This is a genomic window from Nesterenkonia populi (assembly GCF_007994735.1).
GTDB lineage: Bacteria > Actinomycetota > Actinomycetes > Actinomycetales > Micrococcaceae > Nesterenkonia > Nesterenkonia populi.
In genome coordinates this window covers 1,310,264-1,366,941 of record NZ_VOIL01000001.1, presented here as the reverse complement: position 1 = coordinate 1,366,941, position 56,678 = coordinate 1,310,264, and the positions used below count along the sequence as shown (strand labels likewise).

The 56,678-nt window shown below is 64.5% G+C and carries 58 protein-coding genes (1 of these 58 cut by a window edge); 12 read left to right on the top strand and 46 right to left on the bottom strand.

Annotation, left to right across the window (positions count from 1 at the left end):
- On the bottom strand, positions 1-477 hold the 5' portion of the coding sequence (locus FWJ47_RS06350; protein ID WP_147105687.1) for an RsmB/NOP family class I SAM-dependent RNA methyltransferase. It extends 1,053 nt beyond the left edge of the window; only the first 477 of its 1,530 coding nucleotides appear in the window; it begins with the start codon at positions 475-477; its stop codon lies off the left edge, out of view.
- Positions 470-1,432: a methionyl-tRNA formyltransferase gene (fmt, locus tag FWJ47_RS06345; RefSeq protein WP_147105683.1), complete on the bottom strand. Its 963-nt coding sequence runs from the start codon at positions 1,430-1,432 to the stop codon at positions 470-472. The genes FWJ47_RS06350 and fmt overlap by 8 nt, the downstream gene beginning before the upstream one ends.
- 68 nt (positions 1,433-1,500) lie before the next feature.
- On the opposite strand from fmt, the gene FWJ47_RS06340 reads away from it, so the two are divergent.
- Genes FWJ47_RS06340 through rpe form a run of 4 tightly spaced genes read left to right on the top strand, consistent with a single transcriptional unit; the run spans position 1,501 to position 5,710 of the window.
- Positions 1,501-2,736 (top strand): 5-(carboxyamino)imidazole ribonucleotide synthase, encoded by a 1,236-nt coding sequence (locus FWJ47_RS06340; protein WP_342779657.1) that lies wholly within the window; start codon positions 1,501-1,503, stop codon positions 2,734-2,736.
- Entirely contained in the window at positions 2,733-3,299 is a 567-nt protein-coding gene (gene purE, locus FWJ47_RS06335; RefSeq protein ID WP_147105680.1) for a 5-(carboxyamino)imidazole ribonucleotide mutase, read from the top strand. Before FWJ47_RS06340 ends, purE begins: the two co-directional genes overlap by 4 nt.
- The gene (locus tag FWJ47_RS06330) at positions 3,300-5,036 is read left to right on the top strand and encodes an LCP family protein (protein ID WP_246126187.1); all 1,737 of its coding nucleotides are present in this window, start codon (positions 3,300-3,302) and stop codon (positions 5,034-5,036) included.
- A gap of 20 nt (positions 5,037-5,056) precedes the next feature.
- Positions 5,057-5,710: a ribulose-phosphate 3-epimerase gene (rpe, locus tag FWJ47_RS06325; RefSeq protein WP_147105676.1), complete on the top strand. Its 654-nt coding sequence runs from the start codon at positions 5,057-5,059 to the stop codon at positions 5,708-5,710.
- A 52-nt stretch (positions 5,711-5,762) separates the two neighbouring features.
- On the opposite strand, the gene FWJ47_RS06320 is transcribed toward rpe, so the two are convergent.
- On the bottom strand, positions 5,763-6,296 hold the full coding sequence (locus FWJ47_RS06320) for a hypothetical protein (RefSeq protein WP_147105674.1): 534 nt from the start codon (positions 6,294-6,296) through the stop codon (positions 5,763-5,765).
- Positions 6,297-6,660: 364 nt separating this feature from the next.
- On the opposite strand from FWJ47_RS06320, the gene FWJ47_RS06315 reads away from it, so the two are divergent.
- The 3 genes from FWJ47_RS06315 to FWJ47_RS06305 all read left to right on the top strand — a co-directional run bounded on the left by FWJ47_RS06315 (position 6,661) and on the right by FWJ47_RS06305 (position 10,954).
- Positions 6,661-7,635 (top strand): NAD-dependent epimerase/dehydratase family protein, encoded by a 975-nt coding sequence (locus FWJ47_RS06315; RefSeq protein ID WP_147105669.1) that lies wholly within the window; start codon positions 6,661-6,663, stop codon positions 7,633-7,635.
- A 396-nt stretch (positions 7,636-8,031) separates the two neighbouring features.
- On the top strand, positions 8,032-9,498 hold the full coding sequence (locus tag FWJ47_RS06310; RefSeq protein WP_147105666.1) for a lipopolysaccharide biosynthesis protein: 1,467 nt from the start codon (positions 8,032-8,034) through the stop codon (positions 9,496-9,498).
- Positions 9,499-9,739: 241 nt separating this feature from the next.
- Positions 9,740-10,954, top strand: a complete 1,215-nt coding sequence (locus FWJ47_RS06305; RefSeq protein WP_147105663.1) for a glycosyltransferase family protein — start codon at positions 9,740-9,742, stop codon at positions 10,952-10,954.
- Here the strand turns inward: FWJ47_RS06305 and FWJ47_RS06300 are convergent.
- The 13 genes from FWJ47_RS06300 to FWJ47_RS06240 form a co-directional block, all read right to left on the bottom strand.
- Positions 10,909-12,165 carry an O-antigen ligase family protein gene (locus tag FWJ47_RS06300; RefSeq protein ID WP_147105660.1) on the bottom strand — a complete coding sequence of 419 codons (1,257 nt, stop codon included), beginning with the start codon at positions 12,163-12,165 and terminating at the stop codon, positions 10,909-10,911. The genes FWJ47_RS06305 and FWJ47_RS06300 overlap by 46 nt on opposite strands.
- Before the next feature lie 101 nt (positions 12,166-12,266).
- Positions 12,267-13,346: a glycosyltransferase gene (locus tag FWJ47_RS06295; protein WP_147105656.1), complete on the bottom strand. Its 1,080-nt coding sequence runs from the start codon at positions 13,344-13,346 to the stop codon at positions 12,267-12,269.
- Positions 13,347-13,448: 102 nt separating this feature from the next.
- On the bottom strand, positions 13,449-14,552 hold the full coding sequence (locus tag FWJ47_RS06290; protein WP_170228506.1) for a glycosyltransferase: 1,104 nt from the start codon (positions 14,550-14,552) through the stop codon (positions 13,449-13,451).
- Between the two features lie 531 nt (positions 14,553-15,083).
- Positions 15,084-16,364, bottom strand: a complete 1,281-nt coding sequence (locus FWJ47_RS06285; RefSeq protein WP_147105651.1) for a Coenzyme F420 hydrogenase/dehydrogenase, beta subunit C-terminal domain — start codon at positions 16,362-16,364, stop codon at positions 15,084-15,086.
- Positions 16,365-16,546: 182 nt separating this feature from the next.
- Positions 16,547-17,707 (bottom strand): polysaccharide pyruvyl transferase family protein, encoded by a 1,161-nt coding sequence (locus FWJ47_RS06280; protein ID WP_147105648.1) that lies wholly within the window; start codon positions 17,705-17,707, stop codon positions 16,547-16,549.
- On the bottom strand, positions 17,707-18,765 hold the full coding sequence (gene murB, locus FWJ47_RS06275) for a UDP-N-acetylmuramate dehydrogenase (protein WP_147105634.1): 1,059 nt from the start codon (positions 18,763-18,765) through the stop codon (positions 17,707-17,709). Before murB ends, FWJ47_RS06280 begins: the two co-directional genes overlap by 1 nt.
- A gap of 4 nt (positions 18,766-18,769) precedes the next feature.
- Positions 18,770-20,089: a UDP-N-acetylglucosamine 1-carboxyvinyltransferase gene (locus tag FWJ47_RS06270; RefSeq protein WP_147105631.1), complete on the bottom strand. Its 1,320-nt coding sequence runs from the start codon at positions 20,087-20,089 to the stop codon at positions 18,770-18,772.
- A 2-nt stretch (positions 20,090-20,091) separates the two neighbouring features.
- Positions 20,092-20,865: a WecB/TagA/CpsF family glycosyltransferase gene (locus FWJ47_RS06265; protein ID WP_147105628.1), complete on the bottom strand. Its 774-nt coding sequence runs from the start codon at positions 20,863-20,865 to the stop codon at positions 20,092-20,094.
- Positions 20,865-22,223, bottom strand: coding sequence for a sugar transferase (locus FWJ47_RS06260; RefSeq protein WP_246126186.1), 1,359 nt, complete (start codon positions 22,221-22,223; stop codon positions 20,865-20,867). Before FWJ47_RS06260 ends, FWJ47_RS06265 begins: the two co-directional genes overlap by 1 nt.
- 359 nt (positions 22,224-22,582) lie before the next feature.
- Entirely contained in the window at positions 22,583-23,233 is a 651-nt protein-coding gene (locus FWJ47_RS06255) for a hypothetical protein (RefSeq protein WP_147105625.1), read from the bottom strand.
- 179 nt (positions 23,234-23,412) lie between these two features.
- On the bottom strand, positions 23,413-25,167 hold the full coding sequence (locus FWJ47_RS06250) for a DUF4012 domain-containing protein (RefSeq protein ID WP_170228505.1): 1,755 nt from the start codon (positions 25,165-25,167) through the stop codon (positions 23,413-23,415).
- Between the two features lie 27 nt (positions 25,168-25,194).
- Positions 25,195-26,571 (bottom strand): tyrosine-protein kinase domain-containing protein, encoded by a 1,377-nt coding sequence (locus tag FWJ47_RS06245; RefSeq protein ID WP_147105619.1) that lies wholly within the window; start codon positions 26,569-26,571, stop codon positions 25,195-25,197.
- 99 nt (positions 26,572-26,670) lie between these two features.
- Positions 26,671-27,261 carry an arsenate reductase/protein-tyrosine-phosphatase family protein gene (locus tag FWJ47_RS06240; RefSeq protein ID WP_147105616.1) on the bottom strand — a complete coding sequence of 197 codons (591 nt, stop codon included), beginning with the start codon at positions 27,259-27,261 and terminating at the stop codon, positions 26,671-26,673.
- Between the two features lie 74 nt (positions 27,262-27,335).
- On the opposite strand from FWJ47_RS06240, the gene FWJ47_RS06235 reads away from it, so the two are divergent.
- Entirely contained in the window at positions 27,336-28,172 is an 837-nt protein-coding gene (locus FWJ47_RS06235) for a CPBP family intramembrane glutamic endopeptidase (RefSeq protein WP_147105613.1), read from the top strand.
- On the opposite strand, the gene csrA is transcribed toward FWJ47_RS06235, so the two are convergent.
- From csrA to FWJ47_RS06085, 30 genes are all read right to left on the bottom strand, one after another.
- Positions 28,169-28,444, bottom strand: a complete 276-nt coding sequence (csrA, locus tag FWJ47_RS06230; RefSeq protein ID WP_147105611.1) for a carbon storage regulator CsrA — start codon at positions 28,442-28,444, stop codon at positions 28,169-28,171. The two genes, FWJ47_RS06235 and csrA, sit on opposite strands and share 4 nt — an antisense overlap.
- Before the next feature lie 96 nt (positions 28,445-28,540).
- Positions 28,541-29,479 (bottom strand): hypothetical protein, encoded by a 939-nt coding sequence (locus tag FWJ47_RS06225; protein ID WP_147105608.1) that lies wholly within the window; start codon positions 29,477-29,479, stop codon positions 28,541-28,543.
- The gene (locus FWJ47_RS06220; protein ID WP_246126323.1) at positions 29,454-31,451 is read right to left on the bottom strand and encodes a flagellar biosynthesis protein FlhA; all 1,998 of its coding nucleotides are present in this window, start codon (positions 31,449-31,451) and stop codon (positions 29,454-29,456) included. The genes FWJ47_RS06225 and FWJ47_RS06220 overlap by 26 nt, the downstream gene beginning before the upstream one ends.
- A 53-nt stretch (positions 31,452-31,504) precedes the next feature.
- Positions 31,505-32,602 (bottom strand): EscU/YscU/HrcU family type III secretion system export apparatus switch protein, encoded by a 1,098-nt coding sequence (locus FWJ47_RS06215; RefSeq protein WP_147105603.1) that lies wholly within the window; start codon positions 32,600-32,602, stop codon positions 31,505-31,507.
- On the bottom strand, positions 32,603-33,361 hold the full coding sequence (locus tag FWJ47_RS06210; RefSeq protein ID WP_147105601.1) for a flagellar biosynthetic protein FliR: 759 nt from the start codon (positions 33,359-33,361) through the stop codon (positions 32,603-32,605).
- Between the two features lie 19 nt (positions 33,362-33,380).
- A complete protein-coding gene (locus tag FWJ47_RS06205; RefSeq protein ID WP_147105598.1) occupies positions 33,381-33,653 on the bottom strand; it encodes a flagellar biosynthetic protein FliQ in 273 nt (90 codons plus the stop codon).
- Between the two features lie 8 nt (positions 33,654-33,661).
- Positions 33,662-34,363, bottom strand: a complete 702-nt coding sequence (gene fliP, locus FWJ47_RS06200; RefSeq protein WP_425466004.1) for a flagellar type III secretion system pore protein FliP — start codon at positions 34,361-34,363, stop codon at positions 33,662-33,664.
- Positions 34,364-34,374: 11 nt separating this feature from the next.
- Positions 34,375-34,851, bottom strand: a complete 477-nt coding sequence (locus tag FWJ47_RS06195; protein ID WP_170228504.1) for a flagellar biosynthetic protein FliO — start codon at positions 34,849-34,851, stop codon at positions 34,375-34,377.
- Between the two features lies 1 nt (position 34,852).
- Positions 34,853-35,614 (bottom strand): flagellar motor switch protein FliN, encoded by a 762-nt coding sequence (gene fliN / locus FWJ47_RS06190; RefSeq protein ID WP_147105592.1) that lies wholly within the window; start codon positions 35,612-35,614, stop codon positions 34,853-34,855.
- A 7-nt stretch (positions 35,615-35,621) separates the two neighbouring features.
- Positions 35,622-36,539, bottom strand: coding sequence for a flagellar motor switch protein FliM (locus FWJ47_RS06185; RefSeq protein ID WP_246126183.1), 918 nt, complete (start codon positions 36,537-36,539; stop codon positions 35,622-35,624).
- Between the two features lie 48 nt (positions 36,540-36,587).
- Positions 36,588-37,478, bottom strand: a complete 891-nt coding sequence (locus FWJ47_RS06180) for an OmpA/MotB family protein (protein ID WP_147105590.1) — start codon at positions 37,476-37,478, stop codon at positions 36,588-36,590.
- On the bottom strand, positions 37,478-38,284 hold the full coding sequence (locus tag FWJ47_RS06175) for a motility protein A (RefSeq protein WP_147105587.1): 807 nt from the start codon (positions 38,282-38,284) through the stop codon (positions 37,478-37,480). Before FWJ47_RS06175 ends, FWJ47_RS06180 begins: the two co-directional genes overlap by 1 nt.
- Complete coding sequence (locus FWJ47_RS06170) at positions 38,284-38,511, bottom strand: flagellar FlbD family protein (protein ID WP_147105582.1); 228 nt, start codon at positions 38,509-38,511, stop codon at positions 38,284-38,286. Before FWJ47_RS06170 ends, FWJ47_RS06175 begins: the two co-directional genes overlap by 1 nt.
- 70 nt (positions 38,512-38,581) lie before the next feature.
- A complete protein-coding gene (locus FWJ47_RS06165) occupies positions 38,582-39,724 on the bottom strand; it encodes a flagellar hook protein FlgE (RefSeq protein WP_147105579.1) in 1,143 nt (380 codons plus the stop codon).
- A gap of 79 nt (positions 39,725-39,803) precedes the next feature.
- Positions 39,804-40,298: a flagellar hook assembly protein FlgD gene (locus tag FWJ47_RS06160; protein ID WP_147105576.1), complete on the bottom strand. Its 495-nt coding sequence runs from the start codon at positions 40,296-40,298 to the stop codon at positions 39,804-39,806.
- A 15-nt stretch (positions 40,299-40,313) separates the two neighbouring features.
- Positions 40,314-41,909, bottom strand: a complete 1,596-nt coding sequence (locus FWJ47_RS06155) for a flagellar hook-length control protein FliK (RefSeq protein WP_147105573.1) — start codon at positions 41,907-41,909, stop codon at positions 40,314-40,316.
- Positions 41,906-42,709 carry a C40 family peptidase gene (locus FWJ47_RS06150; protein ID WP_147105569.1) on the bottom strand — a complete coding sequence of 268 codons (804 nt, stop codon included), beginning with the start codon at positions 42,707-42,709 and terminating at the stop codon, positions 41,906-41,908. Before FWJ47_RS06150 ends, FWJ47_RS06155 begins: the two co-directional genes overlap by 4 nt.
- Positions 42,706-43,137 carry a flagellar FliJ family protein gene (locus FWJ47_RS06145; RefSeq protein ID WP_147105566.1) on the bottom strand — a complete coding sequence of 144 codons (432 nt, stop codon included), beginning with the start codon at positions 43,135-43,137 and terminating at the stop codon, positions 42,706-42,708. Before FWJ47_RS06145 ends, FWJ47_RS06150 begins: the two co-directional genes overlap by 4 nt.
- Positions 43,137-44,549, bottom strand: a complete 1,413-nt coding sequence (locus tag FWJ47_RS06140) for a FliI/YscN family ATPase (RefSeq protein ID WP_147105563.1) — start codon at positions 44,547-44,549, stop codon at positions 43,137-43,139. The genes FWJ47_RS06145 and FWJ47_RS06140 overlap by 1 nt, the downstream gene beginning before the upstream one ends.
- On the bottom strand, positions 44,546-45,196 hold the full coding sequence (locus FWJ47_RS06135) for a FliH/SctL family protein (RefSeq protein ID WP_170228503.1): 651 nt from the start codon (positions 45,194-45,196) through the stop codon (positions 44,546-44,548). The genes FWJ47_RS06140 and FWJ47_RS06135 overlap by 4 nt, the downstream gene beginning before the upstream one ends.
- Complete coding sequence (gene fliG / locus FWJ47_RS06130; protein WP_147105556.1) at positions 45,186-46,208, bottom strand: flagellar motor switch protein FliG; 1,023 nt, start codon at positions 46,206-46,208, stop codon at positions 45,186-45,188. The genes FWJ47_RS06135 and fliG overlap by 11 nt, the downstream gene beginning before the upstream one ends.
- Positions 46,205-47,881, bottom strand: a complete 1,677-nt coding sequence (fliF, locus tag FWJ47_RS06125; RefSeq protein ID WP_246126182.1) for a flagellar basal-body MS-ring/collar protein FliF — start codon at positions 47,879-47,881, stop codon at positions 46,205-46,207. The genes fliG and fliF overlap by 4 nt, the downstream gene beginning before the upstream one ends.
- 3 nt (positions 47,882-47,884) lie before the next feature.
- Positions 47,885-48,220, bottom strand: coding sequence for a flagellar hook-basal body complex protein FliE (gene fliE / locus FWJ47_RS06120; RefSeq protein WP_147105553.1), 336 nt, complete (start codon positions 48,218-48,220; stop codon positions 47,885-47,887).
- Entirely contained in the window at positions 48,217-48,612 is a 396-nt protein-coding gene (locus FWJ47_RS06115) for a flagellar basal body rod protein FlgC (RefSeq protein WP_147105550.1), read from the bottom strand. Before FWJ47_RS06115 ends, fliE begins: the two co-directional genes overlap by 4 nt.
- Before the next feature lie 2 nt (positions 48,613-48,614).
- Positions 48,615-48,956, bottom strand: coding sequence for a flagellar basal body rod protein FlgB (gene flgB, locus FWJ47_RS06110; protein ID WP_147105547.1), 342 nt, complete (start codon positions 48,954-48,956; stop codon positions 48,615-48,617).
- A 200-nt stretch (positions 48,957-49,156) separates the two neighbouring features.
- A complete protein-coding gene (locus FWJ47_RS06105) occupies positions 49,157-49,480 on the bottom strand; it encodes a hypothetical protein (RefSeq protein WP_147105544.1) in 324 nt (107 codons plus the stop codon).
- Positions 49,470-49,985 carry a flagellar export chaperone FliS gene (gene fliS, locus FWJ47_RS06100; RefSeq protein WP_147105541.1) on the bottom strand — a complete coding sequence of 172 codons (516 nt, stop codon included), beginning with the start codon at positions 49,983-49,985 and terminating at the stop codon, positions 49,470-49,472. The genes FWJ47_RS06105 and fliS overlap by 11 nt, the downstream gene beginning before the upstream one ends.
- 42 nt (positions 49,986-50,027) lie before the next feature.
- Positions 50,028-51,338 (bottom strand): flagellar filament capping protein FliD, encoded by a 1,311-nt coding sequence (gene fliD, locus FWJ47_RS06095; protein WP_147105538.1) that lies wholly within the window; start codon positions 51,336-51,338, stop codon positions 50,028-50,030.
- Positions 51,339-51,422: 84 nt separating this feature from the next.
- On the bottom strand, positions 51,423-52,274 hold the full coding sequence (locus FWJ47_RS06090; RefSeq protein ID WP_147105535.1) for a flagellin N-terminal helical domain-containing protein: 852 nt from the start codon (positions 52,272-52,274) through the stop codon (positions 51,423-51,425).
- 131 nt (positions 52,275-52,405) lie between these two features.
- A complete protein-coding gene (locus FWJ47_RS06085; protein ID WP_170228502.1) occupies positions 52,406-53,206 on the bottom strand; it encodes a sigma-70 family RNA polymerase sigma factor in 801 nt (266 codons plus the stop codon).
- Positions 53,207-53,489: 283 nt separating this feature from the next.
- Here FWJ47_RS06085 and FWJ47_RS06080 point away from each other — a divergent pair, with 283 nt between their 5' ends.
- Genes FWJ47_RS06080 through FWJ47_RS06065 form a run of 4 tightly spaced genes read left to right on the top strand, consistent with a single transcriptional unit; the run spans position 53,490 to position 56,668 of the window.
- Positions 53,490-53,972 carry a flagellar protein FlgN gene (locus FWJ47_RS06080; RefSeq protein ID WP_147105529.1) on the top strand — a complete coding sequence of 161 codons (483 nt, stop codon included), beginning with the start codon at positions 53,490-53,492 and terminating at the stop codon, positions 53,970-53,972.
- A gap of 3 nt (positions 53,973-53,975) precedes the next feature.
- Entirely contained in the window at positions 53,976-55,391 is a 1,416-nt protein-coding gene (gene flgK, locus FWJ47_RS06075) for a flagellar hook-associated protein FlgK (protein ID WP_147105525.1), read from the top strand.
- A 9-nt stretch (positions 55,392-55,400) separates the two neighbouring features.
- On the top strand, positions 55,401-56,288 hold the full coding sequence (flgL, locus tag FWJ47_RS06070; protein WP_147105521.1) for a flagellar hook-associated protein FlgL: 888 nt from the start codon (positions 55,401-55,403) through the stop codon (positions 56,286-56,288).
- Positions 56,288-56,668, top strand: a complete 381-nt coding sequence (locus tag FWJ47_RS06065) for a flagellar assembly protein FliW (RefSeq protein ID WP_147105519.1) — start codon at positions 56,288-56,290, stop codon at positions 56,666-56,668. Before flgL ends, FWJ47_RS06065 begins: the two co-directional genes overlap by 1 nt.
- The last annotated feature ends 10 nt before the right edge of the window (positions 56,669-56,678 follow it).

Below are 56,678 nucleotides of genomic sequence, written 5' to 3'. Positions count from 1 at the left end.
GTTGACGAAGCCGCCGGGGCCGGCGCCGATCTGGTCGCGGACGAGGCCGACGGTCTCGTTGACGGCGGCGTGGTCGTCGGTGCGCATGGCGAGCAGCTGGTGCACGCCGAGGCGCAGGGCGTCGAGCACGGGGGCGTCGAGGTCAGCGATCTTCCGGTCGATGCACTGGCCGATGATCCGGTCGTAGGTGCCGGCGGCCCGGAGGGTGCCGTAGGTGAGCTCGGTGGCGAAGCCGGCGTCGCGCTTGTCGAGCTTGGCCCGGCGGATCTGCTCGGGCAGCACGAGGTTGGCGTAGGCGTCGTCGCGGCTCACCGCGGTGACGGTGCGGAAGGCGGCGAGGCGGGCGGGGTCTGCCCGCCGGGCGCGCTGGGAGGGTGCGGCCTTGGAGTACTGGCGGGGCTGATTGCCGCCGCCCCGGGAGCGCTGCCGCCCCCTGTCGTTGCGGCGGGGGCCGCTGCGGTTCGGATTCTCAGTCATGGTGGCCTCCCAGGACCGGGGTCTGCTGCTGGCCGCGGAGCCAGTCGGCGGCGGGTGTCATCCTTTTGCCGGCAGGCTGCACCTCGGTGAGCACGACGCCGCTGCTCTGCCCTGTCACCAGCACCGGCAGCCGGGTGCCGTGCTCGTCGGCGGTGACCACCTGGCCGGGCTCAGCATCGTCGGGCAGCTCGCCGCGGAAGAGTCGGACGGGGCCGAGCTTGATCCGCTGCTCCCCGATCCAGGTCCAGGCGCCGGGTTCGGGGATGGTGGCGTTGGTGCGGTGCATGACCTCTGCGGCGGGACGTGCGGGGTCGATGCAGGCGTCGTCGCGGGTGAGCTTGGGCGCGAAGCTCGGCTCCCCCTGCTGCGGCGCCGGCGCTGAGGTCCCGGCAAGCAGCTTCGGCGTCAGATCCAGCAGCAGCTTGGTGCCGAGGCTGGTGAGGTCCTGGAGCAGCTGCCCGGCGCTGACCCCTTCGTCGATGGGGTGCTCGGCGGAGGCGTGGACGGGGCCGGCGTCCATGCCCTTCTCGAGCTGGAAGATGGTGGCCGCGGTGGCGGTCTCCCCGTTGAGGAGGGCGTGCTGCACCGGTGCCGCGCCCCGGTGCTTGGGCAGCGCCGAGTAGTGAAGGTTCACCCAGCCGCGCCCAGGGACGTCGAGGGCGTGCTGGGGCAGCAGCGCCCCGTAGGCGACCACGATGCCCAGCTGCGGGCTGTGCTCCTTCAGCTGCGCGGCGACCTCGTCGTCTACCTTGTCCGCTCTGATCACCGGGAGCCCCGCCTCCTCGGCGGCCTGCGCCACCGGGGAGGGTGTGAGGGTGCGTCTGCGGCCCACGGGCGCGTCGGGGCGGGTGAGCACCGCGGTGATCTCGCCGCCGAGCTTCTCGGGGCCGGCGACGAGGAGCTCGCGCAGGCAGTCGGCGGCGATCGGCGGGGTGCCCGCGAAGATGATGCTCATATCGACGTCCATCCTACGGGCGTTGCGGGTATGGGGTCCTATGGACGTGGAGCGCATAATGGGTGACTGTGACTGAGATTTCTGTTCCTGCGGTGGGTGTGCTCGGAGACGGTCAGCTGGCCCGGATGATGGCCCCGGCTGCCGTGGAGCTGGGCATCGAGCTGCGGCTGCTGGCCGGCTCCCCCGATGCTTCCGCCGCGCAGGTGATCCCCCGGACCACCATCGGCGACTACCGGAACGTGGACGATGTCCTGGCCTTCGCCGAAGGGTGCGACGCCGTCACCTTCGACCACGAGCATGTCCCCGCGGAGGTGCTGTCCGCACTCGAGGAGCAGCGCAGGGTGCTCAACCCGACGCCGGCTGCACTGGTGTACGCGCAGGACAAGCTCGCCATGCGTCGGGCGGTGGAAGAGCTCGGCCTGCCGAACCCGCGGTGGTCGGAGGTCCGCACCGCTGAGGATCTGGAGTCCTTCGGGAACGCAGTCGGCTGGCCCGTGGTGCTGAAGACCCCGCGCGGCGGCTACGACGGCAAAGGCGTGATGATCATCCGTGACGCCGCCTCCGTGGCCCAGGCGATCGAATGGTTCGACCGCGCGAAGGAGGAGGGCACCGGCCTGCTCGCCGAGCAGAAGGTGCCCTTCACCCGGGAGCTGTCGGCTCAGATCGCACGGACCCGCGACGGCGCCGTCGCCCCCTACCCGGTGGTGGAGTCCACCCAGACCAATGGTGTGTGCGACGAAGTGGTCGCCCCCGCGCCCCGCACCTCTCCGGCGCACCTGGCCGAGGCCGAACGCATCGCGCGCATCCTCGCCGAGAAGCTCCGTGTGACCGGCATGCTCGCCGTGGAGCTGTTCGAGGTGGCCGAGGGTGACGCGAGCGACGCCGCACCCTCGGGGATCTACGTCAACGAGTTGGCGATGCGGCCCCACAATTCCGGGCACTGGACGATGGACGGCTCCGCCACCAGCCAGTTCGAGCAGCATCTGCGCGCGGTCCTCGGCCTGCCGCTGGGCGCCACCGAGGTCACCGGAGGCGCCGGCGGGCACGTGGTGATGAAGAACCTGCTCGGCGGCGCCAACCAGAACCTGCACAGCGCCGTGCCGGCGGCGATGCAGCGCTCCCCGCACTCAAAGATCCACCTGTACGGCAAAGAGCCCAAGCCCGGCCGGAAGATCGGGCATGTGAACATCCTGTCCCAGACGACCAAGCCCAACGAGGACTATGACGCTGCTCGCGCCCGCCTCGGCAGAGCCCGCAAGACCGCCGCTGAGGTGGCCGAGATCCTCGTGGAGGGCACCGCATGAGCGCAGAGAGCACAGAGCGTCCGCTCGTGGGCCTGGTCATGGGCTCCGACTCGGACTGGCCCGTCATGAGGGCCGCCGCTGAGGCCCTTGACGAATTCGGCGTCCCCTTCGAGGCCGACGTCGTCTCCGCGCACCGCATGGCCTCCGAGATGATCGACTACGGCAAGCAGGCTCACACCCGCGGACTGCGGGTCATCGTCGCAGGCGCAGGCGGGGCGGCCCACCTGCCCGGAATGCTGGCCTCCGTGACGCCCCTTCCTGTCATCGGGGTTCCGGTGCCGCTGAAGCACCTGGACGGCATGGACTCGCTGCTGAGCATCGTCCAGATGCCTGCCGGGGTCCCCGTGGCCGCCGTCTCGGTGGGCGGGGCGCGCAACGCCGGGCTCCTGGCGGTCCGCACCCTGGCCGCCGGGGAAGGTGAGCTGGCTGCGGGCCTGCGGGACCAGCTCGTGGAATTTCAGGCCGAGCTTGCCTCCTCCGCGCACGCCAAGGGCGAAGCCCTCCGGGCGGAGGCTGCGGAGCTCTCCACCTTCCGCCCGCGTGCTGCTGAGGGTCAGGCCTGAGTGGCACCCACGCCGCGCACGCCCACGCCCAGGGCGCCCCATCCCTCACGAGCGGACACCCCCAGGATCACCTACCACCAGTTCGAGGGGAAGTCCGACGTCGTCCGGCAGCCGCGGGGGGCCTCCCCCGCTGAGCGGCTGCGCCGGGCGCTGATCCTCATCGCGCTGACCCTGTTCGTCCCCGGCGGCGCGCAGATCACCGCCGGGTCCCGGAAGCTGGGCCGGGCGGCGCTGGCAGTCACAGTGGCCTGCTGGTTCACCGTGCTGCTGGGAGCGGTGCTGTTCATGTTCATGCGGGGCCCCCTGCTGAACGCGCTGGCCCAGCCCTTCGTCATGTGGGTGGCCACCGTGCTGCTCGCTGGCCTGGCCATCGGCTGGCTGATCCTCTGGCTGGACACCTTCCGGCTGATCCGCGTGAGCTCTCTGGCGCCGAAGCCGCGCTGGCTCGTCATCCTTGTGCTTCTTGTCCTGGCTGGGCTGACCAGCGGCGGACTCGCCTACGGGGCCAATATGATGCATCAGGGCAGGCTCGCCCTTGCCGGGATCTTCAACAGCGGGCCTGCGGTTCCCGCGGAGGAGGGCCGGTACAACTTCCTACTGATGGGCTCCGACGGTGACGAGGAGCGCGGCGACCAGCCCATCCGCCCCGATTCCATCCACGTGGTCTCGGTGAACGCCTCCTCCGGCGAGTCCATCCTGTTCTCCATCCCCCGCAACTTCCAGAACGCCCAGTTCCCCTCCGATTCGCCGATGAGTCAGGTGTATCCCAACGGGTACAACTGCGGCAACGAGTGCATCATCAACTTCCTCTACCCCGAGGTCCACAACGAGCACGCTTCTCTCTACCCGGATGCTGAGGATCCCGGCGCCGCCGCGATGATGGACGCAGTCTCCGGAACCCTGGGCCTCAGCGTGCACGGCTACGTGATGGTGGACATGGATGGCTTCGAGGAGCTCATTGACGCGATGGGCGGGATCACCGTGGAGTCCGGCGGGTTCGTCCCCTACCGCGGCGAACGCCCGGACGGCTCCTGGGGCGACGCCTGGTTCGAGCCGGGCACCCTGGAGCTTGACGGCCAGGAGGCGCTCTCCTACGCCCGGTCACGTGATTTCAGCTCCGACTACAACCGGATCCAGCGCCAGCAGTGCATCCAGCAGGCGATGATCGGCCAGTTCACCCCGCAGACCCTGCTGACCCGGTTCACTGAAGTGATGCAGGCCGGCGACAGCATGATTCAGACCAACCTCCCGCAGTCCCAGCTGGGTTCCCTGGTGAACCTTGCCGCGGACGCGCAGGATCACACCCCGCAGCGGCTGACCTTGGGAGCCCCGGACTTCGGCAGCGCAGGCGATCTGTTCTCCACCTACCCGGACTTTGATCAGATCCAGGCTCGCGTGGATGATCTGATCGCCGACGAGGGTGATGATGAGGACGCTGATGGGGACGACAATGGCTCTGACGAGGGCACGCAGGAGGACGAGGGCCAGACCGAGCCGGACTCTCCCGAGGATGCTGCTGACCCGGAGGGCGAACCGCCGGGCCCCACCCCGGACCACGATGACCCTGCGGTGGCTGACGATGAGCCTGCCGAGGAGTCGGAGGAGACTCAGATGCCGACCCAGCCTGACGGCTCGGAGCTGACCGCCGAGTACCTCATGGAGGCCCAGGACCGCGGCGAGACGGTGATCCTCGAGCAGGCGGCGAACACCAACAACGAGTGCGAGCCCGCCGGCTGAGCACCGCATAGGATCGAGGTATGACTGCTATTCACCCTTCGATCCTGTCCGCGGACTTCGCCAACCTTGAGGCTGAGCTGGGACGCATCCGCGGTGCGGACGCGGTGCATGTGGACGTGATGGACAACCACTTTGTGCCCAACCTGACGCTGGGTCTGCCCGTCGTTCAGGCTATTCGGAAGGCCACGGATCTGCCGCTCGACATCCACCTGATGATCGACGACGCCGATGTGTGGGCTCCGCAGTACGCAGAGCTGGGTGCGGAGTCGGTGACGTTCCATGCGGAGGCGGCGAAGGCTCCGGTGCGTCTGGCGCGAGAGCTGCGCGGGCAGGGGTCTAAGGCGGCCATGGCGCTGAAGCCGGCGACAGCTGTGGAGCCGTACCTGGACATGCTGGGCGAGCTGGACATGCTCCTGCTGATGACGGTGGAGCCGGGGTTCGGCGGCCAGGAGTTCCTGGACATCATCCTTCCGAAGATCCGCCGCGCCCGGCAGGCCACGAATGACATGGGCGGTCAGGTGGCCATTCAGGTGGACGGCGGCATCAACGCCGAGACGATCCTGCGGGCTGCAGATTCCGGAGCGGACACCTTCGTGGCCGGCTCTGCGGTCTACTCAGCGGAGGACCCGGATGAGGCGATCACTCAGCTCCGCAAGGCTGTCAGCAGCCACTGATTCTCGCGTACTCCCGGTGGCCGCTGGCGTGAGGTGCTGTGCTGGTCCCACCTCAGGTGCGGACGATGTCTTTGGCCCGTTCGCGGAGGTCTTCAAGCCAGCCTGGGGGTTCGCTTTCGCAGCCTGGGGAGATGAGCGCATGTGCTAGTCCTGTGTTCTGGTAAAGGTAGGTGCGCCACCAGCTGCCCCAGAGGCCCTCTGCTTCGACGCCGATCATGTAGAGGTCTCCGTCGAAACAGCGGTTCATGTGCAGTCGGCTGCGGGTGACATGGTGGTCCACAGTCATCACCGCCGCAGAGTCCCAGTCGTGCTCTTCAGCCATGTCTCGTAGGAAGATGGCCTCGCCTTGAGTGGTGTACGGGTCGGGGCGGAAACAGACGACGCGGTAGGCGGCTTCATCTTCGCATTCTCCTGAGGTGGCGATGACGAGAGTCTCGGCGAGGCCGACATCCATGAATTTGTCCGCGTCTGCCATTCGGGCTCCGTGGGGCCCTAGTACAAGCAGAGCATCGGCTTCGACGTGCTCAGGGGCGTCCTGGGGCGGCCAGAATGTCCACCATAGGCTGAGGACGAAGAGTGCTGTCACGATCGACGCACTGATCACGACGCCGAATCCCAAGAGACGCCAACCCCTGCGTCGTCGAGTGCTTTTCATACTCAAACCCTACGAGGTTGCCACCGTGCGCAGTGCTTGAAGCTAGATCGGAGAAACAAACGGGGGGCTGATGCAGGAACAGGTCAAGATGTCACCTGTCCCTGCATCAGCCCCCATCGATCACTGTACTTCCGTGGCGCTGGCACAACGACTCCCATTTTCTTGGTTTGGGAGTCTTCACCAGGCCGGGGCGCTCCACGTCAAATTGCCACATATCCCTGCGGCGGCCCCATCAGCCTGCATGGTCAGATACGATTTGACCAGTAAATGCACGTTCCATTACAGGGGGGCGAACTTGAAAGCACTCGTCACAGGGGCTGCCGGCTTCGTAGGCAGCCATCTATCCCGGCGTCTCGTAAACGACGGTCACGAAGTAGTTGGCATTGACTCAATCAGTGACTATTACGACACCCAGCACAAAGTTCGCAACTTGCAACGGGTGATAGATCATGAACGGTTCACATTCATCGAGGAAGACTTAGGCTCTCTGCCGCTAATCCCCTTGCTGGAGGATGTCGACTGGGTTTTCCATCAAGCTGGACAACCTGGCGTGCGCAATTCCTGGGGTGAAGACTTCGGGAACTATATCCAGGCCAACATCCAGGTAACACAGCGCCTGCTCGAGGCAGCGCGGCATAGTCCTACCATCAGCCGTATGGTCTACGCGTCTTCCTCCTCCGTATACGGCGACGCTGAAGTCCACCCCACAGATGAGGCTGTCCTACCACGTCCCCGAAGCCCCTACGGTGTTACCAAACTCGCCGCTGAGCATCTGTGGAGCCTTTACGGAACCCAGTTCAATCTGCCGACGGTCTCTCTCCGTTACTTCACCGTTTACGGCCCGGGACAACGTCCAGACATGGCATTCACACGCTTTTCTCGCGCGATCCTGAGTGGTCAACCAATCCATGTATACGGCGATGGCACCCAGGTTCGCGACTTCACTTACATTGACGACGTAGTGGAGGCAAATATTCTGGTTGCGGAACAGGGCTTAGAGCCTGGAATCGTCATGAACGTGGCTGGAGGCGGGTTCACCTCAGTAAATGAGACGTTGCAGCTCCTGAGCGAGGCCGCTGGCCGTGAACCGCATATCATCTACGCCGAGAAAGTCGCAGGAGATGTTAAGCGTACCGGCGGCGACGGAAGTTTACTACGGAAAATCACTGGCTGGGTGCCCAAGACTTCTCTGCAGGAGGGCCTAGAAGCCCAGCTGCGCTGGGCGGCTGGCGAAGAACTCGCGCCCGACAAAACTCGATTTGCCAGCTAGCCAAGTGTTTCTTCTTGCCCACACTAGACCTATCCAAAAAGCCCCCCGTGTACGTAGCGATTACTGCGGATCTCGATTTCGCCCCGAACCTGACAGGTACTCGATCATGGAACCTCTCGGTCGGCCCAGTGAAGCAGAACCCAAGGGCACGCAGGTGGGTCGAGGCCAGGTTTTGCCTGCGCTTGCAAACTTCATAACCGAAATCGGTTCGCCCCCTTCTGAGGATATCCAGGAGCTAATTGACCTTGGCCGCAAGATAGGGCTTACTCGGACAGGCTTCACGAAGGCCGCTGAGGCGCGCTACGGCAACGCAGATGCACTGCTTACACCTGCCCAACAGCAGGTTGACCACCGTGCTCTGCCTACGGCCGCCCCCCCAAAGCTAGGCCTCCTGTAATGGCGCAAAAGAGCCTCTCAGCGACCGCAGCCCACGGAGGTACGATCACGATGGGCGCACAGATTGCGCGCATCATGATTCAGATCCTGCAGGTTTCGATCCTCGCTCGTTTAATCTCCCCCGAGTCATATGGGCTACTAGCCATGGCCGTTGCGTTCACTGGAATTGCGGAGATACTCAGAGATTTCGGCCTCTCCACGGCGGCGCTCCGAAGCGCAAACCTCACATCGCAGCAAAGGTCAAATCTCTTCTGGCTGAATACTGCCTCCGGAACCGGGTTAACACTGGTTATCTTCCTTCTGTCTTGGCCCATCGCGGCGTTTTACGGACAGCATGACCTAGTCATTCTCGTTCAGTGGATCTCATTAGCGTATCTGGTAAGCGGAGTCACTGTGCAGTTCAGGGTTGCCATCAGTCAACAGTTGAGGTTTCGAGCACTCGCCGTGTGTGATGTTCTGCCACCAATAGTGGCTCTGGCAGCAGCTATCCCAGTCGCTGCTGCGGGACATTCGCTTGCAGCATTGATAGTGCTGCAGCTCACAGGACCACTGGCAAACCTACTGTGCAGTACAACTCTCGCCAAATGGTTTCCAGGTTTACCGAGAAAAACAGAAGGGATGCGGGATTTAATATCTTTCGGGCTGGGTTTTCTCGGAAGCCAAATACTTGGATACATGACTAGAAACGTTGACAGCATAATAATTGGTCGCTTTTGGGGTCCAACAACACTTGGTTTGTATGACAGAGCGTTCCGACTGTCGGTGACGCCTGTGAATCAAATCAATTCACCTATGACTAAGGTTGCACTTCCAGTGCTCGCACGGGTTGCGGATGACGAGCAACGATTCGAACGAGGAATCCGCTCGGCACAACTAGTCGCGTGTTACGTCACGGCGACCGTACTCTGCATTGCAGCCGGCCTCGCAGGCCCAATTATCGACGTGCTCCTAGGGCCAGAATGGGCCCAGGCAGCACCACTGTTCGCGATCCTCGCCATCAGCTCCGTCTTCCGCGCAATCCAGCAGATAGCCATTTGGTTACAAGTTGCCAAAGGGTCATCTCGCTCTCTCTTCATGAGCTACTTAATCGGTCAACCGATCATCATCCTCGCGATTTGCTGCGGAATCCCTTGGGGAGCGACCGGCATCGCGGTCGGAAGTGTATTCGGTTATGCAATCTTCTGGGTGTTCTCGATGCTCTGGGCCGGGCGCAATACCGGCGTCAAGACCGGTCCTCTGCTAACACGAGCATTCCGCATCGTGACCTTCGTAGGAGCGCCTGCCGGTCTAGCTGCGTATCTGACCGCGACTTTCGTCCCGCTGCCTAGCCTGCCCCTCCTCCTTCTGGGGCTAACGGCGGCGGGCGTTGTCCTTCTGACGAGCCTGGCGGTATCAAAGCGCACGAGATCTGAAGTTTCATTCATTCTGCATACTCTGCGCCCGCCGACTAAGACTAACGAGTCTTGAGTTGCGACTACAGTGGACGGTTCTCCCCTCGTTGACCCACCATACGTGCGACTAAAGGGCGGCACCGATGGAATAATAGCCCCAACGAAAGGCCTGAGAGAATGGAGGCCCTTGATTGGACTCCTACGCCGAATAGAGTCAAGACGTAAAGAGCAAATACGAGAACCGCCCCAAACTCGATCTCTGCATGGTGATACCTCTGGCGCCATCGATCCGCACACATCACAGGGAGTTGACTAGCATGGAAGCAACACACGAACGTGACCCGCGAGTCAATCCTCCGCGGTCAATCCTCTACCTTATCTCCTGTTATTCATCGGTCAACACCGGACACGGTGGCCACTACTACAGCCTGCGCGAAACGGTTCGAACGCTCAACGATGAATGGGGCGACACTCAGATCAATGTACTAGCCATCGGAGACGTCTTCCCCGAAGCTCTGCAAGACACCACCACGGACATTCACTTCATTAACGTGAAGCAGCACGGAATCCTCGGGGCCCTCCGACGTGCTCTCGCACTCAGCAAGAGCCTCCAGCCAAGCCATGTCCACTCGTTTGACGACAAGGCTCACTTTATTGGCCGCGTCATCGCAGCAAGACGCGGGGCTAAGTCCTACTACACTAAGCCTGGCGGACCAAACCCTAAGTCCTATTATCCCTTTGCGCCGGACATCGTCTTCTTTAGCGAGGAGAACAAGACACACTACAGTGAGTCTCGAAAGTTATCTAGATCACGTTTACATCTAATTCCTCAGCGCGGTTCAGCCCCGATTACCGACATGAGTAGAACTGCTGAGCTGAAGGAGCTTATAGAACAGCGCCTCGTCGTCATGCGCATATGCAGAATCGGACTATTCTACAGGAGATCAGCGGTCCAGACGGTAGCGCTCGCCAGGCGACTAAAGAACGAGGGCCATGATGCCGTCGCGTTGATCATTGGAACCGTTCAGGACGAGGAAACATACCGGGAATTGCGAGAGATCTCAGGGACAGATGCTCTCATTTTGACCGACCCCCACTTCACACGAAATGCTTCCGAACTCCTGTCTCTGGCCACTATCGTGGTGGGGACTGGGCGCAGTCTCATTGAAGCAGCGCTCGCAGATAGAATCGTACTAGCCATGCTAAATAATTCCGAGCTTCCAGTTTTAGTTACTAACCAAAATTGGCGGAAACTCGGACGACGGAACTTCTCTGAGCGATCCGAGCTTCCGAGAGCAGATCAATGCTCAATTGACGATATTGCGAGGGCCATTCATAACGACGACCGCTCCGGCGCCAGGGCAGTCGCAGCGGCGTACAACATCCGTAGTGCGGTACCGTCATATCTCGCCCTTTACTCAGTTGCCCAGCCACGCCATTATAAGCCCCTCGATTTGATTCAGAACTTCCTCATCGTCCTGAAACCTTATCTCCGGACTCGTCTGGCTTCGGTTAAAGCATCTTCGTCTTGAAGCGTCCAGGAACACAAGGCGACCCAAGAAACAGCAATAAAGGCAACATAAAATCTACTATAATAAGTGGTTTGACCATACTCAATCACCAACTGCGTGAGTACTAGCGACAAAAGCATGACCTGAAGAGGTTGCAACGAGTTGATGTGCTTAAGCCCACTCACTACTATCGCCACATAGATCCAGTAGAAGAGGATGAAACCTCCTATCCCGTAACTCACGAGAACCTCTATGAAGTTATTATGCGCGTGGTAGGCCGTCTGCGTGGGGAAATACGCCTCCATTAGGGCTCTAAAGTTTTCTCCACCGTGCCCAAACCAAGGTGCCGCTTGAAACCAATCGAGGCCCCGCTCAATGAGGCCTACCCGGGTCTCTGTACTTGCATCTACCTCGCCTGAACGTCCAAGGACTCCATTAACCATCGTCTCTAACCTTTGCCCGACAAAGGAATAGAGCATCGGGATGTTAATCAGCGCCAGGTATGCAGCAAAGCAGACCAATCCCAACCCGCCAATTCTCATCGATCGCGGCATGCCTGTTTTAGCGTTGTGGAGTACCGTAAATAGTAGGATGACCAAGACCACCATGAGAAGTGCCTTACGCGATCCGGAGAGTAATACAACAGATACGTTTGAAATCAATAAAAGGGCTGCGAGCGACCTTGGAACCAGCGTCCATTGTGACCAGCATAGATATGCCAAACCAAAGGCATAGGCTGCCGACTGCCCAACGAAATTCGCATTCGCAACGTCAGTGCCCCGCACAGTAAAAAAGATCGACAAGCCGTCAGCAATTGCAACCCTCAGCATTAACAAAGTCGGAGCGAACATAATGCATACAACTGCTAGCCGAAGCCTCGCCGGATCTCTAAAGAGCAAGGAGGCTAGAGCGACCACACACAAACCATTTACCGCGACAGTTTGTGCCATTGTCGCGGCATGCTCCTCTGAAAAGGCCCAAAACACCGAAGCAACGACATAGCCAACGAAGGCGAACTGCCAAATCACCAGCTGAAACGGAACCCGTGGTCTAACTATGAATTCGAGGCCCGCAATGAAAACCAAGAGTATTCTACTCGACTGAGCTAAGAGAGAGCCATCGGTCGCAACGATTGTGGAGAGCAGGTAGACGACTACTGCGATATCTCCAGCCCGTATGGATAACAGGCTGTCACGCGCAGGAAAGCCCTGACTCGCCATTTCAGCGACCACCGTCCATTCGAATTAATCCTCCTGCACCCGGCAAACACTCGATTGAACAATATTCAAACGGTACGAGCGCCACGCCCCATCCCTCACTAGAAATACGCGACCTAGTCACCATTGGGGCCCCCTCCTGAGAAGATCAGGTCTTCCCACTGCGATAAAATAGTATCTTGGGATAATTGGGAGCGTATCTCTGTTGCAGCCTCCCCGATCCTTGTTGCATAAGTCTCGTCTGCCGCCACCCTCTCCATGGCCAGCAAGAGCCCCGACGTATCGTCGACTGGGACAAGGATTCCATTCTGTCCATCTTGGATCACCATGCGCGCACCTCCGCAAGGGGAATCGGTACAAATTGTTGGCAACCCGAGGGCCATGGCCTCGATCATCGAGTTTGATAATCCCTCGTAATGAGACGGTAAGACGAACATGGAGCAGTCGCGCACGATCTCATGGATATCCTGAGTGGCCCGCATGATGCGTGCGACACCCCTCAGTCCCAGTGAGTCAATTAGTCCGCTCAACGCAGATCGTTGACTGCCCTCACCATAGATCTCAAGTGTGTACTCGGGATACTTGATGTGGAATGTAGCGAAAGCCTTTACCAGCATGTCCAAGTTCTTCTGAGGCTCAAGGCGACAGAAGCTAACGACAGTTTTTCGTCGCTTCGTCATTATCGGGTCGGGCAAGTTTGGCGTCAGCGGATTCATAATCACGGCCTTCCGAGTCTTGTCGGAGAAGTAGCCTGCTGCTTCGTCGGTTTGGCACACTAGTCGATCCGCAGTCTGATAGAGGAGTTTCCTAAGAGGGTCCCGGGGAAAACCGGTCCCGACCCTTGCGGGGTCGTTACGCTCAGAAGCGATCACTCGATTCGGTAGGGTCAGGCAAGCAAATAACACCTTAATATTTATGAAGTATTCAAACGAAATAAATACCGCCTTCGAATTTGTCTTAGCGGCCCTTCTTATCCAGAGAATCTGTTTTAGCTTCGAGTAGGCTTTCGGCCCCTGGGGGCCATATACCTTCACAACGGAGTGATCAAGGTAGTATTCGGTGGCAGCTGGATGAAAAGAGAGTATGCCCACATGGCGTCCTCTCGCGGCGAGGCCATTGGCGAGCACCGTCAAGACTCGAGCCGCTCCACCATTCGATAGTTGGTTGCTTACGAAGATGATGTCTCTATGATGCATCTATGTCGTTCCAATCATCGATAGACTCCCAGAATACGCTCACTAACTCGTAAAACATGAGAGTTTCGTTACACCTCAGCTTTAGCGCCGGATTTGCTTCCCTCAAGAGCTGGTGGGCTGTACTCGGTCCCGTTCCGCAATGCTGTCATATAAATCACGAAGTCTTAGAGCACTTGTTTCTGCATCGTAACCGGCGCTCTTGAGTCTTTCTCGCGCAGCTCGTGAAGCTGGTTCTCGGTCTATCGGCGCTGCGGCCTGAATTCTCTCGACCCACCTTGACAGGTCATTAGCAGGAATAGAATGAACGAGTTCGGTGACGGCACACTCATCAGTCACGGTCGAATTTACTAGTATCGGCAGGCCGCTGAGCTGTGATTCTATTACGACATTGGGGAATCCCTCGTGCGTCGAAGGCAAGACAGCTAGGTCAAATGCTGTCAGATACTCGGCAACCCTGGGAGTCCGACCAAGAAGGGTCACGTCCCCTGTTAACCCGTAAGCCTGCACCTGTTCTACAATGCTAGAACGTAGGTTTCCGTCCCCAAGGAGGAAGAGCCGTAACTTGGGGTTCCGCAGACGAGCTTGTGCGAATGCCTCTATTAGGAACTTATGGTTCTTCTCCGGATTGAAATTGCCGACGTGACCGACAGCTATGTGTTGTGGCGTGAGACCTAGTTCGGCACGGACTTCGTCCCTGCCCGTGGCCGAGTAAACATAGGTGCTTAGATCTCGTCCATTAGGGAGTACTGTGAAGTCTCTCTCCCCGAAGAGCCACTTCCCGGCGTCACGACCGCAGGCCGCTCGGTCAGTGCACAGGGCATGCACAGCGGGACGCAAGACCCGGTCCATAATAGGATGCTTCCCTTGAGTATTGCGCGAGTGCACTATTCGAGCCTTTGCAGTCGTGCCCAAAGAGCATGCGAGCTCTATGGCCACCGTTCCACTGTTCCCATTGATATGGATCACTTCGTACTGATTTTTCTTTATTAGCGCACGAAGAGCTCGCATGTATGCGAACGGCCTCTGTCTGCGGGAGGGCAGTATGTGGGAACAGATTCCGGCAATCTGAAGTTCATCGAGCAGGTCACCAGGTGTGTCGTCAAACGCGATAGTATCGATGGTGTTGATACCACGTCGATTCATCAATCCGAAAGTCTGAACTGTCCAGGAGGTAATCCCATCTCTGGTAGTCCCGTTGGTGCTCATAACTAGAATTTTCATGAGTTCCTTTCCCGACCGGCAGGTACCTTATGGAGAACCTGGAGCAACTGCGCCGCACCCTGGCCGGACTGCTAACCGCCATCCCACCGCGGGCGAGCATCGCACTCTAAGAGCCCAGTTAGATGCTTGCTGTCATTGAGCCCCCAGCCCTGGTCGGGTTGATGAAATTTTCTTTGCCCGCCGATGGGCCCCTAGACAGTCCCGCGAATTTACCCCTGATAGCTGCGTAAATAATTTAAATGTATGTTAACACGATGCACCGGACGCATTATATGCCGATGATTTAGATTAAGCGGAGTTTTTATTCCTCTCACGTATTGCATGTCGCAGTTGAATATTTCAGTATTTCGCGCAGATCTGTTTGATTAACTTGTAGCACGTTAGGCTTAGTCTGTCGAGTTTATCCTTCAGCGAAATGCCTGGGCTAATCGGAGATCCTAAGCTCAAGGAAGCCTGCAACCTCAGGGTCAAGCATTGGGCGCAGATTTAGAATCACCGACAAGCTTACATAATCGATCACCTTGAAATTCGGCCCGGCCTGTCCCGAGCATGTCGCATTCGCCGCTGGATTTCCCGATGAGCTCGCTTGAATAGAAAAGTCGGCCCTTTCCGCAGAATCCTCCTAGTCTCGGTAATCGTATAAAGCGCGTTGTGCTTGTCCACGAGTGGCGTCATCTTCTGCACGAAGTAATTCCAGTCGTCAAGCTCCACGGCCTTCTTGTAATGCACATGACTTTGCTCTGAGATCCGCTCCCGAACGTCTTGTATGTTCTTACGTAAGCGACTGAGACTCCCATCTGCGTCAAGGCGTTTGAGTGGGCGCCACGCGCCTCGCCTGTCCGCCCTAGCTAAGCGGTACGGCAGTTCGCGGTACGAATGGCGAACCAGACCGGATTGGGAAGCAACAGCGTCGTTTGCTGAGAGCACGTCCAATGAGAGATCCCCCGTCTCGACGCCGCGCGAGATGATTCTTGCCAACTCTGGGTGCCGAAGTATGAGCAGATTACTACCACGGTAGTCGCCCTGATATTCCGGCAACCAAGCGTCACCCACCGCTACGTCTGCAGTTTCGTTGAACAGGTCGTCAGTAAAGTCTGAGAACTTCGGTTTAAAGAAGCCATGGGCCCAGCTGCTAACGAAGACTTCGCTCGCCTCCTTGGCGATGGTTATCTCAGCACCGTCCTTGAATCCGATAAGTTCGGTGATGTACTCATTCGCCATCTTCCCTTCAACCTTCTTGCGAAAATCGGCTGACCGCAAGTCGCCCGGACGAATACCGTGCTCCCACGCGATCGCCTCTACGTACTTAGTGCTCTTCTGATGTCCACAGATGAGCCCGATGGTGTACGCAATAGCACGGCTGAACTCGGGGTCTTGTGCAGCCAGTAGACGCAGTTCAGTGATGAAGCTCGGGATTCCAGTGACGGCGTACCTGCCACCGTGTTCCCGGGTCGCCTTCAACACCTCCGACAGATCCATCGGGTAGTACCGCGATTTGGCCCCCGAACGCACTGCCTCCTCAGTAGATGAGATGGCATACTTGAACAGAACCCCATCTTTATGTGGGTCACATGGATGAACATGAATCACACCGTCGATCAGTCCCTCGTTAAGTAGTTGGACCAAGAGCCAGGTCGCAATCCCTCCAGAGCTCCCAGCCTCCCTGTAGTTACCTCCTTTTGCGTGACCTGCGTAAATATCCGAGTAGTAGCCGATCAAGGGCTCATGCTTAATTTCGGGGACATCTTCGAAGAGTCGCTTAGCGAGATGATCTTCATTAAGTTCATGGTTCGACATAGCACTCACGCTTGCGAGCTCAATCAACTCACTATCGGACAGGGTTTCTGCGTCGATACGAGCTTCGTATTGGCCATACTCGTTGAGTTCTGACCAAAGGCGATGATTGACAGCGGGGAAGACGCCACTGTGAACCGAATACCCGTAACGGAGCTCTTCGAGAAATCTTTCCTTTAGACTCGTCATTCGGCGCCACTCCTTATCCCAGCCTCGCGGCAGATTCTGGATAAGTAGTCTCGGGAGCGAACAGCTTCGGCTTCCCGGATGCCTCGGGCATCGGTGAAGTCCACCTGCTCTTGGAGGAGCTGGTCGAGCGCGTTTGGGGCGATGAGGGCTCGGGATTCCAATCCAAGTCGTTGGAGCAAATAGCTGAGCTTCTCCTCGTTTCCGTAACCATCTCCTTGGCTTCGTCGAATGCTGGTGGCGAACGGCACCTCATTGATGACAGAGAAGATTGTCCCATGGAAAGTGTCGGTGACCACTGCACTGGCATCTCGAAAGTAGGCCAGCAACTCGAACGGACTACAGTCAATAAACTCGTCCGCGGATTTTTGCAAACCGCCGAAAGCAAAAACTCTCAAAGCATGCTTGTCTGCATATCTCCTGATTGCGTCGTTTTCATCTCGAGTGAACCTGCCGGAATACCCGTAGACAATCAGGTAGTCCTCATTCCGTAATCGTCCACGGGGAATCTGTGGATCCTGCATTAAGGGGTACACCAGGGTCGGGTCTAGGTGCACCGGGGGGGCTTCTTGACCCACCAGTTCGGATACGATGTTCGCCGAGTTCCGGTCCCGTACGGACACTGCGGAGAAGCTCCGCAGCCCGCGTGCCACCTGGTCCCGGACTCGGGCGTCATCGAGCTTCTTCAGTGTGGTGTTTCCGAAGGAGGCTGCGTACGAGGCGACGTACCGGGCGTCACTACCAATCCCGAACAGGTCGGGAGAGAACCCGACATTGACGTTGGACTGCACGCAGTTGAAGACCTCGTCACTGCCAATGACCTGAAGGTCTACGCTCGTACTATGCCGTTTCTCTGCCTCAATGCCGACGAGCGGGTAGTACCGGGCTCCGTAGTGGCGCTTGTGGTTAAAGAAGCGAAGCTTGTTCTTCACGCTGGTATCAACCTGACCGTATTTACGCACTTTGGCAAGCAACCGGCCCACTTCCCCTCCAGATACGGCAGCATGGTCTCGAATCAAGGCCTCACCCGGGATGTAATCGATGAAACTTGCCTTCACTCCTTGGCCGGCTTCCTCGAGCATCCGCCCAAGCGAATATGCCTGCAAGGAGGAACCGTAGTTATAGATGCGTTGCATCGACATAATGGCGATCGAGGCCACTAGATACCTTCTTTCAACACTGGCAAATTCGCAGCTTCTGCACCGGGGTGCTCGTCTGGGGACTCTGCAACTGACGGCGGTCGCCGATCCGCTTCTTCATGCACAGGCAGGACTCGAGAGTCTGGGGTCACGTACCTAGCCTCTGAGTCCATGACGAAGCCTGTGCGAGTTCGCACTGTCTCACGAATCTGTCTGATCAGTTCGAGAACGTCGTCAGATTTTGCTGCGCCCACGTTGTTGATGAAGTTGGCATGCTGCGGTGAGACTTGGGCGCCACCGATCCGCTTCCCCTTAAAGCCAGCTTGCTCTATTACCTGGCCTGGCGGGCCGGCCGTCGAGTACATAGCGGGATTCGAGAGAAACGTTGACCCGCAGTTCGGGTGATCCTCAGGGAACCGAGCCCGACGCGACTCAACGATGTGATCCATCTCAGCATTAATGGTGTGTGGGTCACCCTCTTCAAGGCGCAGCCCAACCTCGACGATCACGCCGCCACGTGTCTGGAGGGCCGAGCTGCGGTACGAGAAGTGACACTCATCTGGGGCGATGACTCTGACCTCGCCGTTAGTGTCAACATAGCGTACCCAGGTCACGTGCGAGCCGATTCCCTTACGCTGGCTGCCGCCGTTCATGAGAACGAGGCCTCCGATCGTTCCCGGAATGCCCACCGTGTGCTCGATCCCTGTCAAGCCTCGGGCTCCCACTCTGCGTGCCAACTTAGGGACCGAGGTTCCTGCCTTGACCGCTACATCACGGCCCTCAATATTGATACCACTCATCTCGGACGCTATACGGATTAGCACACCCCGGAGCCCCTCAGAATCGAAGAGAAGGTTCGAAGTATCTCCGACGACGCAATAGGGCGTCTTGCTCTCGAGCAATACTCGGAGCACGGCAGAAACCTGCTGCTCGTTGGAAGGCTCCACCAGTGCATCAGCATTCCCCCCGATGCGCCAACGGGAAAGGCGGGACAACTCGATTCTAGTCGACACCAAGTCGGGAACTGCTTCTTCCAGCCGAGCAAGAACTGCTGCGTCGAGGGAGGGGAAAACCGTCATCGAATCAACGCTCCGTGAGATCATCGTCGTCGAAAACCTGAATGCGGGAACCCACACCCGTCAGCTTCGCTGCAAGATTGTTGTAGCCCCTCAGTGCCATATGCACATCCTTGATGACAGAGCGTCCAGGGGCGCAGAGAGCAGCGATAACAGCCGCCATCGAGCCACGAAGGTCCGTGGAGAATGCAACGCCAGGCACAAACTCTGCCGGACCATGGGCCGTAATCTTCCCTCGCTCAGCTTCGAGATGATCCCCATCAACAAGTTTTGCCAGCTCCTGGACGAAGGCGATCCGCTTCGGGTAACGGTAATCGTGCACTCTCGAAGTCCCAGCCCCAACAAGTCCCAGAAGGACGTAGAAGGACTGCATATCTGAGATCACACCGGGGTGCGCCCCTGTGGCCAGCTCGAAGGGCTGCACCCGTCCTTCTGTAAGAGAAGCCGGAGTGACGTGAACCGACGTGGAATTCCGGAACAGGTCAATTCCTGCATGCTCAAGGTGCAGGAGGGGCACCTTCATCGACTCGAACGGCACGCCCTCCACGGTCAGCTGTCCACGACTAAGGATGGCAAAAACGATCCAGGTCAACGCTTCAATCCGGTCGGCCATTACCGGCATACGCGCGCCCCCTAACACTCCATTGCTCCCGCGGACGACTATGTGGCTCGTGCCATGGACGGAGATGTCACCGCCCATCCGGCGGAGGAGTGCAATGAGATCCTCAATCTCCGGAGTGATATAAGCGTTCAGGATCTGTGTTTCACCTTTAGCCACGGCAGCACAGAGCAGGGCATTCTCGGTTCCCCCGACCGTACTGCTGGGAAAATTGATTTCTCCTCCGACCAACCCGCTCCCGGCAATTACCTCAATGTGGTCCTCTCTCTCCCGCACTACACAACCGAGGGCTCTCCACACCAAAATGTGCAGATCATAGCCCCGTCCGCCCGAAGCGCCTGGACCGATCGCACACCCTCCTGGATAGGGGATGCGAGCAGTACTTCCTCGCACTAACTGCGCGGCTGCCAGGAGATAAGTAGTACGAATGGGAACATCGAACTCTTCGCGTGAGAGCATCCGGGATACCAAGCCCGAAGCGTTGAGTGCCAGCTCCTCGGATTCCTCGTTGATCTGAATATCGGCACCCAAGGTCCGAGCAAACGCCACCTTGTGGCCCACATCAACCAGCTGAGTCGGGAAATTCTGGAGTTCCACGCGCTCATCAGACAGCAATCCTGCGGCGAGCAGGCGTGTCGCGGAATTTTTCGCCCCACTGACCCGCACGCGCCCAAGGGGCGGTACACCGCCATCGATAACTGCATACATGACTACTTGTACTCCGGGGTCGGGGATTGTGCGGTGGCCGAACGGGATCGACCATTCCTCATCAGTGACCAGCCGAGTTTGAAAGGCTCGACAAGGTAGCGGTGCGCTAGCCGACGGGGGTCATGCACCAGCCTCCACAACCACTCGACCCCGAAGCGTCCCATCCAACGGGGTGCCAGCGGATTGTGTCCAGCCATATAGTCTATGGCTCCACCGACGGTGGCATAAACGGCCTCCGGAAGTTCGTCCCAGGCTTCAGTCAAAAACTCTTCCTGCATAGGCATACCGAGTCCGACAAGGACCAACGTTGGCTTGCCAGACTGCAGCCACTCGACTGCCTCGGCCCAGCTGATGTAGCCGTCACGCCCTTCCACGTGCCATCCGCTGTGTGAAAGTGTCTGGCGGAGGGTCGAAACAGCGTCACAATTGCTGACTTCTTCGGCCCCGAACACGAAAAGTCGACCAGGCAAGGGCGCCTTGTCCAGACATGCGATCCAGTCAGTAGATCCGATCCGATGGGTGGGTCCTATCCGACGCAAGGGAGTGCGACGTGCGAGCCATAGAATAGGAGCTCCATCAATCACAACCCGATTCGCCCGAGCGTAGAAGTCCCGAAATACCTGACTCTTTTGATAGAGATACGCGCTGTGCAGGTTATGGTTCAGCAGCAGGCCCTTGCCCGAGTGTTTAGTCACCCACTCCACTGTCTCCTCAGCTGTCATAGGAGTGACAGTCAGACCCAGCGGCTTCACTTCGACCGTCTTGACATCTGCCATCAATAAGCCCCCGAGCCCTTGACCACAGCTCGTGCCGTCCGCCAGAGGATGGCCAAATCAGCGGTCAAAGACCAATTCTCCACGTAGTAGAGGTCAAGCCGCACGGACTCCTCCCAGGGAAGGTCCGAGCGACCGCTCACCTGCCACAATCCCGTGATGCCAGGCTTCACAAGAAAACGGCGGTGAACGTGCCGATCATACTGCTCCACCTCCCGCTGCAGCGACGGACGGGGGCCCACCAAAGACATGCTGCCCCCTAAAACATTGAACAGCTGAGGAAGCTCGTCCAGACTGCACCGGCGAAGGACCTTACCCACCCGGGTCACACGAGGGTCCTCCTTCATCTTGAAAAGGACACTCGACCCATCAATCTTGTCCGACTGTTCCAGCTGGCCCAGCATCCTATCGGCGCCGTCCCGCATCGAGCGGAACTTCAACATCCGGAACGGCTCGCCTTTCAACCCCACCCGGTCCTGCTTAAAGAGCACCGGGCCGGGCGACGTCAGCTTCACCAATACAGCGATCACCAGCATCGGCAGGACCAGCATCGCGAGAATTCCCAGCGTCACCACGACGTCGAAACACCGTTTAACCACCATGCGTAGACCCGAATACTGCGGAGTCTCCACATGCAGCAGAGGCAACCCAGACACCGGGCGGCTATGAATCCGCGGACCACTTACATCCGTCAGACTCGGCGCCACGATCAAGGAGTACTTCCCCTGCTCCAGGTCCCAGCTCAGCTCCTTGACCCGCAATGGATCCAGGTCATCCGAACTCGTAACAATCGCCGTATCAGCCCCAATCTCCTGCATCGCTCCACGCGCGGTCTTAAAATCCCCCACGACAGGAATTCCGGCGATCTCCGAATTCAGATTGGCCAGATCATGTCGCAAACACGCTCCAGCCACCTGATAGCCGGCCCACGGCTGGCGAGAAAGCTCACCCGCAATGTGCTCCACTGAAGCCGGCGAGCCCATGAGCAGCACCCGTCGCGAGTACCGCCCAGTGCGCCGCTGACGATGCAGCCACCGACGCCACAGCCACCGGCCCAGCAAAAGGGCCAAAGTCCCAAACGGGAAAATCAGAAGCAGATAGCCCCGCGCCAGATCAAGCTTCAGCAAAAACGAAAGCGTCGCGGCTGCGGCAAAAAGACGGATACCCCAATCAGCAATGATCCGGTACTCCAGCCATCCAGATCCCAAAACCCGAGGATGACGGGAACCTGTAAGCCACAGAGTAGCCATCCACACCACTACGATGAGGCCGGAGACTACCCCATAATCAATATAGCCCTCACCAGCCAGCGGCAAGCGGTACTCAGCATCGTGCCCAAAGCTCAACCACGTCAGCTGCACACCGACGACTACAGCCAAAAGAGCGAAGAAGTCGGTGATGATCAGACGGCGGGCATAATCCCTGCGCCAAGCCTCCAGCTGTGAAGGGGCAGACCACTCCCCCCGCTTTGCTCCCCGCCGTTCCTCAGAAACGCTAGGGCCCCTCCGCACGTCCATGCCTGTGCTCATCCAGTAAGACACCCCTCGACAACACGCCTCAACAAGCCAGCACTATGACCATTCAGACATCACCTAGGTAAGACTTTAACTCTAAACCAATATACAGGACATTGGGGTTGCGTAGGCTCCGGATGACAAAAGTGGCCGTCCACTCACCTAAGAGCAGACGGCCACTTAAAAAGACTAAAACTAGTGTGAGGTCAGACCTGCGCCTCCCGCTTGCGCACCGAACGCGCCGCGAGAATGGCACCTCCGCCGAGCAGCAGAGCGCCGCCGCCGACCAGAAGGCCCATTGCAGCACCATCTACACCAGTGGTGGCAAGCTCTCCATCACCGACGGGACCGGAAGCTTCTGTATCCCCAGCCTGGGCACCATCTGCACCGCCGGCTTCAGCAGCGGGGACTTCAGAACCATCTGCAACGCCAGCTCCAGCAGTGGGGGCCTCAGCACCTGCGGCAGCAGCACCATCAACAGTGAGAGTCACAGTGTCCACGGCACCGCTCTCCACACCCACAGCAGTGAGCTCGTAGGAGCCGGAAGCCTGACTGTTGAGAGTCACCGTCACACTCGCAGCGCCCTGTGCGTCCGCAGTGGTGGTGGTGCTGGTGCTGGAGACTTCTCCAACAGCAGCCAAGCTCTGGGATGCGCCGTTGATACCGGTCAGTGTGACCTCGACCGGCTCCCCTGGCTCGAACACCGGAGCGAAATCAACAGAAATGGGAACATCGATCGTGACAACAATGACGTCATCAGACGGGGTCGGAGCGTAAGCGAAAGCAGGGGCAGGGGCGAGGGCAATGGCACCTGCAACACCGGCTACTGCGAAAGCCTTTGCGATGATCTTCTTCATCAGGTCTACCTCAAATATTTTAGGGGGATGATCACATCAGCGCGTCTCTCACCGAGCCGCCAGTTGTACGCCGCTGCCCCCGAAAGTTCCTCTCCGGTGACTGGCAATTGCAAATCTACAGAGGCGGAGGTAGAAAAATCAAGTGTTACGAACCAGAAGTTGCTGAGGCTGCATCGCCGTCAGCAGCCCGTCGGAACCTCGAAGTCCTCCAAAACCGGTGTCGAGACAATGTCGAGGGTGCTGCCGGTCCTCGGACGCACGCGGACATTGAGCATTTCGTCCTCTCCCGGAGCCAGGTCAGATGTCCACTCCAGCACAGGTCGCCCGCCGTGCTCGCCGATCAGCTGAGCCTCATCAGGGGTCTCTCCCAGTTCAGCGCCTTCGGGCAGATAAATATGGGCGACTGTGCGAGTAATGCCCCGAGGAACTCCGCTTGCGGTCTCCTCCGCACCGTCGAAAGCAGCCAACAGGTAGTCCGGATATTCGGTGATGTCTTCGGGCGCATCGTTTCGCAGGCCTACCTGCAGCGCGGCTGTGCCGTCGCCGCACCACGCGGCCCGGGACCCAGCCGCCATGTAGTAATTCAGTTTGGTGCCGCCACCCTCGTTGAAGTAGACGCCGAAAGCAGTGGTCTCATCATCACTGGAGGGCATTTCCCCCGCCACTTGTGTGCCTTCCAGCAGCGCCTGCTCCTCCTCGTCCGCGCTCCAGACCAGCAGACGTCGCTCATCAATGGCTCGGGTGATTGCTTGCATAGAGGCCGCCGGGTCGGCGTCACCTCCGAGCAGCGCGTCGAATATGGCATCTGAAGCGACGGCGAAGAACACGTCCTGCTCCGCAGGGTCCTCATACCGGAGGTAGACCTCGTTCAGCAGCAGGTCGACCACATTGTCACTGGTCAGCACATCGCCCGTGGGAAGCTCCACCGGGCCCGTCGCCTCCAGAATGTACGAGAGCGCCACCGGATCCGTGGCGATCGCCCCGGACGGACTGCCGCCCTCCTCATCCATCCAGAACTCCCGGGCCACCTGGGCGCCCTCCGCGAAGTCCGGAATCATCGTCGGGTTCTGCATATAACGAGCAGGACGGTCACCGAAGATCATCTCCGTCTCAAACTCCAGAGGAGTGATCGCCTCATCCCGGCTCTGGAAATCAGCGCCCGGGATCTGATCCGTGAAATCAATCTCCCCGTCGACGGCCGTGATCTGGATGACCTGCCCCACGATGCCGCCCTGCGAACGCCACTCAGCGTTGTTCTGCAGCAGCAGCAGGTGCTCCCGCTCCCCCTCGGCTCCCAAGAAGCCAGGCAGGAGCGCCGTCGCGCGCGCAGTTCCCTCCAGCGTGGGCTCAAGCTCCGCCAGAAGGCCATCGACCTGAGCCGTTCCCTCACGCAGCGGCCCCACTAATGGCCGAGGATCGAGTGAGTCGACACGCTCACGAGCACTGCTCACGGAGACGAGTGCCGCCTGGATCTCCGCATCAAGATCGCTGATCGCGGCGACATCAATACGCCCATCACGAGGCTGCAGAGCGTCCAGCCCCTCCCCGGCCCGGGAAGCCGCCGCGAGCCCGTCCCCCGCAAAGTCGTCAAGAGTCTCAGTCAGCGTGCGGGTGGCATGAAATTGAGGCCCCACCCAGGGAATCTCCTCAGCCAACGACCAGACGGGCCCGCTCGTCCTCCCGCGGGCAAGTGCGAGCTCACCCTGCAGCTCATCAAGCTGAGACGTGTCACCACTCAGCACAGCCTCAGGCTCCAAGTTCGCCGCCACCTGCTGAGCCCGCTCCACATGAGGCAAAGCACGTGCAGCACTGATGCCAGCCCACGCCAGGACAGCCACGATGCCCACGGCAGCCGCAAGGACGGCTGCGAGCAGGACACGCCCGGCCACCACTTGGGGAGCCGCCCTCTCCCGTCGCTCTCTCTTACGTGCCATCGCGCTCATCCTATGGGAGTGCTGCCGTCAGCCAGCGCGATTATGGCCGTACCCGTAGCCATACCCATAGCTGTAGTTGTAGCCGAAAGCATGCGCCCCCCGGGTGGGGACCATCGTCAACGTCAAACCCGCCACTCTCGCGCCGACGTTGTTCAGGCTCTCCAATGCCTGGCCCAGCTGCTGCCGGTTAGTGCGCGACGCGGAGACCGCGAGAATAGCCCCAGCCGTCTCCCTGGCCAAAATGGCGGCATCCGTCACGGGGAGCAGCGGCGGAGCATCAATGATGACCACATCGGCACCGTGCGCCACGGTCTCGAGCAGCTCCTGCATCTGGGAAGACCCCAAAAGCTCACTCGGGTTAGGGGGAATCATTCCCGCCGGCAGCACGAGCAGAGGACGGTCTCCCCACTGCTGAAATACGTCCTCCACCTGGGCCCGTCCAATCAGCACGTCAGTCAGACCCACCCCACCCTCAATGCCGAGGTACTCGGCCACCTTCGGCTTACGAAGGTCCCCATCAATGAGAACTGTGTTCTTGCCAGCATCCGCTAGAGCGATCGCAAGATTGACCGCGGTGGTGCTCTTCCCCTCAGCGGGAATGCTGGAGGTCACGGTGAAGACCTTGCCTCCATCGAGCTCAATGAACTGCAGGTTGGTGCGCAATGAGCGAAAGGCCTCACTGCGAGGGTTCTGCGGATCCTCCATCATGATGATGGGCCGGGACTTGGCCTGCGGGTCCAACGGAATCGCTCCGATCACCGGCTGATCCGTCACCTGCTGCACATCACGCAGAGAACGAATACGCGTGTCAAGGGTGGAGCGAAGAACTGCAACCCCCACCCCGAGAGCCAGACCAACAAGCGCCCCGAGCGCTACGTTTAATGGAATCTGCGGCCAGGAGGGACTCTCCGGAGGCTCAGCCTGAGTCACCTCAGTAATGTTCACCGGCGCGTCATCAGCCCCTGGAAGAGTCTCAGCCTGATTCACCGCATCAGCCAAGCTGACTGAAACGGTGTCGGCGATCTCAGCCGCGTGATCAGGATCCTCATCAGTCGCAGTCAGGCTGATGATCGTGGTGTTAGCGCTGTTGTCCACCTCAATACGCTCCGCGAGGTCCGCGGCAGAGATGTCCAGGCCCAGCTCCCCGATCACCGGATCCAGCACCCGCGGAGTCAGAGCAAGCTCCACATAAGAAGCCATACGGTCCTGGGTATAGCTCTGACCCTGCTGCTGTTCCCCGATGCTCTCCCCCGCCTGAGAGGAGACCATCACGCGGTTCGTGGATTCATACAAGGGTGTCTGCGCCAAAGAATAGGTGGCCGCCGCACCGGAGCCCAGAAGCATCAACGCGACAATGATTATCCAATTCTGTCGCAGAATCTGAAGGTAATCGCGAAGCTCCACGTGTTCCTTTCTTCCCTCAACGAGCGTGTACGCCCAGGCTCAGAGAGCATCCTCCCACACGAACTCGGGACAACCGCGCTCCTCGGCCCACATGACGCGCTACGGTCCCACAGCTGCGCGGACGAATCGCTCCACCTGGTCCAGGGCCGGCAGCAGCTGACGGGCCTGCTGCTGATACACCGCGTCCTTCTGACGGTAGGGATCCACCACATCATCCATCGCGAGATCCTCAGGCGGGCCGACCACACCGCGGCGGTTGGCCAGCATGCGCAGCGCAGCCCGGAGCCGTCCCCGGGGGTCAGACCCCACCGCAGACTCAGCGATCTCCCCCTCGGAGAGGCCCTCCCCCAAACGACCAAACTCACGGACCGTGAACGCCCGCCGCAGCAAAGTCGGGCTCAGCTCCACCGCAGCGCGTCTGTGATCACGCGTCATCGCCAGCACAAGGTCCGCCTCGGCTGCGATGCGCTCCGTCAGGCGCCGGGCACGGTGGGTCTCAACATCCTCCGGCCGGGCGCCGGCGGACAGGGCCAGCTCCGCCGTCTGCGGAGTCAGCGGATCCCCCACCAGCGCCCCAGAGCCAGCACTGGAAACTTGTGCCCCCAGGTCCGCGAGGCGCCCTCGCAGTACGACGTCCGCCAAAGGCGAGCGGCACACATTACCCGTGCAGACGGTGAGGATCTGAATCATTCCGGGGGCCTCCTGAAAACCTGCAGCGACGAAAACCACAACCAGGGCAGCCGCTCTCGGGTAGATTTACATGCGTGGAGTCCCAGAATAGCGGCGACGTCGAGACCGATAACCCTCAGTCTGAGGTGAACCTTTTCACGTCACATCGTGTGAAACAGGTTCTGCCTGTCGCAGAAGAGGAACTCCGCCCGACGGAGCGCCAGGCACGGAGCACCCGCACCTGGCTCGACGGCAGCTCCACCGCCCGCGCTTGGAACCGGACCGTCCTCGCCTACGCCGCCTTCTTCGTGGGGGCGGCCGTCGTCCTCTCTGTGCTCGCCCGGACCTACCTGGACGCACCCACAGGGCCCATGGTGTCCTTTCTGGTGCTCTGGGCGGGAATGGCAGCGCCAGTTGCTGTCGCTATAGCCCGTTCGCGCCCCCGCGGGCTCTTCAGGTTCCGGTGGACGGACATCCTCTGGGGGCTTGCACTAGGATTTCTCCTGCGTGTCTTTCAAGGCTGGCTCGAGGTCGCGGCAGGCAGCCCCGGGGGGATCCCCGCCTACCCCACGCTCGACGGAAACCTCGGCGCCCTGTGGTTCCTGACAGGACTTCTCGGCCCCGTGCTGATGCTCCCCCTCGTCGAAGAACTTCTCTTCCGCGGCGTCGTACTCGTCACCGTCTACCGGACCGCCCGGCGCGGCCTTGAGGCGGGGATCCTCGCCGTCGTCGCCTCCAGCGCCACCTTCGTGGCAATGCACACCGTCAACGGCATAAGCCGTTGGGACGAGCCGGTGTACCTCTTCCTACTAGGCACGACATGCGGCTTCCTCGTCCTGTTCACAGGACGGATCTGGGGGGCCGTACTCGTACATATCGTATTCAACGGGATGTGGGTCCTGCTCGCACTGACGGGGACCGCACTAGCCTAAGACTCCGGCTCGCCGTCCTCTCCTGAGCCCTCATCCCGTCGAGGCGCGATGCCGAAGAGGGACTTCAGGGCGGCTTCGGCGCTCGAGCTGCTCTTGGCGGACTCAAGGTTCTCATCCGCGACGGCGAGGACGATCTCCTGCCGCTGGACCCGGATGTGCCGGGGGGCATCGATGCCGATCTTGATGCCGTCCTTGCGGACATCCAGCACCGTCACGGTGATCTCATCCCCAATGAGGATCTGCTCCCCCACCTTCCGCGTCAGCACCAGCATGAGACCACCCTATCCGCAGCGCGTCTGCTCAGACATCCCATAGGACGCGCAGGGACGCTGCCGCTTCTGTCCGTCCGGCGTCCGAATCGGCACGTCTTAGGACTGATAGACCGGCACTCCCAACTGGTGGCCCGTCTCCGGAGTGAGTGTCTGATCCGTGCCGAGAAGGATGATCCCGTCCACCGCCCGGTGCTCAGCCAGCACCGCCAGCCACATCCGCACATCATCCGGCTTATGCCGGACATCCACTGCGGCCCACATCTGGTCCGCCTCCTCGACCACGGGCGCGGCTGCACCGCTGCGCACCCCCTTCCGGGGAAATTCCAAAGACACGGGCGCCACCACCGGCACACCGTATGCCACCGCCTGGGCGCGCACCTGTCGCAGCTCCCTGCGCAGCTCATGCAGGGGTCGGCCCTCAAACCGCCCAGGGTCCCACGTCCGGGCATCCAGGCCCGCGTCCAGAATCCGGACCCCCAGCGAGGCGTCGGCCCCCAAACCAGCAACCACCACCAGAGCCCCGGCGCCCCTCATCGGGATCGGGGCAGCGCCCTTCCCCGCAGGAGCCGGCGCCGCCGCGCCAGGGTCCTTCAGAGCACGCCACAGGTCATCCATCATCCGGCCGAAGTCCTCGTCCTCAGCCTCACCAGCAGGCAGCCTCCCCCGCACCTTCAGCCGCTCCGAGGGCGTCGCCGGCGTCTGAGCCTGCGCCGCCTCGATCATCTCCGGGGCGATGTCGACGACGTCCTCCACCTCGTCCTGACCCGCCGCAGCCTGTGCGTCGGGCTCTTCACCGGCGGACCCGGAGCCGGGCTCCAGCAGGCGTCCCTCCCCCAGAGGTCCGGGGGCCTCGGCAGGCTCTCCGCCGACCTCCACCTCCGCCTCGTAGTAGGCGCGCCCGAGGAGCCGGCCCACGCCGGTCGCGCTGATCCGCTCCGATGAGACGATCCGGGCAGTGGGCCCATGCTTCTCCACCGCCTGCGCACCCAGCTGGGCCAGCGACGGACCCCTAAGACGGTATCTGTTCGGTTCCACGGATCACTCCTACGGTCTCAATATCGGCACCAACAGCCGAAGCCTCCTGGTAGGAGAGCACCGGAATTCCGCCCGCCTGCGGCGACACCAGACGCCGCACCGAAGGCCGCAGCGCCGGCGCGCACACCAGCACCGCCGACTGGCCCCGGGCCTCCACCTTCGCCACGGTGTCCCGCACCGAGGCGTGCACCGTCTCGATCCTTGCCGGCTCCAGCACAATCTGGCTTCCGCCCTCGGCCGGGCGCAGCCCCTCCAGCATCGACTGCTCCAAGGTGGGGTCCAGCATGATCACACGCAGCCGGCCCTCCTCCACATACTTGTCCGCGATCGCCGGTCCCAAAGCAGCGCGGGCCGCCTCCACCAGCTTCTCCGGCTCGGCGGAGGACTTCGCCTGCAGAGCCAGGGCCTCATAGATCCGCTGAAGGTCGTTGATGCTGACCTGCTCCTCCAGCAGCCCCTGCAGCACCCGCTGGATCTCCGCCAGGGACAGCGGCTGCGGGGTGAGCTCCTCCACGGCGGCCGGGTTGGTCTCCTTCAGCGCATCGGTCAGCACCCGGACGTCCTCGCGGGTGATCAGACGCCAGGCATGCCGCTGGATCAGGGTGGAGAGATGCGTGACGACCACGGAGGTGCGGTCGATCGTCATCGCACCGGTCAGCTCCGCATTGTGCCGCAGCTCGGCCGGAACCCACTTGCCCTGCAGGCCGAACACCGGTTCGAGCAGGGACTCGCCCGGCAGCCCGTCCAGGTTGTCGCCCAGGGCCAGGATCTTTCCGCGCGGAACTGTGCCGCGCCCGGCCTCCACACCGGCCAGACGGATCGCGTACCCGGAGGGCGGCAGCTCCACCGAGTCACGGGTGCGCACCGGCGGCACGAGGATCCCCATCTCCAGTGCAAGGCGCTTGCGCAGCGCCTTCACCCGGGCCAGCAGGTCGTCCCCGCCCCCGCCGACGATGTCGACCGTGTCCGGGGACAGCTGGATCTCCAGGCTGTGGACCTTCATCTGCTCGATGAGATCCTCCGTGGTCTCCTCCGGGACGCGGCCCGCCTCTGCCTCAGCGGCATGCTCGGCATCGGCGGCCTCCTTCAGCGACTGTCTGCGGATCCACCAGGCTGCGGCGATCAGGGCGACGCCCACCGCGAAGAAGGGGAGGGCCGGCATCCCCGCGATCAGCCCGATGACGATCGCGGCGATGCCGGCCACCAGCAGCGCTGCCTGCGACTGGGTCAGCTGCTGGTGCGCCGTTGAGCCGAGGTCCGTCTCCGAGTTGGCGCGGGTGACGATCATTCCCGTGGAGACCGCCATCAGCAGCGCTGGGATCTGGGTGGCCAGACCGTCGCCCACTGTCAGCAGGGCGTAGGTGTTCAGCGCCTCCTGGGCGGACATCTGGTTGACCATCATGCCGATCGCGATGCCGCCCACCAGGTTGAGCAGGGTGATGACGATGCCGGCGATGGCATCGCCCTTCACGAACTTCGATGAGCCGTCCATCGCACCGTAGAAGTCAGCCTCCGCGGCAATCTCCTCACGACGACGCCGGGCCTCCTTGTCAGTGATCAGCCCGGCGTTGAGATCGGCGTCGATCGCCATCTGCTTGCCCGGCATCGCATCCAGGGTGAAGCGGGCTCCCACCTCAGCCACGCGCTCGGCGCCCTTGGTGACCACCACGAACTGGATGACCACCAGGATCAGGAAGATCACGAACCCCACAATCAGGGACCCGCCGACGGTGATCTGCCCGAAGGCGCCGATCACCTCCCCGGCGTACCCGTTGCCGAGCACGAGCCGGGTGGAGGCCACGTTGATCCCCAGGCGCAGCAGCGTCATCACCAGCAGCAGCGAGGGGAACACGGAGAAGTCCAGGGGCTTCCTGGCGAACATCGTGGTCATCAGCACCAGGATCGCGCCGATGATGTTGATGACGATCAGCACATCCAGCACCTGGGCCGGAATGGGAACCACCAGCAGCATGGCGATGAGCACCACGCCCAACGGCACCGCGAGCTTGGGGAACGCGCTCAGCTTCACAGCACACCCCCTGACGTGCGCTCCGGCACCGTGTGCACCCCGGCCGCCGATCCGCGGCGCTTCAGCGCCGTCACAAAGGCCAGCACCCTGGCCACAGCGGTGAAGTGCTCCACCGGAACCTCCTGTCCGAGCCTGCATTCGGTGTGCAGGGCCCGGGCCAGCGGCACGTCCCTGACGATCGGCACGTCCTGGACGGCAGCCTCCTCACGGATGCGGGCAGCCAGCAGGTCAGCTCCCTTGGCCACCACCTTCGGGGCCGACTCCCCCTGCTTGTACTTCAGCGCCACCGCCACGTGGGTCGGGTTGGCGACGACGACGTCCGCATCAGCCACCGCCGCGATCATCCGGTTGCGGCTGATGTCCATCTGCCGGGAGCGGCGCTGCTGCTTGATCAGCGGGTCCCCGTCGGTGCGCTTGGTCTCATCCTTGACCTCCTGCCGGGTCATCATGGTGTGCTTCTGGTTCCGCTTCTGCACCACGACGATGTCGATGACCGCAAGCGCGACCCCGGCGAGGATCGAGGCGCCCAGCAGCATCATCACCCCGGTCCCGGCCGAGGAAAGCAGGGAGGACAGCGGCATGGATCCGGCGGTGAGAAGCTGGGGCACCAGCATCTGCACCACCGCGAAGATCATCAGCCCCACCGCCAGGGTCTTCAGCAGCGCTTTGACGCCCTGCCAGACCGCCTGGACCCCGAATACCTTCTTCAGCCCGTTCACCGGCTGCAGGTGCTCCGTCTTCAGCTTGAACTTCCGGAAGTGCACACCGCCCTGCAGCGCCGCCGCGGCGAAGACCCCCATGAGAGTGGCGAGCATCAGCGGCCACAGCACGCCCAGGATGGAGCTCATCCCCTCTGCCAGCAGCGCCAGGGCGGCCTCCGGCTCGGGGCTGCGGCTGATCTGCCGCACCGCGCCCAGCTGCTCCTGCCCGGCGTCCCAGGCGGCGAAGAGGACAACCGGCATCATCGCCGTCGCAGCACCGATCCCCACCCAGGCGGTCAGATCCTGGGAGCGGGAGAGACGCCCCTTCTCACGGTTCTCCTTCTGCCGCTTGGGGGTGGCCTTCTCCGTCCGCTCGCCGGCCGGCTCGCTCACCTAGATCACCCCCCGGAAAAGCTCGATGCCCTGCCCCACGAGGCTGTTGACCGCCGCGGGCAGCACCACGAACACGGTCCCGGCCAGGGCGATGGTCAGGAAGATCTTCAGCGGGAAGCCGATGGTCAGCACGTTCAGGGCCGGCGCCACGCGGGTGAGCAGGCCCAGCCCGGCGTCGGCCAGGAAAAGCACCAGCAGCAGGGGCCCGGCGATCTCCAGGGCGGAGAGGAACATCTGTCCGACGCCGGAGGCCAGGCTCTCCCCCAGAGCGGAGGTGCTGATCGCCGCGCCCAGGGGCAGCGCGTCGAAGGAGCGGAACATCCCCGCCATCACCACCAGGTATGCCTCCGAGGAGACCATCAGGGCCAGGGCCGCGAAGTAGAACAGCTGGGAGAACTGGGCGCCGTTGACGCCGGTGGCGGGGTCGAACATCATCCCCAGGGAGAAGCCGCCCATCAGGTCGATGAACCCGCCGGCTGTCTGCACCGCCGCGAACATCAGGTAGACCAGGAATCCCAGGGCCGCGCCGGAGACCAGCTCCTGGACCAGCGCGGCCACATACTCCCAGGTGCCCAGCGGCTCGTAGGCCTCAACGGCCCGGGGCGCAACCGCCAGGGCGAGGGTGAAGCCCATCGCCCCGCGGATGCGCATGGGGATGCTGCCGTGGCTGAACGGGGGCGCGATGACGATGAACGCGGTGATGCGCACCGCGACCAGCAGTGCGGCCTCCATCCAGTGCAGCGGCAGCTCAATCTCCATCCGGCGTGCTCAGCTCCCCTCAGATCTCCAGCAGGGAGGGAAGCCGGTCGAAGAGCAGGTGGGTGAACTCCACCAGCTCGGTGATCATCCAGTGCCCCGAGACCAGCAGCGCCAGCCCCACGGCGAGCGCCTTGGGCACAAAGGTGAGGGTGACCTCCTGGATCTGGGTCATCGACTGGAAGAGGCTGATGGCGAAGCCGACGAGCAGGGAGGTCAGCAGCAGGGGCGCAGCCACGGTGGCGGCGGTCACGAGTCCGGCGAGGCCGATGTCCAGCACAGCATTGGTGTCCATGGGGTGTCCTAGTTGTAGCTTCCGACGAGTGCGGTGACGATCAGGCCCCAGCCGTCCACCAGGACGAAGAGCAGGATCTTGAAGGGCAGGGAGATCATGACCGGGGGCAGCATCATCATGCCCATGGACATCAGGGCGGAGGCGACCACCAGGTCGATGATCAGGAACGGGATGAAGATGACGAAGCCGATGATGAACGCGGCCCGCAGCTCGGAGAGCATAAAGGCAGGGATCAGGGTGGTCAGCGGGACGTCCTCGGGGCTGGTGGGGTTGTCCATCTCCGCGGCCCGGTGCATCAGGGCGATGTCCTCCTCCCGGGTGAAGGCGACCATGAACCCGCGCAGCGGCTCGGATCCCTCCTCCAGGGCCTCCTGGAAGGTGATGTCGCCGTCGGTGTAGGGGCCGACCGCCAGCTCGTTGATCTCGGTGAGGACCGGGGCCATGATGAACATCGAGAGGAACAGCGCCAACCCGGCGAGGACCTGGTTCGGCGGGATCATCGGGGTGGAGAGCGCGTTGCGGGTCAGGGCGAGGACCACGAAGATCTTGGTGAAGCTGCTCATCATCAGCAGCAGGGCCGGCGCCACCGAGAGCAGGGTGACGGCGATGAGCATCATCACCGCAGAGTTCGGCTCGCCGTCTGGTCCGTTGATCTCGATCGAGACGGCCAGGGGCAGCTGGTGCCCGGGGAGCACCACGCTGACGGGCAGGGCTTCGAGAGTCACTGCTGCCTTCCCCGCCGGATCGCCTCAGCCGCCTGCCGCCAGGTGCTCGGCGCGAAGATCGTGCCGTGCAGCCGGGAGCCAGCACCCGTCTGGGTTGGCGGCTGGGGGCTGCTGACCGGCACGAGCTCATGGGAGGTGTGGGGGTTCGCCTGGGCGAGCTCCGCCTCGAAATCAGCTTCCGGCAGCTGCTCCGGCTCGGAGGCCTCGGCCTCCTCGGCGGCATCAGCTGCGGCATAGCTGTCGAGCAGGCTGACCGACTGCTCCGAGAGGCCCAGCACGTACCGGGTGCCGTCCACGTCCACCACGGCGACGGCGGCCTTGGCGGCAAGGCCCTGCCGGTCGACCACTCTGATCAGCCGGCGCTGGCCCGTCCCGCCCCCGCTGCGGTAGAACCGTCGGCCCACGAACCAGATCAGGCCGAGGACGGCCGCCAGGGCGACCGCGACGCGCAGGAACAGGAACAGCTCATCCACTTCAGGCAGCGCCCTCCGCAGCATCCAGGATCCGGGTGATCCGCACGCCGTAGTCCTGGTCCATCACCACCACTTCGCCCTGGGCGATCAGGCGCCCGTTCAGGCGCACATCGGCTGGTGCGCCTGCGTTGCGGTCCAGCTCGATGACCGCGCCGGGCTCCAGGTCCAGGGCCTCCCGCACGGAGACCCGGGTGCGTCCGATCTCCACGGTCAGGCCCATGTGGACGTTGTGCAGACGGGAGAGGCGGGAGGCCACGTCGCCGGTTCCGCCGCCCTCGGAGGCTTTCAGCCCGTTCTGGTTCGGGGCGGGAGCCCCAGCTCCGCTGCCCCCAGCAGCGCCGGAGTCGTCAGCATCCCTCAGGCGGACCGCGTACCAGCCCACAGCGCTGCCGCCGGTCTCCAGCACGTAGAGCCGGGCGGCGTCGTCCTGCAGCAGGGTGCGGGCGGTGGAGGGATCGGCTGCGGAGAGCACCCCGGTCCCCAGGGCGCTGGAGGCAGCCTCGAACGCAGGCCGGAGCACGTCGTCGAGGGACACCACATTGGGGTCCAGCTGCTCGGAGCCGCCGAGAACCGAAGGGTCCAGGTGCACCGCCATGTCAGCGGAGGCCTCCCCCACCAGGGTGGTGAGCGCCACGGAGCCGGCCCCGGTCAGCTCAGCGGAATCGCGAGGACCCTCCGCGGGCTCAGCGCTGACCGCGGAGGTCACCGGCAGCGCTGCGGCCAGGGCGGCCGCGGAGTCGTTCAGGGCAGCAGACTTCGGCATGGGGTGCTCAGCTTTCTTCTCGGGAGGCGACGACGGCGGCGATGCGGCCCGACTGCTTGCCTGCGGCCGCGGTGCCCACTCGCTGGCCGTCCGCAGTCAGGTGCAGGGGCCGGTGGGCCGGATGCTTCAGGCGGAGGACATCCCCCTCCATCAGGTTCAGGATCTGGTCCGGGGTCACCGGGGTCTCCCCCAGGGCCAGGGCGAGCTCCATCGGCACGTGGACCAGGTGCCCTCCCATATGTGTTCGGGCGTGCTCGGCGGGCTCCGCCTGGGATACCTCGCCCAGCTGCGGCACCACCGCCGCAGCCGGCAGCGCCAGGGAGGCTTGGACGGTGTGGCCCCCCACCTGCACGCTGAACTCGGCGGTCACCATGACCTCCGACTTCGCGGCTGCCTGGGCGAACTGAGCGTTGTAGTGAATGGTGTCCAGGCCGATCTCAGCGTGCAGCAGTCCGCCCAACGAATAATGCAGGTCCTCGAGCGTCTCGGAGACCAAGCTGCGCACCAGCGTCTGCTCGATCCGGGTGAACTTCCGCTCCTCGGCCTGATAGGTGCCCGGGGACCCGAGGATGTGGGAGACCCAGTTCAGCGCGCCGGCGGCGGGAAACTGGAGCACCCCGCTGGGCTCGGACCCCTCGATGCCGCAGAGAACCATCGTGGTGGTCGGGGGCAGAGAAGCCACGTACTCGTCATAGGTCTTCATATCCACCGACTGGTGGGTGACCGAGGAGAGCACCCGGACCCGGGCGGTCAGCTGGGTGCCCCACTGCCGGGCGAAGGTCTCAAAGGCCAGCTCGAGCGTCCGGGCGTGCTCACGAGTCAGCGTGGTGGGACGCCGGAAGTCGTACAGCATCGGCGGACGGCCCGCCGCGACCTCCTGCGGACTGCGCACAGCACCGGTCTTCTCACTGAGCGTATGGGTCACAAGGCCTACCATCGGCGGGCCCGCACCCCCCGTTAGCGTGCGGCCGGATCAGTCTGAGGCCTCCAGCAGGGCTTCAAGGGACAGCTCCTCCCCCGCCTGTGCGGCGTCACGGATCTCCGGCAGCAGCTCACGCACCTGGTCCGGCTGGTCGGAGAGGATGCTCACATCCACTCGGCGGTTGCGCCACAGCTCCTCACTCATCGGATGCTCGTGCCCGTACCCCACGGAGACGATCCGGGCCGGGTCCACGTCGCCCTCCTCCACCAGCTGCCGCAGGGCCGAGGTGGCGCGGGCCGAGGAGAGCTCCCAGTTGGTCGGGTAGGTGTGCAGCGGCTGCCGCTCATCGGCGTGCCCGCCCACCTCGAAGAACCGGTCCGTGGGAGCTATCACCGGGGCGACGATCCCCATGATGTCCACCCCCTCCTCGCTGAGAGTCGACTCGTAGGGATCGAAGAACGTCTCCGCGCCCACCAGGTGCACGTGCAGGCCCTGCTCGTCCAGGGTGAAGTCCACGCTCTCCTCGTGCCCGGCCTCCTCCAGCCGGAGGCGCAGCTGCTGCTTGAGCTCCATGAGGTCGTCGTACTCCTGCTGGGCGATGACCAGTTCGTCCTCAAGCTCTTCGGCGTCCTCGTCCTCCTCGAAGATCGTCAGGTCCTCGTCCCCGGCGAACTCCTCGGAGATCAGCAGCCCGGTGTCCTCCACCAGCTCCGACTCGTCCCGGCCGAACCCGGTGGCCAGGGAGAGCCGCAGCGCCTCATAGCGATCCTCGTCCACGGTGGACATCGCGTACAGGACGATGAACAGGCACATCAGCACCGTGACCACGTCCATGTAGGAGGCCATCCACCGGTCCGGGTTGTCCCGGACCTCCTCGCTTCTGCGACGCGACCGGGCCCGGCGGGGGCTGCCGCTGCGGATGGCGCTGCCCTCCCCGGCCATCAGGCAGGCTCACCCTCCGGAGCCGGCTCCTCGGCCTTCTCGCCGCCCTTGGAGGCCAGCTCGCTGCTGGGAACCATGGAGGAGAGCCGCTCCTGCAGCAGCATGGGCTGACTGCCCTCCTGGATGGCCAGCAGCCCCTCCATAGTCACATTCATCTCCTGCTGCTCCAGCTCGGAGAGCCGGCCCAGCCGTGCCCCGATGGGCAGCCACATCAGGTTGGAGGAGACCAGCCCCCACAGGGTTGCGACGAAGGCTGCAGCGATCATCGAGCCCAGCCGCTCCGGCTCGGTGAGGTTCTCCAGCGCCTGGGTCAGGGCGACCACAGTCCCGATGACCCCGATGGTGGGCGCGTAGGCGCCCATGGTGGTGTAGAACTTGGCCGGGACCCGGTCTGCGGCTGCCTTGGTGTCGATATCGTCCTCGAGCTGCTGGCGCAGCGCTTCGCCGTCCACGCCGTCGGCCAGGGACTGCAGCCCGGCGGCGAAATAGGGGTCCTCCTCCCCCTGAGCGTGGGACTCCAGGGCGAGGAATCCCTCGGCGCGGGCAACGCCGGCCAGCTCCACCAGCTTGTCGATCCGCTCCGCCACCTTGGGCTTCTTGCCCAGCAGGGCTTTGGGGATGCCTCTGATGCACACGCCCAGGTCCTTGATGGTGCCGGAGGCCACCGCCACGGCGATGGTCGCTCCGAACACGAAGATCATGGGGGCCGGCAGCAGGATGGAGAAGGGGCTGGCGCCCTCCATGATGAGCATGGCGAACATCGCCGCGAAGGCGATGATGATGCCGATGATGGTTGCCGGGTCCATCAGGAGTCCCCCTCGGACCCGGCGTCGGCCGAGGCGGCCGCCGCCGAAGCGACCACCGCTGCGCGATGCTCAACGATCAGGCGGATCACCTCTCTCATGGGCTCGGTCACCACATAGCGCTCACCGTTGACCATCAGAAGCACCGTGTCCGGGTGCTCCTCGATGCGTTCGATGAGGTCTGGGTTGACCGCAAAGCGGCTCTGGTTGAGCCGGGTCACGACGATCATGTTCAGGGTCCCCTTTCAGGTCCCACTGTCGGCCCGGTCAGTGCTCGCGGTTAGCGCCCGAGGCGTGCCGTCATCGTTTGATGTTGGCCAGCTCCTGCAGGACCTCGTCCGAGGTGGTGATGATTCGGGCGTTGGCCTGGAATCCGCGCTGGGCGACGATCAGGTTGGTGAACTCCTGGGAGAGGTCCACGTTGGACATCTCCAGGGCCCCGCCCACCAGGGATCCCGCACCGCCGGCGCCGGGCTGGACGAAGTTGATGCCGCCGGAGTTGGCGGTGACCGTGTAGCCGGAGCTTCCGACCTTCTCCAGGCCTTCAGGGTTGTCCACCTGGCCGAGCACCACCTGGGCGATGTCGACCGAGGCGCCGTTGGAGAACTGGCCGGTGAGGGTACCGTCCGGCCCCATCGTGTAGGACTGCAGCACACCGGCGCCTGAGCCGTTCTGGGAGGCGATGGAGACGCTGTCCACCCCGGCGTAGGTGGTCACGCCTGTGAGGTCCACGTCGATGCCCCCCACGCTCAGACCGCCGTCCAGGCTTCCGGCGGCGGTGGCGCCGCCCACGGAGCCCGCGACGTCCCAGCCGCCTGCGGTGCGGGTGAAGGTGAGGGTGAGGTTCTCGCTGGTGCCGTCCTCGGTGAAGACCTCACGGTCCAGGGTCCGGGTCTCCCCCGCCTCCGCGTCGGAGGGGAGGTTGCCCTCCACCTCGGCGGCCGTGGTGGCGGTGCCGCCCACCGTCATGTTCGGGGGCAGCGTGATGTCCTGCAGAGCACCGCCGGCCGGAACCTCGCCGTCGACGCCCATTCGGCCCTGCACGATTCCGCCGTCGGGGCTGGTCAGGCGTCCCTGGGAGTCGAAGCTGAACGAGCCGGCGCGGGTGAGGATCTGCTCGCCGCCCTTGTTGAGGACGAAGAAGCCGTCGCCGGAGATCATCATGTCGGTGGCGACGTCGGTGCGCTGGCTCGCGCCCTGGGTGAAGTTGGTGCTGGTGCCGGCCACCTGCACGCCGAGGCCGATCTGGGCGGGGTTCTGGCCGCCGGCGCCGGCGCCGCCCGCGGCTGCGCCCTGGGTGATCTGGCTGAGGGTGTCCTGGAACTGGGTGGACTGGCCCTTGTAGCCGGTGGTGTTGACGTTGGAGATGTTGTTGCCGGTCACGTCCAGCATGGTCTGGTGGGAGCGGAGGCCGGAGATGCCGGAGTTCATGGAGCGAAGCATTGGTTCAACCTTTCAAAACGGGTGTCAGCGCCCTGCGGGCTGCGCGGTGGTCTGTGCGGGAGGAGGTCAAGGCGGGTGTCTAGTCCTCCTCGCTGATGGGTGCGGCGACGGCGGCGATGCTGGAGTACGGCACGGGCTCGCCGTCGATGGCGACCATGGGCTCCTCTCCGTCGAAGGAGACCCCGGTGACCACTCCCGTGGTCGGCTCCTCGCCGTCGGGGCCCTCCTCGGTGGTGGCGATCTGGCCGATCAGTCCGGCGGCCGCGGCCCGCTGGTCCATGGAGAGCAGCTGCTGCTGGGCCTCCGCCATGCCGCTCATCATGGAGCCCATCTGGGTGAGCTGCTCCATGGAGGCCAGCTGGGTGGTCTGGGCGATCATGTCGTTGGTGTCCATCGGCGAGGACGGGTCCTGGTTGGCGAGCTGGGTGACCAGCAGGTGCATGAACACCTCACCGTCCATCTCCTGGCGCAGCTCGCGCGGCTGGGGGGACGGGCTGGGCCCGGTGCTGATGGCGTCGCTGATCAGCCCCGGGTCGATGCCCGGGGGTACGGAGGGAGCAATAGCGTCTGGCATGTTTCTCTCCTTCTCTCAGACCATCAGGTCCAGGCTGCCGGGGATGTGCTGGGCCCGCGGGCCCGAGGGGTCTGGTTCGAGCGGCAGGGGAGCCGCCTCAGGCTCAGGCTCGGCGAGCGCCTCCTCCGGCGCGGCGGGGGCGTCATCGCCCGGACGGCGGCTCAGCTGTTCGCGGTCCTGGGCCTGGGCGTCCATCAGCTGCTGATCCGCGCTGCGCTGCTGCTGGCCCTGCTGGGAGGAGCCCGACGGCGCGGGGGCCTCCTGGTCGGAGATGCTCACCTGGGAGGCCCCGGTGCTGACGCCCATGCCTGCGAGATCGCGGCGCAGGTCCGCGACGATGCCGCGCAGCGCCTCACGGCCCTGCTCGTGCGGGGCGAAGAGCTCAATCCGGAGCCCCTCGCTCGTCATATGCGCACGGACGGTGACCGGCCCGAGGCTCTCCGGCGCGACGCGGATGGTCATGGTCCGCTCGCCCGCCCCGGTGCTGACCAGCTGGGAGGCTGCCTGGGAGACCGGTGTGCTGAGCTGGGCGTTCAGCGGCTGGGGCACCGGCTGCGAGGAGGCGCCTGCCGAGCCGGCTGCGTGCGCGGCGGGGGTGCCCTGCGCCTGCGGGGCGAGCGCCGGAGCGGCGTCCGCGCCGCTGACCTGCTGGGTCGGCGCAGACGATGCGGCACCGGTCTGCTGGCTGCCGGGCTGAGCTGAGGACGGCGGAGCGGAGGAGCTCTGAGCATCGCCCGGCCGGGGCGACTCAGGGCGCCGGTCTGCCGGACGGAGGTCCCCCTCCTCAGGCTGGCCATTCTTGGCCGCCGGGGCTTCTGCGGTCTGCACCGACGGATCCTCTGCGGTCTGACCATCCTCGGCGACGGCGGGCTCCTCCGCGGAAGGCATGCCCTCAGGGGAGGGCTCATCATCGGCCGCCGCGGCGTGCGGGGGCCTGTCAGTGCGCGCCGGGCTCGTCTCGAGGGCGGCTGTCTCCTCGGCCCCGTCTGCCTGCTCAGCGTCATCAGCTGCTTCAGCCCCCGGGACCTCGTCAGCCCCCTCAGCCTCCGGGACGCCGGAACCTGCTTCAGCGGCGTCGTCGGCCTGCTGCTCCTGCGAGCCGCTGCTCGTCGGCAGAGCCGGCGACTGTTCTCCCTCCTGGGTGTCTGACACCAGCGGGTCAGCGTCAGGATCGGCCTGCAGAGCGTCCTCGCTCTCGGCCTCGGGCGTCTCTTCGTCCTCATCAGCCGGCGCCTCGGGAATCTCTTCGGCGAGTGCTTCGAGGGCCTCAGGCTCTGCGACGAGGACCGTGGACGTCTCCTCGGTCTCCAGCACAGCGAAGCCGCTGCGAGGTCCGGCATGCAGGGCTGCGAGGAACGCACGGCGCAGCCCCTCGGTCTCCGCGCCGGCCCCGTGGTGCTCGTCCTCGGCGGCCGCGGCGTCCTTCAGCAGAGCGGCGAGCGCCTGCTTCGGGCTGCCTTCGCCCTCGCGGTCCTCAGCGCTGTCATCTCCAGAGACGGCGCCGAGCAGCCGGGAGAACGCCTCAGCGTCCCCACGAGTGCGGGCGGCGGCCTTGACGGCAGCGCCCGGGTCCGCGGGGGCCGCCGCGAGAAGGTTCAGCAGTGTGCTCATGCGCCGGCTCCTGACATCTGGGATTCGAAGCTGCTGCGGTCAGCCGAGGCGGCCTGCGCGGCCGCTGAGGCCGCGGCTTCGGAGGGGGAGTCCGCCAGGCGGCGGATGGTCATGATGTTTCCGCTGATCGGCTCGGTGACCACGCTGCGGCCGGGGCGGGGCGAGTGCGTCCATTCGCCGTCGCCAGCGTAGACGCCGATGTGCCCGCCGTTGCGGGTCACGATCAGGTCACCCGGCTCGGCCTCTGAGAGGGAGGCGACCTCGCGGCCCTGCCGCGCCTGGTCGGCGGCGACCCGGGGCACGCTGATGCCCAGCTCGCCCATCACGATCTGCACCAGCCCGGAGCAGTCCAGCCCGCTGCTCGGACTCGTGCCGCCCCACCGGTACGGGACCCCGTGGTGCTGCTGAGCGGCGGCGAGCACGTCATTGCCGGTGACCCCTCCGGAGGATCTGCTGCCTGCCGCCGCGGTCACTCCGGAGGACGACGATGCCGCAGCTGCGCCGCTCGCCGAGGGGGACGAGCCCGCGGACCCGGGGCTGCGCTGCTCGGAGGCGAGGTCCTCGGCGAAGCTGAGCACACGCATCAGCGCCTCGAAGTCCGTTCCCGAGCCGGCGGCTCCGGCGGTGGGCTGGGGGCCGCTGCCGGAGGCACGGGCGAAACCCTCCGCCAGGCCGCTGCCGCCGCTGGACGAGGACGAGCCCTGGGCCGGCTGGGCGGAGCCGGCCTGCGGCTGGGGGTGGAACCCGCCGATGGTGCTCTCGATCTGGCCGATGCGGCCCATCGCTGAGGTGAAGGTCATCGTGTTCCTTCCTCGTCGGTGCGCGCCAGCCTCTGGGCGGCCTCGTCAAGCACGGCCTGCTCGGCGGCGAGCTGCTCATAGGCAGCCTGCTGGTCATGCCTGGCCTGCAGCTTCTCCACGACCTTCAGCCCCCGTCTCGCCTGGGCATACTCGGACTCCGCCTCGTGCTGCTCATCACGGACCTGCTCGGCGTAGGCGTAGAGCTCGTCGAGCATGCTGCGGGCAGAGGCCCGGGAGGCGGCGACTGCCAGCATCGACTCCGGCGGCCCGGAGGGCAGCTCGTGCTGCGCGGACTGCTGGCGGAACTTCTCCAGCCGCTGGTTGGTGCGCCGGACCTTCTCATTGGCCTCGAAGAGCCGCCCCGCGGCGTCGGCCTCGCGCAGGCTGCGGACCCGCAGAAGTCCGGAGAGCGGAAACATGCGTGCCATCAGCCCTCAGCCCCCCATCGGCCCACCAGCCGGGACAGCCGCACCCAGGAATCAGCGGCCGAGGCCCTCTCCTCCAGCTCCTGCTGCAGGAAGCCGTCGATGGCCTCGGCATGGTCCACCGCAGTGTCCACCAGAGGCTGGGCGCCGCGCTGGTAGGCGCCCACATCCAGCAGGTCCTGCGCCCCGCGGCGCGCCGAGAGCACCTTGCGCAGACTCGCCGCGGCGGCCTTCTGCTCCGAGCTGATCACCCGGGAGGCCAACCGGGAGACGGAGCCGAGCACGTCCACCGGCGGATAGTGCCCGGCCACGGCAAGCCTGCGGTCCAGGACCACGTGCCCGTCGAGGAAGGAGCGGGCGGCGTCGGCCACCGGCTCGTTGTGGTCATCGCCGTCCACCAGCACCGTGTAGATGCCGGTGATGGAGCCGGCCTCGTCGGTTCCCGCCCGTTCCAGCAGTCGGGCCAGCAGGGAGAAGGTGCTCGGCGGGTACCCGCGGGTCGCCGGAGACTCCCCCACCGAGAGGCCGATCTCCCGCTGGGCCATCGCCGCCCGGGAGAGCGAGTCCATCATCAGCAGCACATCCTGGCCCGCCGCGCGGAACCACTCAGCGATCCGGGTCGCGGCGAACGCCGCACGCAGCCGCATCTGCGAAGGCTCGTCCGAGGTGGCCACCACCACGATGGACCGGGCCAGCCCCTCGGCGCCGAGATCATCCTCGAGGAACTCGCGCACCTCACGGCCGCGCTCGCCGATCAGGGCGATCACGTTGATCTGCGCCTCCGTGCCGCGGGCCGCCATGGAGAGCAGGGAGGATTTGCCCACCCCGGAGCCGGCGAAGAGGCCCATGCGCTGGCCGCGGCCCACTGAGGTCATCGTGTCCAGGCTGCGGATGCCCAGCTGCAGCTGCTCGGCGATGCGGCGCCGCCGCATCGGGTTCGGCGGGGCCTGGTCCAGCCCCACCAGCTCGTGCTCCCCGAGGGGACGGGTGGAGACGCCCAGCCCCTCAGCGTCGAGCGGGCGCCCGAGACCGTCGATCACCCGGCCGATCAGACCGGGCCCGGCGGGGATGAGGGACGGCTTCTCAGAGACGTGGACCTCGTCGCCGACGGCGACACCGCCCAAGGGGGCCAGGGGCATGCAGCGCAGCCTCTCCCCCTCTGCGGCGACCACCTCGGCAGGTGTTCGCCCGACCCCGATCTCGACCACGGTTCCCACCGGCACGGAGACTCCCATGCTCAGCCGGGCCGCGGCCCCCGAGGCGGCGGCCCGCCTGCTGCGGCTGGGCCTCAGCCCGCCGACCTCCACGCCCAGGCCGAGGATCCGGGTGACCTCTCCGGCCGGGGCCGGCCGGGCGGCCTGGACCAGAGCGTCGAGCCTCGCGGGAGTGTATGGGGCGGCGGGTGCAGCGATCATGCGGCAGCCTCCGGCTGGGCGGAGGACCCGCCCGGAGAGGCGAGTGCCTCCCGGCACCGCTGCAGGGCGGTGCTGATCCTGGCGTCGAGGAACCCTTCGGCGAGGTCGGCGACAGCATCCCCGGGTGCCAGCGCGGGGTCAGCGGCGGCCCGGACTCCTGCCTGCTGGGCCTGCTCGGCGATGAGCCGCGCCTCACGGGGGTTCATCCGCACCGCCCGGACGTCCTCCGGCTCGGTGTTCTCCAGCACGCGGCGCAGGGCGGACTCCGCGCAGTGGCGGCCGTCCTTCAGCTCGGCGCCGAGGATCGCCTCGGCGAGCTCCAGGGCTGCCGCTGTCAGGGAGCGGTCCACCGCCTGCACCGCCTCGAGGGTGCGGGAGGCGAGCGCGTCGGCGGCGTTGGTCAGTGCGGCGAGCTCGGCATCGTGCTCTGCCTGGGCCTGCTCCCGCTGGGCCTGCAGCCTGCGGGCGTGCTCGGCCTGCTGGGCACGGGCCTGCTCCGCGGCCACCCTCGCACCGGCGGCGTATCCGGCCGAGTAGCCCTGGGTGCGAGCGCGGGCACGCTCCGCCTCGATGTCTTGGGTGTCCACGACGGCACCGCCGAGGGTGGCAAAGCTCAGCGGGGTCAGGGCGGCCTGCTCAGCGGACAAGGGCATCCTCCTCCTCGAGCCGCTGCACAGTGATGGTGCCTGCGTTCTCCAGCTCGCGGATCTGGCGGACGACATCGGCGCGCGCCTCCTCCACCTGGGACATGCGTACCGCGCCGAGGGTCTCCATCTCCGAGTCGAGAATCCCCTTGGTGCGCTCGGAGACGTTGTCGCGGATGACCTTCTCCACCTGCTCCGGGGCGCCCTTGAGCGCCAGGGCGAGCACAGGAGGGTCGATGCCGCGCATGATCTGCTGCACGTCGCGCCGGTCGAACCTCACGAGGTCGGCGAAGGTCAGCATGCGGGCCCGGACCTCCTCGGCCAGCTGCTCGTCCCGGTCGGCCAGCTGCTCGAGCAACTCCTTCTCCACGGTGACCGAGGAGCGGTTGATGATGTCGACCAGCGGCTGCACTCCCCCGACGGCGGCGGCCGGCTCGCTGGGCGCCGCGGACGCTCCCATGCGCGACTTCAGCACCTCGGAGACCACCCGGACGGCGTCCGGCGACGGCGGCCCCATGGTGGCGAGGCAGGTCGCCACATCAGTGCGGCGGGAGGCGTCCACCCCGGAGAGGACCACGGAAGCCACGTCAGGCTTCAGGTGAGCGAGCACCAGTGCGACGGTCTGCGGGAGCTCCTCATAGAGGAGCACAGCAACCTGCTGGGGGTCCACGGATTCGAGGAACTCGAAGGACTTGCCGGCCATGGATGAGGCGAGCCGTCCCATGACGACGTCGGCCTGCTCCGCGCCGAAGGTGTCCTGCAGCAGGGAGGCGGCGAAGTCCTTGCCGCCGCGGGCCGCAGGGGCCCCTGACCGGATCGCGCGGTGGACCTCGGCCAGGACCTTCTCGATGGTGGGCCTGTCCACCCTGCGCAGACGGACGATCTCAGCGATGATCTCGTCCGACTCCAGCTCACTGAAGTGACGCAGCACCTCAGAGGCCTGCTGACGGTCCATCTGCATCAGCACCAGGGCGACCTTCTGGGTGCCGGTGAGCGTGACAGGAGCCTGACTCATGCCTTGGCCGCCTCCTCGTCCATCAGGGCCCGGAGGTGCTCGGCCATCCGTTCAGGATCCTGGGCAGCCAGGGCGTTGAGCTCGGCACGGCGCTGCACGGACTCCTCGTCGCCGGGATCTGCCGCGCCGCCGTCGTCTCCGGCGGGGCCGTGGTCCGAGGGCGGCAGGGCAGCTGCCCCTGCCGGCGGCGGCGGGATGGCTCCAGGCTGCTCTGCGGCGGCAGCCGGCGGAGCCCCGAGGGCCTCATAGGGATAGGACTCTCCGAGGTCCTCAAGCTCCTCGGCCTCCTGCTTCTTCCTCCGACGGAGGATCAGCAGGGCGGCGAGCAGCAGAAGCAGAAGCACCCCTGCGATGATCGCGCTGGTGAGGATCTGCTGGAACTGCTCCCGCTCGGCCTCCGCGGCAGCCTGCGCCTCGGCCTCGGCGAGAGCCTCCTCCGCCGCCTCGGCGTCAGCGGTGGAGAACGGGACGATGGAGACGTTCAGCGCGTCCCCCCGCTCATCGCTGAGGCCCGCGGCGTCGGTGACCATCGCGGTGAGGACCGGCATGTCCAGTCCGGCGGCGGCGCCCTCGTCCACGGCCACGGAGATCGACTGGCTGTTCAGCGCGCCGGCCGGGACCGTGGTGGTCTCGGTGACCTTGTTGATGGCGTTCTCGAGCTCCTCGGTCTCCGCGGTGTAGGTGCCTTCGCCGTCACCGCCTCCGGGGACGGCGATGTTGTCCGGGCCGAGGACGCCGGCCGCGCCCCCGCCGGTTCCGGTGTAGTTCTCCGAGGAGGAGGACTCGCGCAGGGCAGGGACCTCGTCGGGAGCCTCGAAGGTCTCCTCGAGGCGCTCGGCCGACTCCGGGTTCACATCTGCGGTCACCGCGACGGTGGAGTTCCCGCGGCCGACGACGGTGTCCAGCATGGCCTGCACCGATTCGGCCACGCGCTCCTCATATTCGGCCGCTGCCCCCGCGCCGGATCCGGAGGGGCTGTCCCCCACGGCGGCGAGCATGCCGCCGTCGGCGTCCACCACGGCCACGTTCTGCGGCTGCAGGCCGTCCACGGCGCCGGAGACCAGCTGGATGACCGACTGCACCTGGTTGTCGGTGATCACAGTGCCGGGAGCCGGATCCATGAAGATGGATGCTGTGGCGTCCTGCTGAGCGTCGGAGAACACGGTCTCCTCGGGAAGGGAGAGAATCACCGCTGCCGTCTGCACGGAGCTGAAGCCTTCGACAGTGCTGGCCAGCTCACCTTCCAGGGCTCGCTTGTAGGTCGCTGTCTGCTGGAAGTCTGAGGAGGTCACGCCCATGTCGTCCAGCAGCCCGTACCCTCCGCGGGTGGAGGCGGGAAGCCCGGCCGAGGCGGCCTGGATGCGGGCCTCGTACACCTGCTCCTCCGGGACGAGGACCGTGGAGCCGCCGGAGGCGAGCTCGTAGGGGACGCCGTCGGCGCGCAGCTGCTCAACGATCTCGGAGGAGTCCTCCGGGGCGAGGCCGGTGTACACAGGAGCCATGCTCGGCTGGGACATGAAGTGGTAGAGCGCGTACCCGCCGAGGGCGAGCACAGCAGCACCGATGATGGCCAAGGTCTTCTGGGCCGCGCTCCACCCGGCCAAGTGCTGCCGCACAGCGTCCATCGGGCTGGTCCTGGCGCCTGCGCTGCGGTCCGTCGTCGTCTCTGCCATGGTCTACGCCTGCATCCGCATGATCTCGTTGAAGGCCTCCACCCCGCGGTTGCGGAAGGCGGAGATGGTCTCGAAGGCCAGTGAGGCCCGCTGCTGGGCCAAGGTGGCCTGGTGGAGGTCGTCCAGGTTGCCGCTCACACCGTCCACGGACAGCTGCCGGGCGCTGGACTCCATGCCTGAGATGTCGTCCACCGCTCCGCCGAGCATGGAGGCGAAGGATGAGCCTGCGCCTTCGGCGGCGCTGGCCCCGGCCAGAGCCCCGGCGGATTCGAGCTGGGGCTGCTGCTGAACGTATCCGGTGGCCGTGGTCGGCGCTGCCGAGAAGATCGCTTCGGTCACTGCTGGGCTCCGATCTGGATGGCGGCCTGGTAGATGTCGATGGCTCGGTCCACCACCGCGGTGTTCATCTGGTATCCGCGCTGGGCCATGATGAGGCTGCCCATCTGGTCGGAGAGCGTAATGTCCGGGTACCGCACGTACCCCTCCTCATCGGCCAGGGGATGGTCGGGCTCATGGACCACCCGGCCCTCCGGGTCGCCCCATTCGTTTCCGGCTGCGGAGACGCCCTGGTTGTCAGCATTGGCGACGGCAGTCACGTACCGGGCCTGGAAGGCGTCGTCATCGGTGGAGGTGACCGTGTTGACGTTGGCGAGGTTGTCGGAGACCGCGTCCAGCCACTTGCGGTGGGTGCTCAGAGAGGTTCCCGCGATTCCGATGGCGTCCATAGGCATGGTCAGGCGCTCCTGAGGGCGGTGCGGACGTTGCTGAAGTGACCGGTCAGCGACTGGGCGGCGAACTGGTAGCGCAGCACGGTGTCGGCGTTGGAGAGCGTCTCAGTGTCCGTGTTGACGTTGTTGCCGTTCAGGCGGGTGGGCTCCAAGGAGCGGGAGGCGGCGGCCTCGACCGCGCCGTCGCCCTGGCGCACCGAGTCAGCCAGCGCGTCCTCGAACTGGACGCGGCGGGCGTGGAAGTTCGGGGTGTTGACGTTGGCGAGGTTGTCAGCGATGGCGCTCTGCCGGGCCGCCAAGCCGTCGAGCGCGCTGGTGAGCGCTCGGGTTGTCACGGAATCGAACATTGCTCCCCCAGGGATGCGTCGTAGGGCCGCACCTGCCTCGGTGCGGCTTGTCCACCTTTGGACGGCCAATCCCTGGCCGATTCGCTGGGAGCAATCCGTGCTCACCCCGCACTGTCGGCGGGGGCTGTTCCTCGGTTAGAGGAATTCATCACCTTTTTTCAGGTGACGCTCAGGAACGTAATCACGTTCGTACGGCGGGCTCAGCCGCTGACGTCGAGGTACCGGGCCTGATCGGGCATCGTGTGCGGCGCTGGGGCTTTCCGCAGGGTGCTGATCTGCCGGCCCACTTCTTCCTGGGCAGCACGCGCGTCCTGGGAGGCCTGCTGCAGGGTGAGCGCCGCCTGCCGGGCACGTTCGGCGAACTCTGGCGGGAGCGCAAGAGTCGGCTGCTCGGGCGGCTCGGGGAGATCGGCCTCCGGCTCCTCCCCCACGTAGGCGGAGTTCAGGGCGTGCTGGGCCCAGGTCTCCACGCGCTGCAGGTACTGCTCCCACTGGGCGCGGGAGGCGCGGCGCTCAGGCGACACCGAGGAGCCCTCCCTGCCCCCGGGCCGCCTGGGCTGCGGCCAGGGCGCCTGAGCCGGCGGGCTGGGCGGGGGCCGTCGGGGCGCTGGGCTGAGGTGCGGGCGTGCTGCCCTCCTCCTGCGCAGCCGCCTCGTGCCAGGTCTGCCGCAGCGGCTCGAGCAGGTCGCGTGCCTGACGCGTCTTGGCGGCGTCGCGCTCCACGTTCGCTCTGATGAGCAGGTCGGTGCAGAAGATGTAGAGGCTCTGCAGCTGGGCGGCCCCGGACCATTGGTCGGTCCTCAGCGTGGAGAGCAGCTCGCCGAGGATCTGCTGGGCGTGGATGAGCTGCTCGAGGGCCTCGGCCCAGTTCTGCTGGTGCTGGGCGGCCTCGGCCCGGTCCAGGTCCAGGATGAGGCGATCGTAGAGCATGGTGAGCAGCTTGCCGGGACTGGCGGAGAGCACAGCTTCGCGCTGCATCTTGGCGCGCATCTGGGAGGCGCTGCCGGGGAAGGCTCCGAACTGGTTCATCGTCTTCTCCTCGAAGGGGCTGTGGGGTCAGGTCGGGCGGGGTCAGCTGGCCTGGTTGGCTTGGGGCAGCCCGGCCAGCTGGGACTGCATGTACTCCATCTGGGAGTTCATCTGCTGGATCGCGACTTCGAGGGAGGCGTAGGTGCGATCCAGGGCGGCGCGCCGGTTCGCCAGCCGGGTGTCCCAGGTGGCGATCTGGTCCTCGGTGCGGCGGATGCTCGCCTCCTGACCGGTGATCCGGGAGGTGATCTGTCCGTCATACCTGTCGGAGAGGGAGACGGCGGTGTCGGCGATGCGCCCGGCGAAGGCGGCGAACATCTCCTCGGTGCCCTCACGGTCGTTCGCCAGGGCCTGGGTGAAGCGGGCTTCGTCGAAGGTGATCTCCCCATTGCGGCTGATCTCGATGCCGATGCTGGAGAGCGACTGGCCGTTGATCGGCTGGATGGCCGCGTCCACCAGACGCTGCCTCGCGGCCCGAGAGGTGGAGTCGCCGGTGAGCGGGGAGGCGGTGACCTCGTCGCCTTCGGTGCTGACGTCCGACTGTCCGGAGATGAACCCGAGGACGGAGCTGAGGCCGTCCATGAGTTCCTGGGCGGTGGAGGCCGAGGCTTCGGCGTCCTGCTCGATGCTGAGGGTGACGGGGGCTGCGGACGGCTGGGAGACGGTGACGTCGACGCCGGGCAGCAGGTCGGAGAACGTGTTGGTGGGGCTGGTGATCCGCTGCTCGGCGGCGGTCCCGGCCCAGAGGGTGACGGCGGCGTCGGCGCCCTCTGCGGTCACCGTGGAGCCGATGCTTGTGCCGGTGAGGGTGAAGGCGCCGTCCGCGCCGGTCTCGGCGGCTGCGAGCTGCAGCCGGTGGGTGCCGTCGCCCGCGGCCACCCGGGTGGCGTTGATGCCTGCGTCCGAGCGGTTGATCGCCTGGACGATGTCGTTCAGGGAGGCGGAGGCGGCCTCGATGGTGTGGGCCTCGCCGTCGGCTCCGGTGATGGTGAAGCTGGTGGTGTCCCACTCGGCGACGGCGTCGGTGACCATGGTGTGCCGGGCCGCGACGGCGTCCACGGTGAAGTCCAGGGCACCTGGGGCGGCATTCGAACTGGCGGTCGCGACCACGGAGTCTGTGCTGGTGGAGGCGGTGAAGTGCTGGAGGGCGTCGGACCTGGAGGCGTCGCGGGCGGTGCCGCCCAGGTCTGCCACCTGGCTGTTGAGGCTCCGGAGGGTGTCCAGGAACTGGTTCTGGCCTGCTGCCCGCTGCTGGAGCTGCTGCTGCGGGATGGCCTCCACCGCCATGAGCTGGTCGACGATCGCACTGGTGTCCATGCCGGTGGCGATGCCGGGCATTGCCATGGAAGTCATGAGGGGCTCCTTGATAGGCGGGGCCGCCCCGGGCCGCTTCACGGGCCCGGAGCAGCCCCATCGCTATGTATCAGCGTGAGCGGATCAGCCGAGGAGCTGCAGCACACCCTGGGTGGACTGGTTGGCCTGAGCCAGCATGGCGGTGCCGGCCTGGGACAGGATGTTGGACCGGGTGAACTCGGTCATCTCAGCGGCCATGTCCACGTCCCGGATGCGGGACTCAGCAGCAGCCAGGTTCTCGCGGGAGACGTTGAGGCTGTTGATCGCTGACTCCATACGGTTCTGCGTGGCACCCAGCTCGGAGCGAGCGGTAGAGACCTGACCGATAGCATCGTCGAGATCGTCGATCAGCTCCCGCGCATTTGCATTGTCGGTGACATCGATCACACTTTCGCCTTCATCAAGGAACACGCCAGTCACCGCATCTAGGGAGATCTCTGTCAGGTCGATGCTGATGGTGTCGTTCTCAGTGTTCCCCGCGCCGACCTGGAAGGTCAGATCACTATCTTCTCCCTCGGCGTTCAGCAGCGCGATGCCGTTGAAGTTAGTGCCTTCAGCAATACGCTCGAGCTCCGCGCCGATCTGGTTCAGCTCGGTGGCGATCGCCGCGCGAGAATCCTCGTTGTTGGAGTCGTTGCCGGCCTGGACGGCGAGATCGCGAGCACGCTGCAGCAGGTCGTGCACCTCAGTCAGGGCACCTTCAGCGGTCTGGATGAGGGAGACGCCATCCTGGGCGTTGCGGGCCGCGACCTCCATGCCGTTGACCTGGCTGCGCAGACCCTCGGAGATGGAGAGACCTGCGGCGTCGTCGGCGGCACGGTTGATGCGCAGACCGGAGGACAGCTTCTCCAGGGAGCTGGAGAGGGAGTTCTGGGTGTTGGACAGGTTGCGGTGTGCGTTCAGAGCCGCAACGTTGGTGTTGATCTGCAGAGACATATCTCATTCCTCCATGAAGAGTTCTTCTGATGCTGAAACGGGTCCGTCCATGGACCTCAACCAGAGCTATCGGCACCCCACCCAGGGACCGTTAGCAGCGGGGAACAATCTTCTAAAGAACTGAGCGGCACTCAGGCTGTGGCGGTCAGGCGGCGTGCTGAGAGCAGGCCGCCCCGGACCCGCTCACCGAACGTCTCGGAGAACTGCTCACGCCGTCTGGCCCCGGCCCCGGCCCCCGAAGCAGACTCCGCAGCGCCCATCGCGTAGTGATCGGAGAGAGCCGTGCGGAGCATGCGCATCGCCTCGGAACGCTGCTGGGAGACGGCAGAATGAGTGATGCCCAGCTGCGCGGCGATCTCCTTGACCGTGCTGCCCTCGAAGAAGAGCTCGGTGACGATGAACCGCATCCGCTCAGGGAGCGCGTCCACCGCCTCGCGCGTCATGTGCGCCTGCTCGGAGGCCATCAGCTCCTGCTCCGGAGTGGAGCTCTCGGCCACCAGGTAGTCGGACATCTCATCCTCGAGGGTGACCTCCCGGTGGTCTGCGTCCTGGAGGGCGGAGGCCGCAGTCTTCTCCTCCACCCCCATCGCCTCAGCGATCTCCGCGGTGGTGGGTCTGCGGCCCAGCGCCTTCGTCAGCGCCTCCTCCGCGGTTTTGGTCTGCCGGATCCGCTGACGCTGGCCCCGGCCCGCCCAGTCCGCGGAGCGCATGTCGTCGGCGAACGCGCCGATGATCCGACGGCGTGCATAGGCGCCGAACGGGACACCCGTGCTGGCGTCATAGGCGTCCGCCGCCTGGATGAGCGCGATGGACCCCACCGAGGTGAGGTCCTCACGAGAAAGGTGCGTCACCTTCGCGCACAGGTCAGAGACGAGGTATCCGACCAGAGGAAGGTTGTCTGCCACCAGCTGGTTTCGTGCTTCTGTGTTCAAGGTGCAATCCCCATTGCCTTGTACACAACAGAACGGCTGCCTACGCCGCCCCATTGATTCAGTTGTGGCGGCCCCTAGCATCCATTCCTGGAAGCCACCCTAAAATGCCCTTAAGTCATCCTGACCGTCCCATGATTCAACCATGCAATTGCTAACGGCACGTTAACTGATACTTACATTGCGCCAGCAGGGCCCCAATCTGCCGCCGTGTCGCCCTTACGGGCTGGGAATCCATGCCGATAGTAAGCACTGAGAACCCCATTGATCTTGACAAGGAGCTTCCATGTCGCTGAACTCGCTGACCGCGCGGCTCTGGCGCGAGCGGGAGCTCCTGGATCTGCTGGAGTTCAAGATGGAGGAGCAGCAGCTGCTCCTGGTGGCCGGCAAGACCCAGTGGCTGGACCGGGCCACCCGAGAGATCGACACCGTCGTGGAGAAGGTCAGCACTGCCTCATTGGCCCGCGCAGTTGAGTCCGCGGAGGTGGCCGCCTCCCTCGGCCTCGACAGCGACGCCCCCCTGGGCCGGATCACCGCGGCCACCGCAGACCTCGCGTGGCGGGAAGTCCTGGAGAACCACCTGACTGCCCTGCGCGCCACCGCAGAGCGAATCTCCGCGCTGAAGGAGACCAACACCGCCATTCTGCGCGGCGCCCAGCGCGCCACCCAGGAGACCCTCGCCTCCCTGGACTCCGCCACCTACACCTATGACCCGCAGCGCCGCGGCGGCGCAGAGGCCTCCCCCCGACTTCTGGACACGGAGCTGTAATCCATGAGCACCTTCAGCGGACTCAACACTGCATGGACAGGCCTGACCGCTGCCCAGCGCGGCCTGGAGACCGCCGGCCAGAACATCGCCAACGTGAACACCGAGGGCTACACCCGCCAGCGCGTGGAGACCGCCGCTGCCGGGGCTCCCGCCCAGGTGGGCCGCCTCAGCCTCAGCGGCGGCCAGGCCGGCAGCGGCGTCACCGTCACCGACATCGCGCGGCTCAACGACGCCCAGCTCGACGCTCGGGTGCGCAGCACCGCCGCAGCAGCCGGGCAGAGCTCCGCTGCCGCGCAGGGCCTCTCCCAGATCGAGGACATCCTCCGGGAACCGGGCCAGGGCGGGCTCTCCGAGCTGCTCAGCGAGTACTGGCAGTCCTGGGAGGAGGTTGCCGCGGAGCCCGGCGGGCAGCCTCCCGCTGCGGTTCTCATCGCCAACGGCCAGGCGGCGGCAGACCGGCTGAACAGGATGCATGGGGAGCTGACCTCCCAATACTCCTCCCAGTACAGCGTGCTCACCTCGCATGTGGATGAGGTCAACTCTGCCGCGGCCTCCGTGGCGGAGCTGAACAGGCAGATCAGCACCCAGCAGGCTGCCGGCGGCTCGGCGAACGAGCTCATGGATCAGCGGGATCAGCTCACCACGAGGATCGCTGAGCTCACCGGGGCCGAGGTGCGCACCAGCCCGAACGGCACCGCAGATGTGCTCATCGGCGGCACCGCCCTGGTGGAGGGCTCGTCCTCCCGCAGCCTGGAGGTCTCCGGGACCGGGCGGCTCTCCGACGCCGAGACTCCCGGCATCACGTGGGCGCACCGGAGTGCCGGGGCTGACGCAGTGTCCATCACCGGCGGGGAGATCGCCGGCGGTCTGACCCTGCTCGGCTCCGCCGAGGACGGCGGACGCATCGCCTCGGCCGCAGCGGCGATGGATGCCATCGCCGTGGATCTTGCGGGGCGGGTGAACTCTGCCCAGGCCGCGGGCGTCACCGTCAGCGGCGAGCCGGGGGCAGCTTTCTTCACCTTGGACGATGACAATCCGGCGGCCTCGCTGAACGTCGCGGTCACCGACGCCGCTCAGCTGGCCACCGGCACAGCGGGCCAGGGTCCGCTCGACGGCTCCAATGCCGCCCGGATCGTGGAGTTCGGCGAAGCTCCCGGCGGCCCCGACGAGATGTGGAGGACCTTTGCCGCCCAGGTGGGCGCGGATGTGCGGCAGGCATCCTCCGCCTCAGTGAATGCGTCCACCGCGCATGTCAGTGCCACGGAGGCGCAGCGCTCTCACTCCGGGGTCTCCCTGGACGAGGAGAACATGGCTCTGCTGACGCATCAGCACGCATACCAGGGAGCGGCACGTGTCATGACGGCCGTGGACCAGATGCTGGACACCCTGATCAACCGGACCGGCGTGGTCGGGCGGTAAGGAGCAACAATGGCTATTCAGCGCGTGAGCTCGATCTCGATGATCGCCGCCGCGGACCGCAACATCCAGGCTGCGCAGCAGCGCCTGGCCGCTGCGACCAATAGGGCCTCGAGCCTCAAGGAGGTGGAGAAGCCTTCGGACGACCCCGCCGCCGCGGCCCAGGCGATGGAGCTGCGGGCCCAGCAGCGGGCGAATACCCAGTACAGCCGGAACGCGAACAATGCGAACTCGTGGCTGTCCACCGCTGACTCGGCGCTCTCCCGCGGTGTGAACACGATCCATCAGATCCGGGATGTGATCCTCTCGGCCGCGAACCAAGGAACCATGTCCGCAGATTCGCGGGAGGCGCATGCCCTGCAGCTTGAGGCGCTGCGCGAGGATCTGCTGGACACGGCCAATACACAATTCATGGGCCGCAGCGTCTTCGCTGGGACTTCGGATGCGGCTTCCGCCTTCACCGCTGACGGCACTCATCAGGGGGTCGAGGGCGCGGAGGTGAGCCGGAAGGTGGGGCCGAACACCACGGTGCGGGTGGATGTTGACGGTGCGGCCGCTTTCGGCTCCGGCGAGGACAGTATCTTCGCGATGCTGGAGCGCGCCGCGGCTGACATTCGTTCCGGCGAGCCTCTGCAGGAGACGCTCGGTGAGCTGGACGGCTGGTTCTCACGGGTGCAGTCGGTTCAGGCAAGTGTGGGGGCCCAGCACGCCACGTCCCTGCGTCAGGAGGAGGTCCTGGCGGATGACAAAGTGCGTCTGGAGACCCGCAGGAGTGAGCTGGAGGACGCCGACCTCGCCTCAGCGGCCCTGGACCTGCAGGCCCAGGAGGTTGCTTACCAGGCAGCGCTGATGGCTTCAGCCCGGGTGATGCAGACGTCCCTGATGGACTACCTGCGGTGATGGCGCAGCTGACGTTCCCGGACTCCCTGCCGGGACTTGCTCCGTTGACCCAGTTCACCCTCAATGAGGTCGAGGACGCTGTCGGCCTCTACTCGTTGGACGCAGTCGAGATGCCGGAGCTGAAGCTTTTCCTGCTTGACCCGGCGGTTCACATGCCTGACTACTCTCCCCGGGTCCGGGATCACCTGGCTGAGGTGGGGGCAGACTCCGATCATGAGGTGCGTGTGCTGGTCGTGGTGAACACCTCGCAGGGCGAGCCCTGCGCGAACCTGCTCGCTCCCGTGCTCCTCAATGCGGCCAGCCTGAAGGGCGCACAGGTGATCCTTGAGGGGCAGGACTACCCGGTGCGGCGTCCGCTGGCCGCGCCGGCCGCGGCCTGAGTCCTCACCT

Bases quoted from the DNA above. Each gene is read 5' to 3' on its own strand.
- fmt (WP_147105683.1), bottom strand. From the start codon at position 1,432: ATGAGCATCATCTTCGCGGGCACCCCGCCGATCGCCGCCGACTGCCTG.
- purE (WP_147105680.1), top strand. From the start codon at position 2,733: ATGAGCGCAGAGAGCACAGAGCGTCCGCTCGTGGGCCTGGTCATGGGC.
- rpe (WP_147105676.1), top strand. From the start codon at position 5,057: ATGACTGCTATTCACCCTTCGATCCTGTCCGCGGACTTCGCCAACCTT.
- FWJ47_RS06310 (WP_147105666.1), top strand. From the start codon at position 8,032: ATGGCGCAAAAGAGCCTCTCAGCGACCGCAGCCCACGGAGGTACGATC.
- FWJ47_RS06305 (WP_147105663.1), top strand. From the start codon at position 9,740: ATGGAAGCAACACACGAACGTGACCCGCGAGTCAATCCTCCGCGGTCA.
- FWJ47_RS06295 (WP_147105656.1), bottom strand. From the start codon at position 13,346: ATGCATCATAGAGACATCATCTTCGTAAGCAACCAACTATCGAATGGT.
- FWJ47_RS06290 (WP_170228506.1), bottom strand. From the start codon at position 14,552: ATGAGCACCAACGGGACTACCAGAGATGGGATTACCTCCTGGACAGTT.
- FWJ47_RS06285 (WP_147105651.1), bottom strand. From the start codon at position 16,364: ATGTCGAACCATGAACTTAATGAAGATCATCTCGCTAAGCGACTCTTC.
- murB (WP_147105634.1), bottom strand. From the start codon at position 18,765: ATGACGGTTTTCCCCTCCCTCGACGCAGCAGTTCTTGCTCGGCTGGAA.
- FWJ47_RS06270 (WP_147105631.1), bottom strand. From the start codon at position 20,089: ATGTATGCAGTTATCGATGGCGGTGTACCGCCCCTTGGGCGCGTGCGG.
- FWJ47_RS06265 (WP_147105628.1), bottom strand. From the start codon at position 20,865: ATGGCAGATGTCAAGACGGTCGAAGTGAAGCCGCTGGGTCTGACTGTC.
- FWJ47_RS06255 (WP_147105625.1), bottom strand. From the start codon at position 23,233: ATGAAGAAGATCATCGCAAAGGCTTTCGCAGTAGCCGGTGTTGCAGGT.
- FWJ47_RS06250 (WP_170228505.1), bottom strand. From the start codon at position 25,167: ATGGCACGTAAGAGAGAGCGACGGGAGAGGGCGGCTCCCCAAGTGGTG.
- FWJ47_RS06240 (WP_147105616.1), bottom strand. From the start codon at position 27,261: ATGATTCAGATCCTCACCGTCTGCACGGGTAATGTGTGCCGCTCGCCT.
- csrA (WP_147105611.1), bottom strand. From the start codon at position 28,444: ATGCTGGTGCTGACGCGGAAGGTGGGGGAGCAGATCCTCATTGGGGAT.
- FWJ47_RS06220 (WP_246126323.1), bottom strand. From the start codon at position 31,451: ATGCTGCTGGTGGTTCCCATTCCGGCCCAGGTGCTGGATGTGCTGATC.
- FWJ47_RS06210 (WP_147105601.1), bottom strand. From the start codon at position 33,361: ATGGAGATTGAGCTGCCGCTGCACTGGATGGAGGCCGCACTGCTGGTC.
- FWJ47_RS06205 (WP_147105598.1), bottom strand. From the start codon at position 33,653: ATGGACACCAATGCTGTGCTGGACATCGGCCTCGCCGGACTCGTGACC.
- fliN (WP_147105592.1), bottom strand. From the start codon at position 35,614: ATGCCGAAGTCTGCTGCCCTGAACGACTCCGCGGCCGCCCTGGCCGCA.
- FWJ47_RS06180 (WP_147105590.1), bottom strand. From the start codon at position 37,478: ATGGCCGGGGAGGGCAGCGCCATCCGCAGCGGCAGCCCCCGCCGGGCC.
- FWJ47_RS06175 (WP_147105587.1), bottom strand. From the start codon at position 38,284: ATGGACCCGGCAACCATCATCGGCATCATCATCGCCTTCGCGGCGATG.
- FWJ47_RS06170 (WP_147105582.1), bottom strand. From the start codon at position 38,511: ATGATCGTCGTGACCCGGCTCAACCAGAGCCGCTTTGCGGTCAACCCA.
- FWJ47_RS06165 (WP_147105579.1), bottom strand. From the start codon at position 39,724: ATGCTTCGCTCCATGAACTCCGGCATCTCCGGCCTCCGCTCCCACCAG.
- FWJ47_RS06160 (WP_147105576.1), bottom strand. From the start codon at position 40,298: ATGCCAGACGCTATTGCTCCCTCCGTACCCCCGGGCATCGACCCGGGG.
- FWJ47_RS06155 (WP_147105573.1), bottom strand. From the start codon at position 41,909: ATGAGCACACTGCTGAACCTTCTCGCGGCGGCCCCCGCGGACCCGGGC.
- FWJ47_RS06150 (WP_147105569.1), bottom strand. From the start codon at position 42,709: ATGACCTTCACCTCAGCGATGGGCCGCATCGGCCAGATCGAGAGCACC.
- FWJ47_RS06145 (WP_147105566.1), bottom strand. From the start codon at position 43,137: ATGGCACGCATGTTTCCGCTCTCCGGACTTCTGCGGGTCCGCAGCCTG.
- FWJ47_RS06140 (WP_147105563.1), bottom strand. From the start codon at position 44,549: ATGATCGCTGCACCCGCCGCCCCATACACTCCCGCGAGGCTCGACGCT.
- fliG (WP_147105556.1), bottom strand. From the start codon at position 46,208: ATGAGTCAGGCTCCTGTCACGCTCACCGGCACCCAGAAGGTCGCCCTG.
- fliF (WP_246126182.1), bottom strand. From the start codon at position 47,881: ATGGCAGAGACGACGACGGACCGCAGCGCAGGCGCCAGGACCAGCCCG.
- FWJ47_RS06115 (WP_147105550.1), bottom strand. From the start codon at position 48,612: ATGCCTATGGACGCCATCGGAATCGCGGGAACCTCTCTGAGCACCCAC.
- flgB (WP_147105547.1), bottom strand. From the start codon at position 48,956: ATGTTCGATTCCGTGACAACCCGAGCGCTCACCAGCGCGCTCGACGGC.
- fliS (WP_147105541.1), bottom strand. From the start codon at position 49,985: ATGAACCAGTTCGGAGCCTTCCCCGGCAGCGCCTCCCAGATGCGCGCC.
- fliD (WP_147105538.1), bottom strand. From the start codon at position 51,338: ATGACTTCCATGGCAATGCCCGGCATCGCCACCGGCATGGACACCAGT.
- FWJ47_RS06090 (WP_147105535.1), bottom strand. From the start codon at position 52,274: ATGTCTCTGCAGATCAACACCAACGTTGCGGCTCTGAACGCACACCGC.
- FWJ47_RS06080 (WP_147105529.1), top strand. From the start codon at position 53,490: ATGTCGCTGAACTCGCTGACCGCGCGGCTCTGGCGCGAGCGGGAGCTC.
- flgK (WP_147105525.1), top strand. From the start codon at position 53,976: ATGAGCACCTTCAGCGGACTCAACACTGCATGGACAGGCCTGACCGCT.
- flgL (WP_147105521.1), top strand. From the start codon at position 55,401: ATGGCTATTCAGCGCGTGAGCTCGATCTCGATGATCGCCGCCGCGGAC.
- FWJ47_RS06065 (WP_147105519.1), top strand. From the start codon at position 56,288: ATGGCGCAGCTGACGTTCCCGGACTCCCTGCCGGGACTTGCTCCGTTG.